48 protein-coding genes, 2 tRNA genes, 2 rRNA genes and 3 pseudogenes (2 of these 55 only partly in view) are annotated in these 56,715 nt (G+C 56.1%); 26 read left to right on the plus strand and 29 right to left on the minus strand.

Annotation, left to right across the window (positions count from 1 at the left end):
- Positions 1-1,412: the 3' portion of a helicase-related protein gene (locus FH039_RS11115; protein ID WP_139681852.1), read on the plus strand. Its footprint begins 1,882 nt before the window's first position; 1,412 of the gene's 3,294 nt are visible here — the last part of the coding sequence; its start codon lies beyond the left edge, outside the window; its stop codon occupies positions 1,410-1,412.
- A 12-nt stretch (positions 1,413-1,424) separates the two neighbouring features.
- Positions 1,425-4,196 carry a DUF1156 domain-containing protein gene (locus tag FH039_RS11120; RefSeq protein WP_139681367.1) on the plus strand — a complete coding sequence of 924 codons (2,772 nt, stop codon included), beginning with the start codon at positions 1,425-1,427 and terminating at the stop codon, positions 4,194-4,196.
- A 5-nt stretch (positions 4,197-4,201) separates the two neighbouring features.
- Here FH039_RS11120 and FH039_RS11125 read toward each other — a convergent pair whose 3' ends face one another.
- Both FH039_RS11125 and FH039_RS11130 read right to left on the minus strand, forming a co-directional pair.
- On the minus strand, positions 4,202-4,900 hold the full coding sequence (locus tag FH039_RS11125) for a hypothetical protein (RefSeq protein ID WP_139681368.1): 699 nt from the start codon (positions 4,898-4,900) through the stop codon (positions 4,202-4,204).
- Positions 4,870-5,619, minus strand: a complete 750-nt coding sequence (locus FH039_RS11130) for a hypothetical protein (RefSeq protein WP_139681853.1) — start codon at positions 5,617-5,619, stop codon at positions 4,870-4,872. Before FH039_RS11130 ends, FH039_RS11125 begins: the two co-directional genes overlap by 31 nt.
- Positions 5,620-5,739: 120 nt before the next feature.
- Between FH039_RS11130 and FH039_RS11135 the strand changes: the two genes are divergently transcribed.
- From FH039_RS11135 to FH039_RS11155, 5 genes are all read left to right on the plus strand, one after another.
- Positions 5,740-6,825 carry a hypothetical protein gene (locus FH039_RS11135; protein WP_139681369.1) on the plus strand — a complete coding sequence of 362 codons (1,086 nt, stop codon included), beginning with the start codon at positions 5,740-5,742 and terminating at the stop codon, positions 6,823-6,825.
- Positions 6,826-6,877: 52 nt separating this feature from the next.
- Positions 6,878-9,529: an ATP-binding protein gene (locus FH039_RS11140; protein WP_139681370.1), complete on the plus strand. Its 2,652-nt coding sequence runs from the start codon at positions 6,878-6,880 to the stop codon at positions 9,527-9,529.
- Between the two features lie 263 nt (positions 9,530-9,792).
- Complete coding sequence (locus FH039_RS11145) at positions 9,793-10,251, plus strand: hypothetical protein (protein WP_139681371.1); 459 nt, start codon at positions 9,793-9,795, stop codon at positions 10,249-10,251.
- On the plus strand, positions 10,248-12,257 hold the full coding sequence (locus tag FH039_RS11150) for a hypothetical protein (RefSeq protein ID WP_139681372.1): 2,010 nt from the start codon (positions 10,248-10,250) through the stop codon (positions 12,255-12,257). Before FH039_RS11145 ends, FH039_RS11150 begins: the two co-directional genes overlap by 4 nt.
- Positions 12,254-13,909, plus strand: coding sequence for a UvrD-helicase domain-containing protein (locus FH039_RS11155; RefSeq protein WP_139681373.1), 1,656 nt, complete (start codon positions 12,254-12,256; stop codon positions 13,907-13,909). The genes FH039_RS11150 and FH039_RS11155 overlap by 4 nt, the downstream gene beginning before the upstream one ends.
- Before the next feature lie 378 nt (positions 13,910-14,287).
- Here FH039_RS11155 and FH039_RS11160 read toward each other — a convergent pair.
- A tRNA-Arg gene (locus FH039_RS11160) sits at positions 14,288-14,365 on the minus strand.
- A gap of 138 nt (positions 14,366-14,503) precedes the next feature.
- Here FH039_RS11160 and FH039_RS11165 point away from each other — a divergent pair.
- Genes FH039_RS11165 through FH039_RS11175 form a run of 3 tightly spaced genes read left to right on the plus strand, consistent with a single transcriptional unit; the run spans position 14,504 to position 16,200 of the window.
- Entirely contained in the window at positions 14,504-14,869 is a 366-nt protein-coding gene (locus tag FH039_RS11165; RefSeq protein WP_139681374.1) for a BlaI/MecI/CopY family transcriptional regulator, read from the plus strand.
- A gap of 5 nt (positions 14,870-14,874) precedes the next feature.
- The gene (locus tag FH039_RS11170; RefSeq protein WP_139681854.1) at positions 14,875-15,657 is read left to right on the plus strand and encodes a M48 family metallopeptidase; all 783 of its coding nucleotides are present in this window, start codon (positions 14,875-14,877) and stop codon (positions 15,655-15,657) included.
- 6 nt (positions 15,658-15,663) lie between these two features.
- Complete coding sequence (locus tag FH039_RS11175) at positions 15,664-16,200, plus strand: deoxycytidylate deaminase (protein ID WP_139681375.1); 537 nt, start codon at positions 15,664-15,666, stop codon at positions 16,198-16,200.
- On the opposite strand, the gene FH039_RS11180 is transcribed toward FH039_RS11175, so the two are convergent.
- On the minus strand, positions 16,197-16,562 hold the full coding sequence (locus FH039_RS11180) for a DUF2304 domain-containing protein (RefSeq protein ID WP_139681855.1): 366 nt from the start codon (positions 16,560-16,562) through the stop codon (positions 16,197-16,199). The genes FH039_RS11175 and FH039_RS11180 overlap by 4 nt on opposite strands.
- A 5-nt stretch (positions 16,563-16,567) precedes the next feature.
- Complete coding sequence (locus FH039_RS11185) at positions 16,568-17,890, minus strand: HAD family hydrolase (protein ID WP_139681856.1); 1,323 nt, start codon at positions 17,888-17,890, stop codon at positions 16,568-16,570.
- Positions 17,891-17,946: 56 nt separating this feature from the next.
- Between FH039_RS11185 and FH039_RS11190 the strand changes: the two genes are divergently transcribed.
- On the plus strand, positions 17,947-18,855 hold the full coding sequence (locus FH039_RS11190; protein ID WP_139681376.1) for an MraY family glycosyltransferase: 909 nt from the start codon (positions 17,947-17,949) through the stop codon (positions 18,853-18,855).
- Here the strand turns inward: FH039_RS11190 and cas6 are convergent.
- Positions 18,812-19,561, minus strand: coding sequence for a CRISPR-associated endoribonuclease Cas6 (gene cas6 / locus FH039_RS11195; RefSeq protein ID WP_139681377.1), 750 nt, complete (start codon positions 19,559-19,561; stop codon positions 18,812-18,814). The two genes, FH039_RS11190 and cas6, sit on opposite strands and share 44 nt — an antisense overlap.
- Positions 19,562-19,777: 216 nt before the next feature.
- On the opposite strand from cas6, the gene FH039_RS11200 reads away from it, so the two are divergent.
- On the plus strand, positions 19,778-20,974 hold the full coding sequence (locus FH039_RS11200) for a proteasome-activating nucleotidase (protein ID WP_139681378.1): 1,197 nt from the start codon (positions 19,778-19,780) through the stop codon (positions 20,972-20,974).
- Here FH039_RS11200 and FH039_RS11205 read toward each other — a convergent pair.
- Complete coding sequence (locus tag FH039_RS11205) at positions 20,961-22,094, minus strand: MFS transporter (protein ID WP_139681379.1); 1,134 nt, start codon at positions 22,092-22,094, stop codon at positions 20,961-20,963. The genes FH039_RS11200 and FH039_RS11205 overlap by 14 nt on opposite strands.
- 98 nt (positions 22,095-22,192) lie before the next feature.
- Here FH039_RS11205 and FH039_RS11210 point away from each other — a divergent pair, with 98 nt between their 5' ends.
- On the plus strand, positions 22,193-23,119 hold the full coding sequence (locus FH039_RS11210) for a serine/threonine-protein kinase RIO2 (protein ID WP_139681380.1): 927 nt from the start codon (positions 22,193-22,195) through the stop codon (positions 23,117-23,119).
- On the plus strand, positions 23,119-23,610 hold the full coding sequence (locus FH039_RS11215; protein WP_139681857.1) for a hypothetical protein: 492 nt from the start codon (positions 23,119-23,121) through the stop codon (positions 23,608-23,610). Before FH039_RS11210 ends, FH039_RS11215 begins: the two co-directional genes overlap by 1 nt.
- Here the strand turns inward: FH039_RS11215 and FH039_RS11220 are convergent.
- The 4 genes from FH039_RS11220 to FH039_RS11235 form a co-directional block, all read right to left on the minus strand.
- Positions 23,600-24,547: a radical SAM protein gene (locus FH039_RS11220; protein ID WP_139681381.1), complete on the minus strand. Its 948-nt coding sequence runs from the start codon at positions 24,545-24,547 to the stop codon at positions 23,600-23,602. The genes FH039_RS11215 and FH039_RS11220 overlap by 11 nt on opposite strands.
- Entirely contained in the window at positions 24,544-25,707 is a 1,164-nt protein-coding gene (locus FH039_RS11225) for an MFS transporter (RefSeq protein ID WP_168188424.1), read from the minus strand. The genes FH039_RS11220 and FH039_RS11225 overlap by 4 nt, the downstream gene beginning before the upstream one ends.
- A 15-nt stretch (positions 25,708-25,722) precedes the next feature.
- Positions 25,723-26,643, minus strand: a complete 921-nt coding sequence (locus FH039_RS11230) for an isoaspartyl peptidase/L-asparaginase family protein (protein WP_139681858.1) — start codon at positions 26,641-26,643, stop codon at positions 25,723-25,725.
- Between the two features lie 66 nt (positions 26,644-26,709).
- Positions 26,710-27,624: a phosphate signaling complex PhoU family protein gene (locus FH039_RS11235; RefSeq protein ID WP_139681859.1), complete on the minus strand. Its 915-nt coding sequence runs from the start codon at positions 27,622-27,624 to the stop codon at positions 26,710-26,712.
- Positions 27,625-27,712: 88 nt separating this feature from the next.
- Here FH039_RS11235 and FH039_RS11240 point away from each other — a divergent pair, with 88 nt between their 5' ends.
- Complete coding sequence (locus FH039_RS11240) at positions 27,713-28,879, plus strand: MFS transporter (RefSeq protein WP_139681383.1); 1,167 nt, start codon at positions 27,713-27,715, stop codon at positions 28,877-28,879.
- A 9-nt stretch (positions 28,880-28,888) separates the two neighbouring features.
- Here the strand turns inward: FH039_RS11240 and FH039_RS11245 are convergent, their stop codons facing one another.
- On the minus strand, positions 28,889-29,473 hold the full coding sequence (locus tag FH039_RS11245) for an indolepyruvate oxidoreductase subunit beta (RefSeq protein ID WP_139681860.1): 585 nt from the start codon (positions 29,471-29,473) through the stop codon (positions 28,889-28,891).
- Between the two features lie 124 nt (positions 29,474-29,597).
- Here FH039_RS11245 and FH039_RS11250 point away from each other — a divergent pair, with 124 nt between their 5' ends.
- Positions 29,598-30,284, plus strand: coding sequence for a class I SAM-dependent methyltransferase (locus tag FH039_RS11250; RefSeq protein ID WP_139681384.1), 687 nt, complete (start codon positions 29,598-29,600; stop codon positions 30,282-30,284).
- A 2-nt stretch (positions 30,285-30,286) separates the two neighbouring features.
- Here FH039_RS11250 and lysS read toward each other — a convergent pair whose 3' ends face one another.
- Positions 30,287-31,867 (minus strand): lysine--tRNA ligase, encoded by a 1,581-nt coding sequence (gene lysS / locus FH039_RS11255; protein WP_139681861.1) that lies wholly within the window; start codon positions 31,865-31,867, stop codon positions 30,287-30,289.
- Positions 31,868-31,998: 131 nt separating this feature from the next.
- On the opposite strand from lysS, the gene FH039_RS11260 reads away from it, so the two are divergent.
- Positions 31,999-32,883, plus strand: a complete 885-nt coding sequence (locus FH039_RS11260) for a PhoI (protein ID WP_139681385.1) — start codon at positions 31,999-32,001, stop codon at positions 32,881-32,883.
- Positions 32,884-32,916: 33 nt separating this feature from the next.
- Positions 32,917-33,528, plus strand: coding sequence for a diacylglycerol/polyprenol kinase family protein (locus FH039_RS11265; protein WP_139681386.1), 612 nt, complete (start codon positions 32,917-32,919; stop codon positions 33,526-33,528).
- On the opposite strand, the gene FH039_RS12270 is transcribed toward FH039_RS11265, so the two are convergent.
- The 9 genes and pseudogenes from FH039_RS12270 to FH039_RS11305 form a co-directional block, all read right to left on the minus strand.
- On the minus strand, positions 33,522-34,088 hold the full coding sequence (locus tag FH039_RS12270) for a DUF366 family protein (protein ID WP_206206175.1): 567 nt from the start codon (positions 34,086-34,088) through the stop codon (positions 33,522-33,524). The two genes, FH039_RS11265 and FH039_RS12270, sit on opposite strands and share 7 nt — an antisense overlap.
- A 27-nt stretch (positions 34,089-34,115) precedes the next feature.
- Positions 34,116-34,568 (minus strand): annotated as a pseudogene (locus tag FH039_RS12275) (magnesium-dependent phosphatase-1); the annotation flags it as partial.
- A 165-nt stretch (positions 34,569-34,733) separates the two neighbouring features.
- Positions 34,734-37,762 (minus strand): 23S ribosomal RNA (locus FH039_RS11275).
- Between the two features lie 120 nt (positions 37,763-37,882).
- Positions 37,883-37,959: transfer RNA gene (locus FH039_RS11280), tRNA-Ala, on the minus strand.
- 53 nt (positions 37,960-38,012) lie between these two features.
- Positions 38,013-39,496 (minus strand): 16S ribosomal RNA (locus FH039_RS11285).
- The 16S and 23S rRNA genes sit together here with 1 tRNA gene alongside, the layout of an rRNA operon.
- Before the next feature lie 379 nt (positions 39,497-39,875).
- Positions 39,876-40,142: a hypothetical protein gene (locus FH039_RS11290; protein WP_139681388.1), complete on the minus strand. Its 267-nt coding sequence runs from the start codon at positions 40,140-40,142 to the stop codon at positions 39,876-39,878.
- Positions 40,142-40,369 (minus strand): hypothetical protein, encoded by a 228-nt coding sequence (locus FH039_RS11295; RefSeq protein WP_139681389.1) that lies wholly within the window; start codon positions 40,367-40,369, stop codon positions 40,142-40,144. The genes FH039_RS11290 and FH039_RS11295 overlap by 1 nt, the downstream gene beginning before the upstream one ends.
- A gap of 59 nt (positions 40,370-40,428) precedes the next feature.
- Positions 40,429-41,267: pseudogene (locus FH039_RS11300) on the minus strand (ribose-phosphate diphosphokinase).
- Positions 41,268-41,323: 56 nt separating this feature from the next.
- A complete protein-coding gene (locus tag FH039_RS11305; protein WP_139681390.1) occupies positions 41,324-42,028 on the minus strand; it encodes a DUF1614 domain-containing protein in 705 nt (234 codons plus the stop codon).
- Between the two features lie 197 nt (positions 42,029-42,225).
- Here FH039_RS11305 and FH039_RS11315 point away from each other — a divergent pair, with 197 nt between their 5' ends.
- The 4 genes from FH039_RS11315 (at position 42,226) to FH039_RS11330 (ending at position 44,274) form a co-directional block, all read left to right on the plus strand.
- The gene (locus FH039_RS11315) at positions 42,226-42,861 is read left to right on the plus strand and encodes an MBL fold metallo-hydrolase (protein ID WP_139681391.1); all 636 of its coding nucleotides are present in this window, start codon (positions 42,226-42,228) and stop codon (positions 42,859-42,861) included.
- A gap of 11 nt (positions 42,862-42,872) precedes the next feature.
- Positions 42,873-43,538: a DNA repair and recombination protein RadB gene (gene radB / locus FH039_RS11320; RefSeq protein ID WP_139681392.1), complete on the plus strand. Its 666-nt coding sequence runs from the start codon at positions 42,873-42,875 to the stop codon at positions 43,536-43,538.
- 128 nt (positions 43,539-43,666) lie between these two features.
- A complete protein-coding gene (locus FH039_RS11325; RefSeq protein WP_139681393.1) occupies positions 43,667-43,891 on the plus strand; it encodes an AbrB/MazE/SpoVT family DNA-binding domain-containing protein in 225 nt (74 codons plus the stop codon).
- A complete protein-coding gene (locus FH039_RS11330; protein ID WP_139681394.1) occupies positions 43,888-44,274 on the plus strand; it encodes a PIN domain-containing protein in 387 nt (128 codons plus the stop codon). Before FH039_RS11325 ends, FH039_RS11330 begins: the two co-directional genes overlap by 4 nt.
- Here the strand turns inward: FH039_RS11330 and FH039_RS11335 are convergent.
- The gene (locus FH039_RS11335; RefSeq protein ID WP_139681862.1) at positions 44,271-45,686 is read right to left on the minus strand and encodes a DUF402 domain-containing protein; all 1,416 of its coding nucleotides are present in this window, start codon (positions 45,684-45,686) and stop codon (positions 44,271-44,273) included. The genes FH039_RS11330 and FH039_RS11335 overlap by 4 nt on opposite strands.
- A complete protein-coding gene (locus FH039_RS11340) occupies positions 45,652-46,395 on the minus strand; it encodes a hypothetical protein (RefSeq protein WP_139681395.1) in 744 nt (247 codons plus the stop codon). The genes FH039_RS11335 and FH039_RS11340 overlap by 35 nt, the downstream gene beginning before the upstream one ends.
- A gap of 139 nt (positions 46,396-46,534) precedes the next feature.
- On the opposite strand from FH039_RS11340, the gene moaA reads away from it, so the two are divergent.
- The 4 genes from moaA to FH039_RS11360 are packed head-to-tail and all read left to right on the plus strand — an operon-like array spanning position 46,535 to position 49,730.
- Entirely contained in the window at positions 46,535-47,458 is a 924-nt protein-coding gene (gene moaA, locus FH039_RS11345; RefSeq protein ID WP_206206176.1) for a GTP 3',8-cyclase MoaA, read from the plus strand.
- 47 nt (positions 47,459-47,505) lie between these two features.
- Positions 47,506-48,414, plus strand: coding sequence for a DUF835 domain-containing protein (locus FH039_RS11350; protein WP_139681396.1), 909 nt, complete (start codon positions 47,506-47,508; stop codon positions 48,412-48,414).
- Complete coding sequence (gene taw22, locus FH039_RS11355) at positions 48,380-49,390, plus strand: tRNA (guanine(37)-N1)/4-demethylwyosine(37)-methyltransferase Taw22 (RefSeq protein WP_139681397.1); 1,011 nt, start codon at positions 48,380-48,382, stop codon at positions 49,388-49,390. The genes FH039_RS11350 and taw22 overlap by 35 nt, the downstream gene beginning before the upstream one ends.
- Before the next feature lie 31 nt (positions 49,391-49,421).
- On the plus strand, positions 49,422-49,730 hold the full coding sequence (locus tag FH039_RS11360; RefSeq protein ID WP_240703225.1) for a nucleotidyltransferase family protein: 309 nt from the start codon (positions 49,422-49,424) through the stop codon (positions 49,728-49,730).
- A 3-nt stretch (positions 49,731-49,733) separates the two neighbouring features.
- Here FH039_RS11360 and FH039_RS11365 read toward each other — a convergent pair whose 3' ends face one another.
- The 5 genes and pseudogenes from FH039_RS11365 to FH039_RS12585 all read right to left on the minus strand — a co-directional run.
- Positions 49,734-51,044 carry an ATP-binding protein gene (locus tag FH039_RS11365; RefSeq protein WP_139681398.1) on the minus strand — a complete coding sequence of 437 codons (1,311 nt, stop codon included), beginning with the start codon at positions 51,042-51,044 and terminating at the stop codon, positions 49,734-49,736.
- Positions 51,045-51,139: 95 nt separating this feature from the next.
- Entirely contained in the window at positions 51,140-52,630 is a 1,491-nt protein-coding gene (locus FH039_RS11370) for a replication factor C large subunit (protein ID WP_139681865.1), read from the minus strand.
- A 5-nt stretch (positions 52,631-52,635) separates the two neighbouring features.
- Positions 52,636-55,545, minus strand: coding sequence for an LAGLIDADG family homing endonuclease (locus FH039_RS11375; protein WP_168188412.1), 2,910 nt, complete (start codon positions 55,543-55,545; stop codon positions 52,636-52,638).
- On the minus strand, positions 55,542-56,468 hold the full coding sequence (locus tag FH039_RS11380; protein ID WP_449454227.1) for a hypothetical protein: 927 nt from the start codon (positions 56,466-56,468) through the stop codon (positions 55,542-55,544). The genes FH039_RS11375 and FH039_RS11380 overlap by 4 nt, the downstream gene beginning before the upstream one ends.
- Positions 56,469-56,570: 102 nt before the next feature.
- Positions 56,571-56,715, minus strand: a pseudogene (locus FH039_RS12585) (replication factor C small subunit) (its annotated part continues 32 nt past the right edge of the window); the annotation flags it as partial.

Here is a 56,715-nt window from a genome sequence, read left to right on the forward strand (position 1 = left end):
TGTACACCCTCCTTGCGGAAGTCGCCGTCATGCTCAGAGACCCGGACAGTGTCCTGAAGGAGGAAGAGCCAAAGCTCCGGCCAGAGGAGATAAGGAAGAAGGCGGAAGAGCTCCTCGGGGAGAGCCTCGCGACGAAGCACATAGACCTGAGCAGGATAATGCAGCTCCTTGAGAAGGCCGAAGAGAACCGGCTATCGCCGGAGTACCTCGAACTCTTCTTTATCAAGGCCATGAAGCGCCTCAACGCGAGAATACGGGAGAAGGAACCACACGTTTACTCGGTTGAGAGAACCCCCAGGGTCCTGAGGGAGATAGCGGAGAGGAAGCAGTACGGCACGGTGGAGCGCTCGTACAAGGCCATAACCTTTGACAAAGCAATCTCCGAGAAAAGGGACGACGTGGAGTTCGTCTCGTTCGGGCATCCGCTCTTCGAAGCCCTCCGCGAGTGGGTTCAGGAGGGGTACCTCAAAGAGCTCCAGCGCGGAGCGGTCTTCTACGACCCCAGGAACAGACTCCACGGCACCATCTGGTTCTTCGAGGGTGAAGTTCAGGACGGCTTCAACAAGACGGCGGGCAAGACGCTCGTGGCGGTCTACGACGATGGAGAGAGCCTTGAGGTCATAGACCCGAAAATAATATGGGACTTCGAACCGGCCAGAGACTCCCCCGAGGTGGAGGTTGAGTTCAGCCGGAGAGAGAACGCGATGATCTACGCCATGAAGGTCCTCGAAGAGTACAAGGACAGGCTTCTCAAGGAGAGGAAGAGGCAGGCGGAGATAAAGGAGAAGTACGGGGTGAAGTCCCTCAAGAAGCTGATAGACGACCTCGACTACAAGCTGGCCGAGTACGAGCTCCTCCCGCCGGAGGAGAAGAAGAGGTACGCACTCACCATAAGGAACCTTGAGGAGAGGCTGAACCGTTATCGGAAGGCGCTGGAGGAACTTCCGGAAAGGATTGCCAGGGAGACGAGCCTCATGGTAAGACCTCCCGTCTTCATTGGGGCCATCTACGTGCTCCCGAGGGGAGAGATGGGCGAAGACCCGACGATAGAGGAGATAGGGATGCAGATAGCTATGGAGTACGAGAGGAGGCAGGGAAGGGAGCCGAGGGACGTGTCAAAGGACAACCTCGGCTACGACATCTACTCCGAGGGGAAGGGTGAGAAGAGGCACATCGAGGTGAAGGCGAGGGCAAGGCTTGGCAACGTCGAGCTCACGTGGAACGAGTACGTTACCGCGAAGAGGCTCCGCGACAAGTACTGGCTTTACGTCGTTGCGTACGCCGCTGAAAAGCCGACCCTCTACATCATCCGCGATCCCGCTCACACGCTCAAGGTCGTGGAGAAGTACGAGATAAGGTTCAAAGTCCCGGTTGAAGAGTGGAGAGAGAAGGGTAAGAAGGTTGAAGTCTGAGGAGGCGGTAGAATGGAAGACAAACGCTTTATCGAGGTCGCTTTCCCAGTCAAGGCGGTAAGTGAGGAGTCAGCAAGGGAGAAGAACATAAGGCACGGCCACATCTCAACGCTCCACATCTGGTGGGCGAGGCGCCCGCTGGCTTCTTCCCGCGCGACCAACTACGCCGCACTCATTCCGGCCACGAACGACGAGCACGAGATTGAGAGGAGGAAGAAGTTCATAGCCGAGCTCTCGAAGTGGGAGAATTCACTCAACGAGGAAATCATAAGAAGGGCCCGCGAGGACATCATGGAGTACTTCAGGCAGATACGTGATGACCCAAACCAAGAGAGGCCCCGTGTTCTTGACCCCTTCGCGGGTGGTGGCTCCATACCGCTTGAGGCACTGCGCCTCGGCCTTGAAACGTACGCCCTCGACTACAATCCAGTTGCCGTTCTCATCCTCAAGGCGGTCCTTGAGTACCCCCAGAAGTACGGGAAGAAGAAAGGAGCGCTCGACGAGTGGATAGCTGGAGGGAAAGGTGAAGGGAAGGACTACGACCTCGTGAGGGACGTGAAGAAATGGGGCGAGTGGGTTCTCCAGGAGGCAAAGAAGGAGCTTGAGCGCTTCTATCCCAAAGACGAAGACGGCTACATCCCGGTCGGCTACATCTGGGCGAGAACGATAAAGTGCCAGAACCCGGCCTGCGGGGCCGAGATACCGCTCATGAGACAGTTCTGGCTGGCGAAGAAGAACAACAAGAAGGTGGCGCTCTACCCGTACGTTGAGGGGAACGAGGTGAAGTTCAAGATAGTGGGAGACGGCTACGAGCCAATGCCTGCAGACTTTGATCCCTCGAAGGGCACCGTGAAGGGCGCGAAGGTCACCTGTCCCGTCTGCGGCATGACCCACGACGCGAACACCACGAGAAAGCTCTTCCGCGAGGGGAAGGCCGGCCAGAGGATGGTGGCGGTTGTTCTCTACCACCCGGAGAAGAGGGGCAAGGTGTACCGCCTGCCAACGGAGAGGGACGTCAAAGCCTACGAGGAGGCGAAGCGCTACCTTGAGGAGAAGCGGGCGAAGCTGATGGAGGAGTGGGGCATCGACCCGGTGCCGGATGAACCAACGCCGGAAGGCAGGGGCAGAGGGGCCGAGAGGGCATTCTCAGTGAGGAACTACGGACTGAACACCTGGGGCGACCTCTTCAACGACAGGCAGAAGCTCGCGCTGATAACATTCGCCGAGAAGGTGAGGCAGGCCTACGAGAAGATGCTTGAGGAGGGCTACGAGGAGGAGTACGCGAAGGCCGTGGTGACGTACTTGGCTTTCACACTCGATAAGTTGGCAGATGCATGTAGTTCAAATGGCAGGTGGAAGCCAGATACAGTACAACTCATCCCCACCCTCAGTGGACGACAAGCAATCCAGATGATGTGGGATTATTTTGAGCTGAATCCAATTTCAGGGGCCAGTAGGGAATGGTCAAACACTCTATCCGTTATTCTGAGTAGTTTCAGAATATTTGAACAGATTGAATTTCCAGCCAGAGTCATTCATTCATCAGCTACATCTCTCCCATTCCCGGACAACTACTTCGACGCCGTCTTTACCGATCCGCCCTATTACGACAACGTGCCTTACTCCTACCTCAGCGACTTCTTCTACGTCTGGCTGAAGCGTACAGTTGGAGACCTCTATCCTGAGCTGTTCATAACCCCGCTCACGCCGAAGAGCAAGGAGCTCGTGGCTTACACCCAAAACCAGGACTGGGAGGCGGCGAAGAGGTACTTCGAGGAGGGAATGAAGCAGGCTTTGAAGGAAATCCACCGCGTCCTCAAGCCGAACGGAATCCTCGTGCTCGTCTATGCTCACAAGACGACAGAGGGCTGGGAGACCCTCATAAACTCGCTCCTCGACTCGGGCCTCGTCCCAACCGCTTCATGGCCAATTCACACGGAGATGGCAAACAGGCTCAGAGCGAAGGAGTCTGCGGCTCTCGCATCATCAATCTACATCGTCGCCCGCAAGGTGGAGAAGCAGGGCGTCGGCTGGTTCGATGAGGTGAAGCGGGAGCTCAAGGAGAAGCTTGAGGAGAAGCTCGACCAGCTCTGGAGGGAGGGCATAAGCGGTGCGGACTTCTTCATCTCGGCCATAGGCTCGGCCATTGAGGTCTTCGGCAAGTACGAGAGGGTTCTCGACTACGAGGGCAACGAGATAAGGGGCGACCGCCTGCTCCAGCTCGTGAGGGACATGGTGAGCGATTACGCCATAAGGCAGGTTCTCAGGGAGGACATCTCCTCCGAACTTTCTCCGCTCGCGAAGTTCTACGTGCTCTGGCGCTGGACGTACGGCGAGGCGAAGGTTCCATTCGACGAGGCGAGGAAGCTGGCAACTTCCGTCGGCCTCGACCTCGAAAAGGAGTGGAACAGGGGCTTCATCGTGAAGGAGAAGGAGTTCATCCGGGTTCTCGGCCCGCAGGACAGGAAGCTCAAGGAGATAAAGGGCAACGACCTCATCGATGTCCTCCACAAAGCTCTGCTCCTCTGGCAGGCCAACAGGAAGAGGGAGATGGTCGGCCTGCTCGCCGAGACGGGGTGGGGCGAGAAGGACGTCTTCTACAAGGTGGCCCAGGTCATCAGCGAGGTTCTCCCGAAGGACAGCAAGGAGAAGAAGCTGCTCGACGGCTTCCTCGCAGGCAGGGAGCACATAAAGCGGGCCATTGAGAAGGGCGATTACTCGGTTTTCAACGGAGAAGAGGAATCAGGAAAGCAGGAGACGATTGAGCGGTTCATAAAGGGCTGAGCACTCTATTCGGCCCTCTTTTCAATTTCGTCGAGGAGATAAACCACCTGAAGCTTTATCTCCGGGTTCTCCGCTCTCAGTTCCTCAAGGACTTTCCGGGCGGTTCCCGCAAAGTTTCTATCGAGAGTGTAGAGGGTACACGGCTCGTCTGTCTTGGCCGAGAACATTACCGCCTCGCTGAAGATGAGGGCATCGTAGTCGTCCTTGAATCTCTCCCTTACCCTGTCGTAGATGTCTATCGCGGATTCAAGCTCTTCAGTTTCAAAGCTTACAATCCTGTGGGTACTGCTGAGCCTGTCTATCTTCGACATCTGCTCGATTATGAAGTCGTTCATCTCCTTGAGGAGCTTCACCCGTTTTCTGACGAGAAGAAGGCCCCTCTCCTCGGCGACTTTTACAATGTACTCGCAGAAGTTGAGGATTTGAGGCTCGGTTTCCCGGCAGATTTGAATAGTGAGCTCTCTGATGGCCCTTATCTCTTCCTCTTCGCTTGAGAACTCCATTTTGTTCGCTTTGCTTATGGCCTTCTTGAGCTTTGTGAGGGCGCTGAAGGCTTTTTCATAGAAAGTCTGTCGGAGTTCCTGGTAAACGGACTCCATTATGTCCATTCGACTGTCCTTGAAGAACTCCTCAACGAGCTTGTGGTTGGGGTCAGTGTCTACGACTTTGGCCACTACGATGTTGGTGTCGACGAAGTTGGCCATCCCTTCCCCACCAGTTTGATGAGTTCCTCGATTTCCTCCGGGCTGGCTTTTCTTTCAAGCTCGGGAACCATCTCGACTATGTCCTTCCTGAGAAGGGGAAGGTGCTCGAGCTTGCCGTTGAGTATCGCAAGTATCCTGAGGCTGAGCATGAGGATGTAGATTGAGAGCTCCGGGTTCTTCCAGTCCTCCAGCATCTTCTCGTAGAGCTTGATGAGGAGCGCTATTCCCTGGTCGAGTGTCATGTACCTCTCAAACTCTTCATCCGGCATCTCCGGATCGGAGGCTATCTCAAGGATGCTCTCCCTCATGGAGTTCAAAAGCCCCATCTGTCTCCTGATGTCGGTTCTTATTGAGTTCTTGAGCTCGTTCTCGTTGAGGATGTGCATAAGTTCGTCTATCTCGTCCATCACATCGGCGAGCTCTTCCTCGAATATCTTGAGCACTTCGGATTGAGCCTTGAGGTAGTGCATCCTGCTCGCTTCGCTGGGCAGTACCTCGATTATACGGGAGATGAGAACGTCCTTCTTCTCATCCAGCAGTTCTCTCAGGCGGAGGAGTGCCCTGAACCTGTGAGTCTGGTGCTTCTTCCTCACGTAGGGAATGGCAGAGAAGTAGGGGTCTATGGCGTCAAGTACCCCCATAAGCAGGTCATCGCTGTACTTATCGATCACAACCTCAGGAAGTGCCCAATGGCCTCTCCCGCTCTGAAGGGATTCCATGGTTCTCACTGTTTGCCATTCCGATGCAGTCCCTTATAAATGATTCCATCGAGAAACTCTGTCGATGAGGGTATGGGGGAACAGAAAAGCTTTTGTATCTGTGACACCTCGTAACACGAAATGGGTGACTGCCTCCTGAGGGGAATAGCGGGTCTTGTAGTTGTTGGGTTTATTGTACTGATGTTCTTGGCAACGACTTGGGAGTGGGGACTCGTTCAGCACGGAGCAACATCCGAGGAGAAAGTGGCAATCCCGCTGAGCTTCTCAAATGATTCCAGCGCCTCGATTCCAGCCAATACAGTGGAGAGTACTTCTCCAAGCGTCTTTTCTGGTGAGTCCAGGGAGCAGGTCCCTTCAATGTCGGAAGAGCTCAAACCACTCAACCTGAGCCAGGAAGAAGCTCTCCAGCTCAGGACGAGCCTCCAAAACTTCACCCAGAGCCTGTGGGATAGCATATCCACGTACGGTTATGACAACGTTACGATTGCTTTGGCGACCTCCATTGCATCCCTTCCCATGCTCCCCGAATGCGAGAACCTCTCAGGATACCAGAACCTTACCGCATACAGCGAAGAAGTTTCAAACCTTACGGTGGCCCTCCACAAGTACAAAAATCTTGCAGAGGGCCTATCAAAAGATTACGGGATTGAACTGCCTTATTTGAACGACAGAGAAATCAGAAAGCTCAAAAACACCCTCAAGCCCTCACAGGTTGAAGACATGTTTATGATGTGCTCGTTTGCCCGTGACTACAACAGGCTCATCATAGCAGCCGGGCAAGTGGTTCCAGGAGATAGGGACACCTACTCGGCTTTCTACGAGAGGCTCTTTGTAGTGGGGCTGGAACTCATCTTCATGAAGGAGAACGTTGCTTACAAGGTTTCGTACAAGCTCGTGGGCAATCTCCTCTGGAAGACCCACCTTTTCCACGTGATATACCGCTATGGGGGTAGCACCGCTCTCAAGGTCGTCATGAGCACAATGCACTGGGAGATCAGGGGACTTATAAACAGGTACTTTGAGGCCTTTGGAGACAATCCAGAGATGGTAGAGGAGCTCATTTCAAAGATTGATGATCCGGACTGGGTTCGGGCTCAAGTGAGCTCTCTGGGGGAGCTACTCGGAAACAAGACCAAGGAACTCATAGGGAACAAAACGGACCTCGTGGATAAACTCAAGGGTCTCTTTGGGTCGGATGGTGGATGAGCAACCGGAAAGCCCAAATACTCCCGAGGGTATATGGTTCGGAGGTGTAACCATGGAGCTGAAGCCGTTTTACCAGATCGCCATTCCCCACGATGATATAAAGGAAGGGAAGTTCACCCTTGATACCTTCGCCGCTGACCTCTGGAGCGTGTATCAAGACAGGGGACCTGAGGATTACAGGAACCCTGAGCTCTTCTGGGAGAGAACGTACATAACGAGTGGGTTGAGTGCCCTCCTTGACATAGCAAGGAAAAGACTCCTCGAGGGCGTTGGGGACGCGGTGATACAGCTTCAGACTCCCTTTGGCGGGGGTAAGACTCACTCGCTTATAGCCCTCTATCACAAGGCCAAGAAGTGGGGCGCGAACGTGGTCGTTCTTGATGGGACTGCCTTTGACGCGAGGGAGGTCATCCTCTGGGAGGAGCTTGAGCGCCAGCTCACGGGCAGTGTAAGGCGCCTCAAGGGCAACGTCGCCCCGGGAAAGATAAAGCTATCGGAACTCCTTGAGGAGAAGGCTCCAGTGCTGATTCTCGTTGATGAACTCCTTGAGTACATGGTAAAGGCCGCTGGGGTTACCGTTGGAGAAACCACCCTCGCCGACCAGACACTGGCCTTCATCCACGAGCTCACTGAAGTCGTGAAGTCCACCGACAGGGTTCTTCTCGTCATGACCCTTCCGTCCAGCATTCTTGAGCACTACTCGGAGAAGGCCGAGGAGTACTTCCAGAAGCTCCAGAAGATAGTGGGGCGCTCTCAGAAGGTGTTCACTCCAGTACAGGAGGAGGAAGTCCATGACGTCATCAGAACGAGGCTCTTCAAGAGGATTGATGAGTCCGAGATGGAGGCCGTTGTGAAGCGTGTGGTAGAGTACCTTGAGAAGGAAGGCCTCATCCCTGAGGGCCTCAACGCCTATCAGTACCGCCAGAGGTTCCTCAGGAGTTACCCCTTCCAGCCAGAGGTCATTGACGTTCTCTACCACCGCTGGGGTAGCCTGCCGAAGTTCCAGAGGACGAGGGGCGTGCTGAGGCTCCTCTCCATAGTGGTCCACTCGCTCATCGGAAGGGATGTGTCCTTCATCAGGCTCTCCGACTTCGACTTGAGTGTCAAAACGCTCAGGGACGAGCTCATAGACATCATCGGGGAGAGCAGGTACTACTCGGTTCTTGATGCTGACATTCTCTCGCCCAACTCGGGCGCAAAGCGTGTTGACAGGATGGTCGGCGAATCCTACGAACACTATCGCGTGGGGACGAGGGCGGCAACTGTCATCTTCATGTACTCCTTCTCCGGCGGGGACGTGAGAGGAGCCACCACGAAGGAGATAAAGCTCTCCTGTGCTGACACGAGGTACTCGAGCAGTATAGTGGGGGACGCCATCCTCTACCTCAAAGATAGTCTGCTCTACCTCCACTACCGCGATGGTCGGTACTTCTTCAGCCTTGAGCCAAGCCTCAACAAGCTCGTCGTGGACGAGATGAACAACGTGAGCGAGGAGCAGATAAGGGACGTTGAACACGAACTGCTGAAGGGCCAGCTCAAGGGGCGGTACTTCAAGGTCTACCTGTGGCCGAGTAAGCCGGTGGACGTTCCCGATAGTGACCCAAGCTTGAAACTCGTTGTTCTCCCAGAATACGACAAGGAGAAGGTCCTCCAGATTCTGCAATCTTATGGCGGTAGCGAGAGAGTCCACAAGAACACCCTCATCTTCCTCGTTCCAAGGGAGACTGAGAGGGCCAGTTTCAACAGGCTCGTGAGGAGGTATCTTGCATGGAAAATCATCGACGAGAAGGCAAAGAGGGGCTCCCTGGAGCTCACTTCAGAGCAAAAGAATGACGTGAAGGAGAATTTGAAGCGAGCACGGGAGGACATCGTTCAAAAGATAGCGGAGCTTTACAGGCTGGTTCTCCTGCCCACGCGCGGTGGCTACGAAGAGCTTGACCTCGGCATGAAGCCTGTGGGCATCAAGAAGACCATCGAGGAGCTCATCTATGAGAAGCTCAGGGAAGAGGGTAAGCTCGTCGAGAAGATGGCCCCAGTGGTCATCGAGATGAAGTACCTGGATGGAAAGGAGTACGTTCCAACGAAGGCACTCTACGAGAGCTTCCTCAAGACTCCGGGAATGCCTCTCCTGAAGAGCAAGAGCGTGCTTATAGACGCGATAAGGCAGGGAGTAAGCGAGGGACGCTTCGGATTGGGATACCTCACCGGGGAGGAGGTAACCTGCGAGTACCTTGGTGAAAAGCCCACGGTCACTCTCGACGAGAAGGAGGTCATCGTGAACAGGAAGTACTGTGAGGAGCTGAGGACAAGAGCAAAGGCTGAAGCTGAGGCAGAAGCTGAAGCTCAAGCTATAGCTCAAGAGAAAGCTACAGCTGGGAGCGTAGCTGAAGCTTCCGGGGAAGAGTGGAAGCCTCCCGCAGTCAGAGACAGGCAGGCTGTGCTTGTGCCCCCGGAAACAGAGGGTAGAGAAGAAGTAGTGGTGGGAAGCCAGGTAGAGTCCATTCACCTGCACCTGACACTGGGACCAGGAACTGGAGGGCTGAGGGACATATTGAGGGCGTTGAATCTGCTGAAGATCAAGTTTGAGAGGGTTACCATCGAGATAAAGGCAGAGAGGGGGAACATGAGCCAGACGGAGTATGAGAATCTGCTTGAGACGTTCAGACAGCTCGGGATTGACGTTGAAGAACTTGGGGAGGAATAACATCCCTTCTTTTGTTCCCTTATAAGTAGCTGTGAGGGGTTTGATTCACGAGTCACGATTCACTACCATATCCAACCATCATGATGAGGACCACCTCACCATACCTCCACCTCGTACATCATGAGTCGTGAATCAGCCCCATAGTTGCTATTATTTGACCCCCTGTCGTAAGTTTACCCTCGATTTTGATGATATTACCCTTCATTATTGAGGCGAAAAGTTTTTATATAGTGTGCGCACACATAGTACCGAGGTGAAATCAGATGGGTAGGTATAACCTGTACATACCTGCCTCCACAAAGTACCTTCTCAGAAGGGCTTCAAAGAGACTACACACCAACCAGATGGATCTGGCCCGTAAAATCGCTGAGGGAAAGGTTGATTTTGACGACATATACACCTGGGGTCTTGATTTGAGGGACAGGGAGAGGATAAGGTTCCTCTATGAGACCGAGAAGGAATTCGCCTTCAAGGCTGTTTTTCCCGTGCGTACAGAGAATCCCAATGAAGTGAGAAGTAGCATTCTGGCCGTAAGTGAGATGGTCAGGAGGATTGTAGAGAAGTTTTACCAGAACCATGAAGATCTCTATGAGGCGATAGGGAGTGTCCATACTGCAATTTGGAGAATACAGCACACCGATGGACTCACAGAGTGGGACAGGAAGCACCTTGCAAGGCATGTAGAAGAGATTCAAAAGCTTCTCAGGGGTGATGAACAATGATGCCAAAGCACGCCAGTCTTATCAGCGACGAAGATAGGGCAATCCTCGAAAACAGGGATGCTCTTTCTGGCATGATACGGAAGTACCTGGAGTTCCTCTATGAGAACACGAAGCAAGAGTACTGGTTCGAGGTGAGAATTCTTGGGATGGATGGAAGCGTAAAGCGTAGGTTGTTCAGAATCAAGGACATTGGGAGGGCTACGAGTTACATCATCAGAGAAATGAACTCGGACAGCAGAATAAAGGGCATATACGTCACTATAAATCCTGCCGGAGGTCAGAAAGAGGGCTCTTTTACGAACGATGACATACTCGAAGTGATAAACCTGCCAATTGATGTGGACATCTTCCACAACAGAGTTCCATCGGAGGTTGAGATATCGGCTGTGAAGGGAGCGATAAAGGGGGCTGTCCGGAGGCTGTTTGGGAAGTACAACTTCAGGTACATGATAGTTTTCTCGGGCTTTGGATTCCACGTGTACCTCAAGGTGAACCCTGTGGAAGTTGGGGACAGAAACTGGCAGGCGGCTTTCCGGGAGGTTGGAAGAGAACTCGCAGACGAGTTTGAGAGGGTGCTCAAAGAGAGCATAGACCCAAACTATTCATATCTCGTCGAGGATGCTGTGGATAAGAGCGTGTACAACCCTTCACGCATTATGAGGGTTGCTTGGACTGTGAACAGGCGAAAGATAGGTGGAACAATCTACGAGGCCGTTTCAAAGATAGTTGAGATTTCCGGAGCGGACAGGCTTGAAATTGACGAACTCGTCAAGAAAAAGCTCCGGGAAGGTATTACAACGCGGGAAGAGCTCCACATTGAGAATATGGGTAGCATAAGGCTCAACAGCGAGGAAAAAGACGCCTTGATAGAAGTCCTGAAAAAGTACTACATGCCTGGCAGGAGGCACAACCTCGTTCTCGGATTTGCCGCCTTTGCTTGGCACAAAGGGATTCGAGTGGAGGACACACTCGAAGTTGTGAGAAGAGTGTACGTTGAGACCCGGGATAGTGACCCTTGGGATGATCGGGAGAGGGCAGTTCTGGACACGTACTCGGCGACGCTGAAGAACTACAGGAGCTACCTGGGGAAAGGGACTATCTGGGAACTCAACAGGGCACTCCGCTCATACTACCAGCGGGCAATGACAAAAAAGAAGGAGGAACCAAGTGAGTACTCCGTAACAAGTGCTCAAAGGGTTCTCTCCAATGATTTTGACCTTCTTGAGTGGCTTATCGAGCGTACCTCCGATATAATCAAAGAGGTGGACGAAAAGAGTGGCAAGGTAACGTACAAAGTCTCGTTTGTTGTGGAGACAACAGGAAAGGTGGAGACAATCGTTCTCAAGAACACGGAGCGGACAGAGAAGGAGAAGATGTTCTATGCTCTCAACGAGGACTTTATGGCCCACTTTGGGGTTTACATAGTTGACCCGCTTTCAATCAGGAAGCTCAACAGACAGGAAAGGAGTAAGCTCAATGACATTCTCGCCAAGATAATGCTGGATTACTATGCATTCGTTACAAGAAACGCGAAAGAGATTGTAATAGAGGAGTACGAAGAGGTCAAGAACGTTTTCCTGGATATCATCGAGACCGAGGTCCTTGAGATAGTGAAAATTGACGAGTTGAATTCAATAAGCGGAGACCGTGTCGACGAGATGTTCCGGAAAAGGATAATGATCTACGCTGAAAACGAGAACAGAGTCTATTTTGACCCCCATCTTCTCGAGTATGGGGCTGAGACACGTGGATTCGCCCGAACTCTTGCCAAGTTCCTTCATAGAATAGGGATTATTGACAAGAAAACCTGGAGAGAAGTCAGGCGGAGCAAGTCTTTGAGAAATGGGGGACACGTATACCTCTATTATCTGATTTCAGACAGATTCTTTGACTTCCTTGAGAAAGAGAACGCCATAAAGCCTCCAATAAAGACAATCGATGAGTACTTGGATGAACAGGAGTACGTGGATCTTGATGAGATTGCAGAGGAGAGTGTTGTGGCGTGAACGCCCAGATAACCATTCTGGGACCTCCAGGGACAGGAAAGACCTCTGCTCTCATCAATCTCTACAAGTACTTTATAGGAGACGCTTCCACGGATGTTACAAGCTTCGTGCAACGATACAACCTCAATAAGCTCATCATGAGAAGGGATTACACGAGCGACGAGGTGCTCTTTCTCACCTTTACAACTTCTGCAGTCAGGGTTCTGAAAGAGAGAGGCATTTACAACGCGTACACTCTGCATAGTTATATCACAAGGGTTCTCATGCGGAATAAGCTACTCACGCCGTCGGGATTCATGAAAGAGCCGTTTATTGCCGCAATGATGGAAATGAATTACGGCTATGACTTCAGGGACCGGTTCAGTTCACATCCATCGAACGTTGCCGAGATAAGGTACAACTACTATTTCAACGTCTATTATGACAAAGACAGCGAGGAAATTCTTGAAATCGTGAAACAACGGGAGAAAAGTGCCGTGTACCAGAGAATAAGGGATTATGTGGAATGGAGAGAGAAAAAGGGCATTTTTGACTATGTATCAGTTCTCAGGTACTTCCTCACAACAACTCCCGCTACACTCGCTCCGGAGAAGGAGGGCAGTGAGCCCAGGGTCATGATAATGGACGAAGCTCAGGACTTCAGTCCCCTTCAGTGGGCAGTTGTGAGAAGGTTGAGACGCATCGGCCTCCTCGACTATGTCGTTGCAGCTGGAGACCCGAACCAGTCGATATATTCATTCCAGGGGGCTGATCCTTCCGAGTTTGAGAATTTCATGGCGTCTGGTACGGTTGTTGTATTGAAGAGAAGTTATAGACTGCCCAAGCACGTGTACAACAAGGCGGAGATGCTTACACGCTGGCTCAGGACCCACTTCGAGTATGAGCCACGTGAGGAACTTGGCAAGGCTATCACGGAGTACTTGAAAAGGTCCAATCTACTCAAAATGGACAGGACAACAGGCGATAAAGTGATTCAGATTCTTGAGAGCGTTATGAACGAAAATAAAACCGTTTTCGTCCTTACGAGGACAAACAAGCAGGCAAGAGAGCTCGAAAAGTACATCATTGAGGCGGGATACAGAGTTTCGAGGATAAAGAATGATGACAGTCTCTATGACCTCCTTGAGGAAGTCATCGCCTTCGAGGAGAAAAGGAACGTCGGACTGAGGCTGTTCTTCGCTGTAACATCTCTGAACGAGGAAGGAATTCGGCTTCGGTCCCTGTTCAAGACGCCCACAGAAGCCATAATGAAGGTCGAGGAATGCCTCAGTGGGAGAGAGCACCTCAATGATGAAGAGAGCGAAGCGGGGGGATGCTCTGATGACGTTCTATCCCTTGCAAGGTTCATTGAGAACCATTACCTTGATGTTCTTGATCATGAAGAGAAGCGTGTTTTGGATGGGCTCAGAAGGAGGAGGAATGGAAGGGTAATCCACGTGGACACGATGCACGCTGCAAAGGGTGAGGAGGCTGATGTTGTCATTGTCATTGATTTCGTGAATCGCAAGATTGAAAAGGAGATTCAGAGGGATGAGAACGCTTTGAAGGAGGAGGTAAGGGTTCTTTACGTTGCGATGACTCGTGCGAGAGAGAAGCTCTATGTTCTCACAAGCAAGTCAAAGAGGTCTGTGTTGGGGTATGTGAGGTTTTGAGTTCTGGTGGGGGGCAAGAGCCCCCCGGCCATAGGTAGCCACAGGAAGATGGCAAGATGCTATTCACACGGCCACCTCGAGGTGACCATCGGCTATTGCACATCATCGAAATAAAACATGCTTTTGTATCAGTCAATTTTTGAGATGGAGGCTTGTGAGAGGCAAAAATAAATAAGACCGTCGGCCAAAATAGTATCAATTTTGTGATATTTTTGCGCATTGGAGGTGAGAACTTTGAGGAAGCGCATATGTATCACAGTGAGCGACCAAATAATTGCTTTTTTGAATGAGAACGACATTCAGAAGTCTGCATTTTTTGAGGCAGCAGCTCTTTTGTATATGGCAATAATGTCAGGAACGCAACAAAATCAAAATTTCTGGCGGGCCGGGCGGGATTTGAACCCGCGACCTTCGGCTCCGGAGGCCGACGCTCTATCCATGCTAAGCCACCGGCCCATGCCCATAGTTATTCCAGGCAGGGATTTAAAAATCTAATTCTTTCCAAAATGGAGCACTGTACACAGTGGTACCCAATTGCACAAAAACTTTTTAGCCCCGACACCCTATCATACATCAGGGAAGGATGGTGGTAACATGGAGCCGCACGAGTTCAAGCTTACCGAGGAGGGGATGAAGGCCGTTCTCCCGCCGCTCGAGGCGGAGATAATGGAGCACATGTGGAAGGTCAAGGTGGCAACGGCCGGCCAGGTCTACGAGTACATGAAGGAGAAGCACCCTGACATAAGGCGCTCCACCATAAGCATACTCATGAACCGTCTCTGCGAGAGAGGGCTGCTCAAGAGGAGCGTTGAGAAGGGAAGGGGTGGAATGAGGTACGTCTACGCCATAACCGCCACCAGGGAGGAGTTTGAAGAAAAGGTCGTCCAGAGCATACTGGATGCTCTTATGACGAACTTCAGGGAGGCGACCTACGCTTACCTGTCCAAGATCAAGAAGTGATGACGATGCTGTTCATCATAATGGCCCTTGAGGTCCTGCTGGCGGTGATAGCACTGGCAGAGCTGGGCCTCGAAATATCGCTGGTGGCCTTCGGGACCGTGCTGGCGCTCTACGTGTGGGCCTCAACCCACGACATCAAGGGCGAGTACGTCCCCCTCCAGCGGAGCGAGATGCCCTGGCTCTACGACGGCATTGCAGAGATGGCCAGGAAGGCGGGCCTGCCGATGCCAAGGGTGTACCTCTTGGATGACTACATCCCCAATGCATACTCGTTCAAGAACACGATAGTGCTCTCCCTCGGCCTGTTCGAAGTCCTCGACCAGGAGGAGATACTGGCGGTGGCCGCACACGAGCTGGGGCACATAAAGAACGGCGACACCAGGACCTTCCCGGTTCTTGCCTACGGGAGGTACCTCATGGTGATGTTCACGGCGGTCCTGATGCTCCTGACCAGAAGCCCCGTCATCAGTGCCGCCTCACTGACGCTCCTGGGCCTCTATGAGGTGACCCGCGCGAACTTCCACAAGGAGCGGGAGTTTCAGGCGGACGAGACCGCCCTGAGGCTCCTCGATACACCGATGAACCTCAAGCGCGCCCTGGAGGAGCTGAAGTACTACGAGGACCTCCGCGTCGGCATCAAGTCGAGCGTACTCCCGAGCATCGAGCCGTCGATCGAGAGGAAGCAGAAGGTTCAAATAATAGAGACCCACCCGAGCTACGATGAAAGGATATTCCGGATCATCATCGAGATGGACGGAAACAACATGTTCAACAAGCGCATGCAGTGATGAACCATGACGGTTGAAATCTTCCTTGATAGGGGGAAGGCGGACAGGATAAAGCGAATCCGGCCGACCAAGGACGAGTACTTCATGCTTATAGCGAAGCTCGTGTCGCTCCGCGCGACGTGCCCGAGGCTCCGTGTCGGGGCCGTCGCCGTCAAGGACGGCTACATACTGGCCACCGGGTACAACGGGGCCCCGCGCGGAATGGATCACTGCATCGACGCCGGCTGCCTGATAGTCGATGGACACTGCCACAGGGCCGTCCACGCGGAGCAGAATGTAATAGCCATGGCGGCCAGGAAGGGCATAAGCCTCGAGGGGGCAACGCTCTACGTCACCCACTTCCCCTGCGACACCTGCTTCAAGATAGTCATAAACGCCGGAATAAAGGAGATAGTCTACGAGGAGATGTACCCAAACGAGGCGACGGAGATTCTGCTGAAGGAGGCCCAGAGGAAGGGGATAGTGAAAATACGACAGTTCAAACTGCCAAAAGAGCGCGTTAAGGCATTCCTGGAGGAACTCTTTGGGGAGTTCAGGGTTTAGTGCCTCTTTTCCATCTCCTCAAGCCTTCTGTTTATTTCCTCAAGCTCTATCGCTATCTTCCTCGTCAGTTCCGTTATCTCCCGCTCGGTTTTATCGACCGTGAGATAAATCCTGAAGACGAGTATGTAGGCGAGGCCGATTCCTATGACGAAGAGGGCGTCGAGACCCCTCCCAAGGCCGAGGAGTTTCCTGATCTCGTTGGCTATCTGAACCGGAAATATCGAGACCACCAGCAGGCCGATGAGAATGGCCTCCCAGAAGAGGAAGTCTCCCCACTCGAACTCCCTGCGGCCGTACCTGCCCAGGACGTACACCATCAGGACGAGAACGACCGCTATGGCTATGTACTGAACCGCATACATATCCATCACCTCAGCTTATCGAACAGCAGGTTGAGCGCGATTTTAACTCCCTCAAATATGTTGGTGCCCTTTTTCATAGAGTACTCCGTGTAGACGGCCTTTATTGGAACCTCAACTATTCTGCACCCGCCTTTGGCGGCCTCAATGATGATTTCGCTCGAAACGGCGTACCTGTCGCAGGTTATCCTTATCCTGGCCGCGCAGTCGCGGCTGAAACACCTGAGCCCGCTCTGGCTGTCGCTGACGTATTTCCTGGCAAAAACCGCCGTTATCGCGTCGAGGACGAAGTTGCCAAAGCGTTTGACAAACGGCATCTGACTGGTGTCGCCCTTGAGCCTGGAGCCGACCGCGAAGTCCGCCTTACCCTCGGCAACGGGCTTCATTACGCGGAGGGCGTCGCTCACGAGGTGCTGACCGTCGGCATCGAAGGTGACGATCAGCCGGGCGTTTTTCCTGAGTGCGTAGGCGATGCCCGTGCCGAGGGCACCGCCGAGCCCCCTGTTGACCAGGTGCGTGAGAACGTGAACGCCCTTTGAGCGGGCTATCTCCTCGGTCCTGTCGCGGGAGCCGTCGTTGACAACGATTATCTCGTCGCTCCGGAAGTAGCGCAGCAGATCCTCCAGAACGGTGCCAACCATGCGCTCCTCGTTGTAGGCAGGGACGACGATATACGTGTCCAGAAGGGCCTCAATCAGACTTCTAAACCCCTCCATCGTTGGAACCTCAAAGTCCGGCTCGGCATCGACGGAGAAGCTCATCCTCCCTGACTCGTGGGAGGTTATCATGACCGAGAGCGCCCCAAGCTCCTTCGCCGGCAGGATATCGTAACCGTGGTCACCCACCACTATGGTTCTGGTCGGCTCAACGCCGAGGGCCTCGATTATCCGTTCCAGCTGACCGGCGCTCGGTTTAAGTTCTCCAGGAGGGACATCGTCCCGCGTGGACACCACGCTGAAATATCCAGCTATGCCGTGCATCTCAAGGGCCCTGAGGGCAGCCTTCCTGGAGCTGCGGGTCATCACCGCCATCCGGATGCCCCTCTCCTTGAGAAACTCCAGGGTCTCCCTGACGCCCTCAAAAAGAAAGCTCTCCGATATGCGCTCGGTTTCAAGCTCCACCATATGAGAATAGAGCTCTCCGAAGTCCCTGCCCGTTTCCCCAGCTATCCTCTGAAGGTTCTCGTACATCGGAGTGAGGTTCCCGAGGGCCTCCGCGGGTATTCCTTCCGCCAGGAGCCTGGATTTCAGCTCCTCTTTGAGTTGAGCGAAGGGTTTTGGAGCACCAACGAGCGTTCCATCGAGGTCGAAGACTACGAGCCTCACGTCCATGCCGTCCACCGAAGGGTTTATTTTTGGGCGTTCCTACAAGCAAGGGGTGCCTGGATATGATAGAGGTTGCTCCGCTTATAGGTTTAACCCTGACGCTCATCCTCACCCCTTACCTCACGGGGAGATTGAAGCGAGCGGGCATCACCGGAAGGGACATACACAAGCTCGACCGGCCCGAAGTCGCCGAGATGGGCGGGCTGGCGCTCCTCGTTGGCATCCCCCTGGCGCTGGCACCGGCCCTCGATCCCGAGACCGCCCGGGCCCTCCTTGTGTTCCTGCTCTTCGGAGTCGTTGGAATCGTGGACGATCTGACGGCACTCAGACAGTCCCACAAGGTGGCCCTCTCCCTCCTGGTCGCGGTTCCGACTGCATTCCTCGGGGTATCTTCGCGGATAGACATCCTCGGCCACACCATCGATTTGGGAATCCTCTACCCCGTCTTCGCGGTGCTCTTCGTTACTGGCTCGGCAAACCTGGTGAACCTGCTGGCCGGTTTCAACGGCCTTGAGATTGGAACCTCCGCCGTGGCCCTGGGCTTTCTGGCAGTGGTAACAGATGGACCGGCGAGGGGTCTGGCGCTGGCGGGACTCGGCGCCGCCCTGGGGTTCCTGTGGTGGAACCGCTACCCTGCGAGGGTCTTCCCCGGCGATACCGGAACGCTGAGCATGGGCGCGCTGATTGGGCTCGTCGGAATACTCGGAAAGGCCGAACTTTACGCGGCGATACTCCTCGTCCCGCACTTTCTGGACTTCGTGATAAAGGCGGTTGGGGTCAGGTTTGGGGTCAGAAAACATGGAAGAACGGAAGTGCTGCCCGACGGGACGCTGAGGGCTCCCCCGTACCCCAGCTTTCTGGGAACGATTATGAGAAAGGTCAAGGTGAACGAGCCGAGACTCGTCGCGATAGTCTGGGGGATAGAGTTCATTCTCGGGCTTCTGGTTCTCGTTCTTCATCTATCACTTTGACCATTCCGAAGCCGTACCTCGTTTTTTCCCCAAAACCGTTCTCATAGCCAAAGCGGGCTATCTCCCTCGAGCCGGTGTAGCGGAATATCATGAGCGAGCCGCGGTAGTAGGTGTCCTTGACGAGTATCCGGACGGGCTTGAACTTGACAACGTCTATTGAAAAGTCCCTCTCCTCTGGCATCTCCCCCATTATGGCGGAATAGCGCATGAGCATTACCTTGCGGAGCTTGTCAAAGAAGCTCTCCTCGTTGGGATAAAGGTCCCATATCTTCATCCGGTTGCCGCTCAGCTTAACCGTCCTGACCATTATCGGGCTCAGCGTCGAGAACAGGGCGCTTTCCTTTATCCGGGGTTCCTTGAGGACCTTTATGTCATCGGCGATGAAAGTGGCGTCCCCGATCTGCAGGATTGGACTGTCGATGAAGCCCTCAACGACCGCCTTTATCAGTTCGTTCGAGGAGGACGAGATGTAGAGCGAGACATCGTCCGAGAGAACCCTAATTCCCCGGTCAGGGATGAGCTCGCGCTTCCGCACCATTATGCGTGAGAACGTGAAGTAGTCGACGTGGCTTACTTCAGCTTCCCGGGCTATTTCAGGGGACACAGTGGCCATCTTGGCCACAAGCTGAGTATATACGTCATAATTGTAGTTGAACGGCAGAATCGTGCCCTCCTCCGCGGGCCTGAACTTTATCTCCACCCTCATTACAACCCACCCCTTGGTATAGCCTTCCTATACTCCGCGTTTAAAGTTAATAAGAATTTCGCAAATTAAACCATCGAAGGATTACTTCAAAAAGGTGTCGGGAGAATCCGCACGTTTGATACCAAAAGTATATAAATCGTCCGGCCAATCCCTCTGGGAAGGATAGAGTTAAAAAGACCCTTCTACAGAAACCTTAATTGTGAGAGGTGAAAGGTTATGAGCGTTGAAAACGTCGATATCAAACCAACGGACGAGTACGATGATTACGTCATATATCTGAAGAGACGCATAAGACAGCTTGAGCTCCAGGTGAGGACCCTGGAAGCCGATAAGGAGAGGCTGGAGAGGGAGCTTTCCCGCCTGAGAATGGAGATGTCCAGGCTCAGACAGCCCCCGGCCTTCGCGGGGACGCTTCTCGAACTGCTCGACGAGGACAGAGCCATAGTCCAGAACTACAACGGACCGCGCTTTGTCGTCAGGATAGCGCCATGGATCGAGCGCGAGAACCTTAAGCCGGGTTCGAGGGTGGCCCTCGACCAGAGGACGATGGCAATAGTCGAGCTCCTTCCCAGCGAGAAAGACCCAAGCGTCCTTGGATTTGAGGTCATCGAGAGGCCCAAGGTCAGCTACAAGGACATCGGAGGCCTGGACAGGCAGCTCCAGGAGCTGAGGGAGGCGATAGAGCTTCCGCTCAGGCACCCCGAGCTCTTCGAGAAGGTCGGAATCGAGCCGCCGAAGGGGGTTCTCCTCTACGGTCCGCCCGGCTGCGGAAAGACCCTCATGGCCAAGGCCCTGGCCCACGAGGCCAACGCAACCTTCATCCGCGTCGTTGGCAGCGAACTCGTGAGAAAGTTCATAGGAGAAGGCGCAAGGCTCGTCCACGAGCTGTTTGAACTCGCCAAGGAGAAGGCGCCGACCATAATTTTCATAGACGAGATAGACGCAATAGGAGCGAAGAGGATGGACGAAACCACCGGCGGCGAGAGAGAAGTGAACAGAACCCTCATGCAGCTGCTCGCTGAGATGGACGGCTTCGACCCGAGGGGCAACGTCAAGATAATCGCCGCAACAAACAGGCCGGACATCCTCGATCCGGCTCTGCTGAGACCAGGAAGGTTCGACAGACTCATAGAGGTCCCGCTCCCGGACTTCAAGGGACGGCTGGAGATAATCAAAGTACACACGAGGAAGATGAACCTCAGGGACGTCGACCTGCGCGTCATAGCGGAGATGACGGAGGGAGCCAGCGGGGCCGACTTAAAGGCCATAGCGACCGAGGCAGGAATGTTCGCCATAAGGGCGAGGCGCGAGTACGTCACCCAGGAGGACTTCATGAAGGCCATCGAGAAGGTCTTCGGCGCGGAGCAGAGGCTCGCCCAGCAGATAGCCATGCACGAGGTCATGTACGGCTGAGCCGTTCCCCTCTTCTTCCTTCCATACCTTCCTCCAGTTTTATGACCGCCCACGCCAGCATGTACATCGCTGGTATCGACAGGAAAGCCTTCTCGTAGCCGAAGTGGTCTATCAGGAGACCGACGAGATAGGGCCCCACCGTGGCCCCAAAGAAGCCCACCATGTTGACGAAGCCCATAACGGAACCGAGGTTCTCTCCGGTGGCCTTTTCGGAGGTGTAGGCGGTGACTATGGCGCCGACCGAGTAGAACGTGACGCCCAGCGGGACGATAACCCAGGGAGATGCCGTCACGGCCAGGAGGAGCGTGAGGAGGGCGTTGAGGCCGAAGACCACAGCCACGCTGCGTCTCCCGATCCTGTCGTACAGGCCGCCCCCAACGAGCGAGCCGGCGATTCCAATAACCGAGAGAAGGGAGAACAGCAGGGACGCGGTTTCAAGGGAGACCCCCGCGTTCACCAGGAAGGACACAAGGAACGTGAGGAGACCAAAGAAAGCCGCCAGGACTATGAAGTTCGCCGCACTGAGGAGGAAAACGTTCCGCGGGATGGAGAACGTAACCCGGGAGGGTCTGGACACCTCGCCTCTGACGGCAAGGGCCAGTGCGATTCCTATCGTCGCGCTTAGAACCGAGAGCATCAGGAAGGCGTAGCGCCATTCGAGGTTCACCGCTATGGGAACGACTATCAGAGGCGCTATCCCGCTGCCGACGGGCGGGCCGACCATGAAGACGCCCAGCGCGGAGCCCTTCCTCTCGCGGTAGACCTCGCTTATCAGGGCAGTTGCCGGGGCATAATAGAGGCCGGAGAAGATGCCGTACAGTGCTCGAACCGCGAGCAGTTCCCAGTACCCGCGGGCGAAGACTATGAGTGCAGACGAGAGCGAATAGCCGATTATGCTAAGGGTGAGGAGGCGTTTTCTGCCGATTCTGTCGCCGAAGTAGCCGGCGGGGACCTGGACAAGGGCGTAGGGCAGGAGAAGGGCGGTCATCAGAAGCCCTGCCTCGGCGTTGTTTATCCCCAGCTCGGCCTTTATCATGGGGATGAGGGGAGGGATCGCCATCCTGTGGGCGTAGTTGAATATCCAGCCGAGGCTCACGAGGGCAAGGAGCTTCTTCCTCATGCTCTTCGATAGATGACTGAACGTTTAAAAGCCTGTTGGACAGGAACGGCCAACTACATTTATAAATTCCGGCCCGGAACCGACTTCAGGGAAGGAAGATGGTGAGCAAGCTACTGGCGCTGGAGGCCTACCCCACCCTGCGGGACCTCGACTTCAGGATACTCAGAGGGGTAGAGCTGAACATGCGGCATCACCGCTGGGTTCCGCTCGAGGACATCGCGCGCTTCACGAGAACGGACATCGAAACCGCCTCGTTTCGTCTCGGAAAGCTCGACGATTGGGGGCTCGTGGCCAGGAGGAGCGACATAGGCTACATAGGGTACCAGCTCACGATACACGGCTACGACGTCCTCGCCATAAGGGCGCTCGCGAAGAAGGGCGTTATCGAGGCGATAAACCCCGCCCATGTGGGTGTGGGAAAGGACGCCGACGTTTACGTCGGAATGACCCCCTCCGGCGAAAAGGTCGCCGTCAAATTCAACCGCATCGGTGGAAGAACCGCATCGCGGAGGGCCGGCTACCACGGGCACGTCTTCCAGGATAAGCGCCACACGAGCTGGCTCTACGTCTCGAGGCTCATCGCGAAGAAGGAGTACGAGGCGCTAACCCTGCTGAGCCCGATAGCCCGGGTACCCAGGCCGGTAGCATGGAACAGGCACGTGGTCGTCATGGAGTTCATAGAAGGAACCGAGCTGGCAGAGCTTCGCGACACCGACCTGACGCGGGAAGAGGCGGGGGAGATACTCGACCGCGTCCTGGAAGAGTACCTCAAGATAGTCCGCTTCGGCATCGTTCACTCGGACATGAGCGAGTTCAACATAGTTTTAACCAACGATGGCGACATCCTTATAATCGACTGGGCCCAGCACATAACGACAGCCCACCCCGAGAGCTATGAATTTCTGAAGAGGGACCTGAGGGTGGTGCTGAACGCATTCAGGAGAAGGTGGCGCGTGGAGAAGAGGTTTGATGATGTCTGGCCGGAGTTTGAGAGGGCCTGGCTCGAAAGCAGGGGTGAGGGATGATGGTAATAAAATACGAACCGCTGAACAGGCGCGAGAGGATTATGGGGCTCTTCCGGGAGGCCATAGAGGCGGAGAACGCCAGAGACCTCGAGACCGCCAAGAGGAAGCTCGACGAGATAATGGAGCTGGCGAGGGAGGAGGAGCCGGAGTTCTACTTCGAGGCCTGCTTCAGGCTCGCGGAGATTTTCCTCCAGGAGGACAACTACAGGGGAGCGGTTAAATGTGCGGTACGCGGAATAAGCCGCGCGCCCAGCGAAGACCTCTACCGGCTGGGGGTAAAAAGGCTCGGGGACATTCTGTTCATAATGAAGGAGGAGAACCGGCTCGGCGAGATAGCCCGGGATATGGACGTTACGCTGGGTCTGGTGAGGGACGACGATGAGCTTTATCGCTTCGTTCAAACTCTCGTGAGGATAGCGAGGGGAGAAAAGGTCGAGGAGCGGTTCTCGCTGGAGGAGTTCAACGAGATAATCGAGCTCCTCAGAGGATAGAGTCGAGGACACGCCTCACGTAGTCCCTCTCCGGACTTTCCGGGAAGTTGTATGGCTCTTTCTTTGGTCTTTCGTTGTAGTACGGCCTGTTGCAGCCGGGGCAGCCATGGGTGGCGAAAACTTCCGGTGGAACGAGTTCGGCAAGCTCCTCCACATCGATTCCGAAGCCGGTCAGGGAGCCGCTCTCATCGAACTCGAAATCCTCCGGCGCGGCGAGCCCCTCCTTTATGAGGTGGTGCGCCACCTGGATTCTCCGATACCTGGTGAGGCTCGGAGGCTCCGCGTTCTCAAGGCGGGTTCCCCTTATGGGTGTGAAGGCGAAGAGGGAAACCCAGGCGCCCATCGAGTACGCCCGCCATATGGTCTCGACGGCCTCCCTGTCGGTCTCCCCGAGCCCGATTATGAGGTGCACGAGGGCCCTTCCATCACCGAAGACATCGATGACCTCCCTCGTGAAACGCCACATCTCGCCCCAGGAGTAGAGGGAGTCCTTGATCTCCGGGTAGAGCCTCTCGCTGGCCACGTCGAGGCCAACGCCGATGTAATCAACGTTCCTTGATTTGAACTCCTCGAGGGTCTCCCTCTCGACAGGGGTTATCGAGACCGAGACCGGAAGGCCCAGCGGCTGGAGGAGGTCGAGGAGTTCGATGACGTCGGAGACCAGGCCCGGATAATCAACCGTCTGGAGGCATATCCTGGCAAACCCCCCAGAAGGAAAGGCCTCGATGACCTCTTCCACGTCGAAGGCAGGCCAGGTTATCCTGGAGAGCTTCTTCAGGTCGGCCCTGCTGTCCCTCGCCTGGGGACAGAAGGCGCAATTGTTTCTACAGCGGCCTTCGTGGTACGTCATCAGGTACGCGGTGGTTGGCCTGGCGAGCATTTTGGCCTTTATCAGCCCCGTTGCTATGGCCGTTCCGTAGGAGACCCTGATCTTCATTTCTCCCTACCTCCCATGATGAGAGGCGCGTGGACTATTATAAGTGATGCGGCCGCTATGAAGGGGAGCAGCGGGAAGACCCCGGCGTAACCTCTGATGCCGGCGACGTAGCCCAGGGTTACCTGACCCCCGAGCATCCCGAGGTCGAAGAACATCGTGTAGACGCTCGAACCCATCGTCCTTATCCTCTGAGGGAGGTTTCCAAGGGCCATGAGCTGCATCGCGGGAACTGACAGGCCGAAGCCCGCGCCTATGAGGAGCGCGCTGGCGTAGGAGTGGGGCGGGAGGCTGTAGAGGATCAGCACGGTGTAGCCGAGGATAACGAGGAGCATGCCGGCACGTATGACTGGAATCGGGCCCATCCTGTCGGCACTCCTGCCGCCCACGAGCCTCATCACGAAGCTCGATATCCCGATGACCATCATGTAGAGACCGAACAGGCTCTGGGGCATCCCCAGCACCTTGTAGAGGGCGGGAAGGTAAGTTATGACGCCGGCGTAGGAGAAGGAGAAGAAGAACAGCGCCAGCGACGCGGCAACGAAATAGCTCCTCAGGAGCTCGGAGTAGCTGACCTCGCCGTGCCTCTCCCCCCTCCTGGCAACGGCCTTTCTGCCATCGAGCCAGACCGGGACTACGAGGGCGAGGCCAACGAGGGAAAACGTCACGGTGAAGGAGAAGGCCCCAACGAAGCCGAAGATGTCGGAGAGATAGCCGCCGAGGGCCGGGCCGATTATGTTGCCGAGGGAGAACATCATACCCCTCCAGCCCAGAGTTTCGCCGACTCTGCCCGGGGGCGCAAGGTCAACGGCGGTTGAGAGGCTCGAGGGGAAGAATATCCCCATGGAGAAGCCGTGGATTGCCCTGGCGAAGGTGAATATCCACAGGTTTCCAAGGAGCGCGGAGGCTATGTAGAGAAGCCCGGCCAGCATTCCAAGGACGTTGCCGGCCATCATGGCCTGGAATCTGTAGCCTCTGTCCCCTATCAGGCCTCCGACCGGTTTCGAGAACAGAGAGACGACGGAGGCAACCCCCGCCACCAGGCCAACGAGGAAGGGGGTGGCGTTGAGGGTTATCGCAAAGGGCGATATTATGGGGTTGACTACGCTTATTCCCAGGAAGAAAAAGAAGGTCGAGAAGTTGAGGAGCCAGATGTCCCTCAGGGTTCGGTCGATGGCTCAAACCCCCGCCACGGGTTCGTCCATACCGTCCTTCATGAAGGCGTGGCTCATGTGCTTTGTATTCTTCGCGAAGCCCACGTTGCCCTTGGCATCAACCATTATTATGCCCATGGTGTCGGCGCCGAAGTACTTCGTGGCGAGGCTTATAGCCGCATCGCTCGCAGCCTGGGCGTCCATTCCGAGGCGGACGAAGTCGGTGGCGCTCTTGGCCAGGACGAGCTTTATCGCCACCTCACCGAGCCCCGTGCAGGAGGCCCCTGCCATTTCATTGGCGTATGTTCCTCCCCCGATTATCGGGGTGTCGCCGACGCGGCCGAACATCTTGAGGAAGACCCCTCCGGTGGACGTTCCGGCAACAACTTCCTCGCCGTCGAAGGCCACCGCTCCAACCGTGCTCCTGAGTACCTCCGGGTATTCCTTTATAAGCTCGTTGAGCTTCTTCCAGTGCCTCGTTTCTCCGCTTTCAACGAGCTTCTTCCTCAGCTCCTCCCACTGCTTCAGCCTCTCATCTGTCACCGGGTTGTACTCCTCGAAGCCCATGAGCCTGGCGAACTTAACGGCACCCTCGCCGTTGAGGAGCACGTGGTCGGTCTTCTCCATGACCTTTCTCGCAACACTTATCGGGTTCTTGACGCCCCAGATTCCGGCAACGGCACCCGCTTCAAGGGTTCTTCCGCGCATTATGGCAGCGTCCATCTCGACCTTGCCATCGAGGGTGAGAACGCTCCCGGTGCCCGCGTTGAAGAGCGGGTTGTCCTCGAGGGCTTTGACCGCTTCCTCAACCGCATCCAGAGCAGAGCCCCGCTTGAGCTCGCGCCAGCCGGCCAGAACAGCCTCTCTAACGCCTTCGATGACCTTTGGAATGCGCTCCTCCTTCCTTATCGTGCCGGCACCGCCGTGAACTATTATCGCAACCATGAGAACCACCGTAATAAAAAGCCCTCGAATGGTTAAAAGGGTTGTGGAAACGAAAAGATCTGAACTTCAGCTAAGCGCCATGTTGATTATTGTTTCCCCGATGTTCTCGAGGTACTCGAGAATCCTGCGGTAGCTCTCGAGGGCTATTGACTGGCGGTAGTCGATGGAGCGTATCTCCCCCTTGAGCTCAAGCATCAGCCTGTCGATCTTCGTTAGGTCGCGCTCCTCAATCTGGGCCATCATCTGGCCGAACTTCTCCTTGAGGTACGGAACGTTTACCTCGCCCGGGTTCTCGGCGATGCGCGTTATGTGATCCCCGATGCGCTCGATGTTCCTGACTATGAAGAGTATGCCAAGCAGGTCAAAGGTTCTCCTGATTATGCCGCTCTCCTCGGTGACGCCGCGCTTGGTGAGGATCCTGTTGACCGCGCGGATTATGAGGAAGTAGAACCTGTCCAGCTCGTTCTCGAGGTCGTTGATATCCCGGAGTATCTCCTCCTCACCGGGGTTCTGAATGAGAAGCTCAAGGTCACCGAGCATAGACATTATGAGAGAGCGAATCCTGTTGAGGAGCTCGGCCAGATTGACCTCCTCCTCGTCGAGGAGACTCTTGGCCACCATCCTCTGGGGCTCGTCGAGGATTATCTCAACGCCGGGAAGGCTCTGAAGAACCTTGCGCATCTTCACCTTGTATATCGGCATCTCCTCGGCCAGATGAATCTCAAGAACATCGTAGCCCTGGATGTAGGCCGAGATAACGAGCCTGACCGCCATGTCGGGGGAATATTCGCGGGATATCGTAAGGACCTTCCTCTCACTTATCTCCTTCGGCTCCTTGGGGAATATCGTTATGCTCCCATCGGGGTTTATTGAGAGCGGAACGACGTCGCCCTGGCTGAGGCCGTGCTCCCTGACCCACTTCTTGGGGAGGGATATTATGTATGAACTCCTGCCGGTAAATTGGATTTTTCTGAACTCCATAGATATCACCGCCGATATATAGACGAGCGGCGGCGTATAAAAGGCTTCGGTTCGATATGCTTATAAACGCTATGAGGGACGTTTCACCATGCTCTCGGGTTACGGCAGGGACGCGAAGATACTCATAGCGGCCAACGCAGCGGGCCAGCTCTTCCTCCAGTTCTCGATATTCATCATGCCCTTCTACCTAGCCGTCCTAGGCTACGATATGGCGGCGATGGGAACGTTCTTCTCGATACAGACGTTCACCGGGGGACTGTTCTTCCTGATAGCCGGCCAGGTCTCACTGAGGCTTGGTTACCGGAGAACCCTCATCATCTCCGCCCTTCTCGGACTGGCCGGGAGGCTCCTCCAGGTGGCCGCGATAAACGACTATGTCCTCGCCATCGGCTTCTTCCTGGTCGGAGCCAACATGGGTCTGAGACAGCCGAACTTCACGGCACTGCTCAGCGAGGAGGTCGGCGAGGAGCAGAGACATCACGCGTTCTCGATAAGCTTCGGCCTGGGAACGATATTCAACGCCCTGGGAGTCCTCATAGCCGGCTTTGCCCCGGACTTTTTCGTGGGGCTCGGGCTGACCGAGGGGATAGCCTACAGACTGGTTATATCGCTGGCGCTCCTCCAGTTCGTCCTCGTGATTCCTGCCTTACTCATAATCCGCGACGTTCCCGTGAGGAACCCGAGGATAAACTGGAACCGCGAGCTGGTCGTCAAGATACTCAAGTTCTCCCTCCCGAGCGCGCTGATAGGCTTTGGCGCGGGGATAACTATACCATACATGAGCCTCTACTTCAAGCTCCAGTTCGGGCAGACGCTCGCGGCGATAAGCGGGATATTCTTCTTCCAGCAATTAGCTATGGGCCTCGGCTCCTTCGGCCTTCCGAGGCTGGTTCACAGGATCGGCCCGGTTAAGGTAATAACGTCCTTCCAGAGCATAGCGGCCTTTCTCTTCGTGATATTCCCCTCGATAGAGACCTTCCTGCTGGCGGCACTGCTCTACGTCGTCCGCTCCATCCTCATGAACATAGTCTGGCCCATAAACGACTCCTTCATGATGGGCTTCTTCTCGACCGAGGAGAAGGCAACGGCCGCTGGAATACGGAGGGCCTTCTCGACCTTCATGCGCGGCGGTGGAAACTACGTCGGCGGCCTGCTGTTCGGCACCTCCCTGAGCTACCCGTTCTACGCGACAGCTCTTCTCTACGTCATAGCGACGGCGATATTCTACGCCTTCTTCATAAAACACAACGAGTGAAAAGAAAAGTTATGCCTTAGAGAGCTCGATTCCCCTCTCAAGGGCCCTGAAGTTAATCTCCCAGAGCTTCTCCCGGAGGGTGAGCCTTATTCCCTCAAGCAGGGACTCCTTCCTGAGGGGCACGAGACCTTTACCAAACGCGTAGCCGAGCATCAGGACGCCGAGGGTTCTTGGGTTTATCCTATCGGCCTCGCGCTGGAAGTCCATCATGTACACGGGGCAGATTCTTCCCAGGGCGGCCCCAATCTCCTCCAGCTCCGGGTACTTCTCCTTCCCGACGAGGGTCGTCGCGGTGTGAATCGGGTAGGCGTTTATCACAGCCGTGCTATTCTTGCCCAAAAACCTGGCGTTTCTCAGGGCTTCGGCGGGTTCGAGGGCGAGCATGAGGTTTGCCTTTCCTTCCTCGATGAGGGGTGAGTAGACCTCCTCGCCAAACCGGAGGTAGCTCAGAACGCTTCCATAGCGCTGGCTCATTCCAAGGGTTTCACCTATGCGAACGTTGTAGCCCTCGTGCATGGCGGCGTTTCCCACTATCCTTGAGAGGGTCAATCCGCCCTGCCCGCCGACTCCAGTGATTATGAGGTTGAACTCCATCGGCACCACCGGAAGGCTTTGGGAGGGAGGCGATAAAAACCTGTTGTCGAGAAAATTCGGAAAAAGTAGAAAACCACACAAACTTTTGCGGCAAATATTTAAAGACACACGAGTACATAAAAGCATGGGCTTCGAAAAGTACTACGAGGCGTTTCCGGCGTACAGCGACATATACTCCGAGGAGTACCGGAAGAGAATCGAGACCCTAGAGCCACTACTGCTCAGGTACATGCCCAAAAAGGGCAGGGTTCTCGACCTGGCCTGTGGAACAGGGGGGTTCTCATTTCTCCTTGAAGACCTCGGATTCAACGTCGTTGCCCTCGACAACAGCGACGTCATGCTATCCAAGGCAAAGGAATTCGCAAAGGACAGGAGGTCAAAGGTCGAGTTCGTGAAGGGAGACGCCAGAAAACTGCCCTTCGAGGAGAACAGCTTCGACTACGTGGTTTTCATAGACAGCCTGGTTCATTTCGAACCGAGGGACCTAAATTCAACCTTCAAAGAGGTCGCAAGGGTTCTCAAACCCGGCGGGAGGTTCATCCTTCAGTTCACCGATCTGAGGGCCCTCCTACCGGTTCTCACGAACGGGCAGATAGTGGGTGCTGAGTACTGGATCAGTAAGGTTCTGCCGGACGCCGACGAAAAGACCGTGGTTCTTGAGTTCCAGAGTGAAAAAGAGCATTTCCGCGTCAGGTTCAACGTCTGGGGAAAGACCGCGGTGGAACTGCTGGCAAAGCTGTACTTCAGGCAACTCCACAGTGAAAGAATGAACGAGCACAGTTACTTCCAGGTTTACGCGCCGAAGAAATGAGATTAAGCCTCCATGCGGAGGCGCCTTATCACAAATTCCCTGTCGAGGGAAGCCAGGAAGCTCGCGAGCCTCGGGCCGCGGTCCTTGCCGATGAAGACGTTGTACAAAGCCTTGAACCACTCCTTGCTCGGAATCTCGCGCTTCTTGGCAGCATCGTAGATGGCGTTGTTAAGTTCCTCAACGGTGAAACCCTCGTGGGCCTCAAGCCACCCCGCGACCTCGAGCATGGCCCCCCTGATTTCAGGCCTAAGCTCGATCTCTGGGGGCTCTTCCAGGATGCTGAACTTCACGTTGTCGGGGGCGTACTTCTCAACCCAGTTTTTAGCCAGGCGTATGCGGAGCCTTACCCGCTCGACGTCATCTTCGCCGAGCTTCTCTGGGAGATGACCCTGCTCCTGGAGAACGCGGATTATACCCTCCTCGTTGAGGTGTGGCATCTGGACGAGCGTAACCAGGAACCTGAAGGGCGCCTGCGCGGTCAGTCTGTCGGGAACCTCCGGCATCGAGAGCTCGTAGGTTCTCTTGAGCTCCTCTTCCTCCTCCGGGTTCTTGGCCTGCTCAATGCCGAAGTAGATGCGCTCCACCTTATCGAACTCGTCGTATAGGTTGAGCAGACCAAGGCCGAGGTCTATCTTCAGCTCCTTGTTGGGCCTCGCCTTCGCGTATATGAAGCGGATTATTCCCGGCTCGAGCACCTCGTAGAGGTCGCTGAGGAGTATAACGTTGCCCTTGCTTCCGCTCATCTTCCCCTTCTGACCCTTTATTCCGACGAACTCGTACATCAGGTCTATGGGTGAAGGCCAGCCGAATACCTTCTCAACTATCTCCCTGCCGGTGTCGTACGAGCCACCGGCTGCCAGGTGGTCCTTTCCGGCCGGCTCGAAGTCGACCTTGAAGTGCGCCCAGCGCATCGGCCAGTCAACCCTCCACCTGAGCTTGACGTTGCCGTCCCTTATGTCTGTCTCGCCCTCGCTGCCGCAGTGGGGACACTTGTAGGAGACCTTCCACTCGCCGTCCCACGAAACGAACCCGGCTTCTCTCCTGCACTTCGGGCAGTAAATCATGACCGGCTGCCAGTCCTCCTCAAGGGGCGGCTGTTTGGCCCTCTCGCGGTACTTATCGAGGATGGCCTTTATCTCATCGCGCTTTTCAAGAGCGAGCTTTATCTCCTCGGCGTACTCGCCGGACTTGTACAGCTCGTAGGCGTGGAGGAAGTCCACCTCTATGCCGAGCTTCGACACTTCCTCTTCGAATATGGCTATGAAGTGCTCCGCGTAGCTGTCGTGGCAGCCCCATGGATCAGGAACCTCGCGGACGGGCTTGGTAAGGTGCTCCTTCCACTCGGGCGGCACGTTCTTTGGAACCTTCCTGAAGCGGTCGTAGTCGTCCCACATGTGGATGTGGCGAACCTTCTTCCCCCTGTCCCTGAGGGCGTGGCCGACTATGTATGCCGTGAAGAACTCCCTGAAGTTCCCTATGTGAACGTAACCGCTCGGAGTTATTCCGCTCTCCACAACGTATTCATCCCTGTCGCCGCGTTCCCGGATAATCTTTTCAGCCATGTAGTCTGCCCAATGAACCATTCTCACCACCGCGCTTAGGTCTGCGAAGGGGCTTTTAAGCTTAAGCTTGGCTGGGAAGACAACTCCAAGGGAGAAAATTTTATAAATTCTGATGGTAAAACTACAGGCAAAAGTAACATGGAGGCATCCCCATGGAGTTCGAGATGAAGAGGATGCAGGCGTTTTTCCCGGCGTCGCTGGAGATTCAGGAGGAGCTCCTCAAGGCAGGTTTCAGAGTGCCCTACGACAAGGAGAGTGGGAGAAGAACGCCGATTCCCGTAGTGGTTAGTTCGAGGGTGGAGAGGAAGCTCAGAAGAAACAGGCTCCTGAAGGCCAGAGATTTCGAGAGCGATGGGAAGTTCGCGCTGGTGCCTGGTGAAAGGGCACTCCTGGAGCTGGAGCTCACGGAAAGGGGCTTTCTGGTGCTCAGGCCAAAACCGATCGAGTACCACCTCGAGGAGATGGGCTTCGTCTCCGTCCCTCCAAGGGTCTGGGGAACGTGGGCGAGCTTTTCGCTCCCGTTTTCGGCGTACGATGAACTGGTGGGTTTCCTGGGCGAGTTCAGGGACGATAACGGAAACGGATTCTACACAGCCTCACGGGGCTCAGGCGGAAGGATAGAGGTTTACGCCTACAAGGGGAGGAAGGGGAAGGACCTAGGAATTCCTGTTTTTGGCTACGCCCTCGGGCTCCACGGCCTGACGCTTGCGGAAGAGTACCTCATGGAAAAGGCCAAAGAGAATGGGGTTCCGGAGGAGAGGCTCCGCTACCTCAGGCTTGGCCTGAAGAAGAGGAGGGAAACGAAGGCCGGACTTAAGGTCGGTATCGTCTGGGAGAACGGGAGACCCGTCGAGATAACGCTCAAGCTCGCGACGACGGAGCCGAGGGTTAGGATCCAGGGACTCTACGGCGAGTTGGTCGGCAAATCCCGTGGAGAGCTAGCGAGAACCGATGAGTGGTACATGGTCGTCCACGCGGGCGATTTCATGGCGGCTCTAGAGGCCGTCGGAAGGGCCTTTGGGGACAAGTCATATTAACCCCAACCCCCTCTTCTTTTTTGGTGGGAATAAATGCTCCCCGGCTGGGTACCCTATGCCGGCATCGCCGCTGCCTTCATACTCCTCGCCATAGGGCTCACGAAGAGGCTCGGCCCAGAGTGGGCCTGGGTGAACAGGAAGATAATCCACTTCAGTATCGTTCCGGCCGTTCTGATGTTCTACTACGGGAAAATACCTCCGGAGGTCTTCAGCGGGGCAGCCTTTGCCTTCGGCCTGTTCCAGCTCTGGCCCCACCTCAAAAAGAGGGAGTTCTCGTGGTATCAGATAGAGCACAACTACGGGGAGGTCTTCTTTGCCTTCTCCGCATCGGTCGTGCCAATGATCCTGCCGAAGGAATACGCCACCGCCCTGCTACTGGCAATGGCAATAAGCGACGGGGTGACCGGAATAATCAGGCACTTCTACTTCAAGCGGCACGGCTTCAACGTGAAGCTGAGGAAGCACTGGACCGGAAGTTTAGCGTACCTAGCGACGGCGCTGGCTATAGCTTTCCTTCTCCTCGATGCAGGTGCGATGGGAAAAATAGGATGGGCGGTGGTGCTGACCCTGGCCGAGTACCAGGGCTGGCTCGACGACAACTTAGCCGTTCCGCTGGTTGGGAGCGTTCTCTTCCTCCTCTACTGAGCCCACCTGACCTTCAGGCTGTCCCTCTTTACCTTGTTGAATTCCTTCACAAGGGCCTTCCCGGTCTTCTCCATGAAGCCCTCCACATCCGTTATGCCAAGCTCCTTCAGGCCGATGGCATCAACGCCCTCGGGAATTCCCTTCGCCTCAATGTTTATCCCGATGTGGATCTTGACGCTGACTGGGGAGACCGTTGCTATGGATATGCTGAGCTTTTTACCGTTCACGTATATGTCGTCACCCTTCCTGTGGGTTTTCACGCCGTATTCGGCCAGAACCTCGCAGAGCCTCGCTATGAAGAGCTTCTGGAGCGTTGAGGCGAAGAGCGCGTTCACCAAATCGAATACCTCAATGATGTAGTGAACCATATCGTCGCTCCGGATTTCCTTGCTCGCCCTTAAATCTTCGATGTCAATCATCTCCTCCACTTTAACGTCGCACTTTCCACGGAAGACGACCAGCGAGTTCCCGAGTATTCCAAAGTTCCTGTAGGCCCAGTGGCTCCCTATCGCGGAACCGTCGTAGTCTATACGCTTATCCTTCACGATGAGTAGCTCCATGCTATCACCCCTCCTCTCAAGGAGTTCCCTCAACTCCTCAAAACTTTTGGCATCTTTCCACATATGGATGAACCGAATAGACGGGACGGTGGTTTTAACGTCTTCGATATGTATATCCCTGTCGTCCACGTAGATGACTCCCCCAACATCGTATCCCGAAAGCTCCAGCTCCCGGAGCGTTCTCGCTATCATATCCGCCTTGTCCGGGTGGTTCTCTATCTTTGGAAAAACGAAGCAGTCCCAGAGGCCAAAGCCTTCGAGGATTGGTTTAACCTTCTCTTCAACGTTCCAGCTCGCTATGCTCAGAACGAACCTGCCACTCGCCCATTCGAGGAACTCCCTGACTCCCGGGAAAAGGTGAAGTTCCCCACCGTTGGAATCAATTAGATAATCGCCGTGGAACTCGTAAGGCGGCACAAGCTTGGATGCATCCTCGTGATCCCAGAGTGTGCCATCGAGATCAAGTATCAGCACTCTCATTTCATCACCAAGAAAAGCTCCGCTGGTGGGTTTTAATGGTTGTGGAGAAGCATCATGACTGGAAGTTCAATATTGCAATGCAATCAATCAGACAGAAACGAGATTTAAGGGCTCGAGGACCGTGCACAGGCCGATTGACCTATCAAATGCCCAGCCCCCCTTTCAGAGGCAGAAACCTCGGGCTGTTGGGAGCGGCAGACTGAACGGGTCGGTTTCCCTTCCCGCTTACATCCCCGCCCCATCAAACGGGTCTTCTTCCCGAGCCCTCGTCCCAGGCAAAGGACCGGTCGCCCGACCCCCTGCGCCTGGGAGTGGGTGCCTATTTTCGGGGACCGCTTCGGCCTTAGATGCTTTCAGGCCTTATCGGACGCGGCGTAGCTGCCCGGCTGTGCCCTGTAGGACAACCGGTAGACCAGAGGCCGCGGCTCCCTGTTCCTCTCGTACTGGGGGAGCCTTCCCCTCAGGCACCCAGCACCTCCGGTAGATAGCATCCGACCTGTCTCACGACGGTCTAAACCCAGCTCACGTTCCCCTTTAATGGGTGAACACCCCCACCCTTGGCCCCTGCTGCAGGACCAGGATGGGAAGAGCCGACAGCGAGGTAGCAAGCCTCGGGGTCGATATGGGCTCTCGCCCGAGACGACTCTGTTATCCCCAGGGTAGCTTTTCTGTCATCCCTGGCCCCCACCGGGGAGGCTCAGGGGTTCGCTAGGCCACGCTTTCGCGGCTGGACCCGCCTCTGTTACGGGTCCAGTCAGGCCGGCTTTTGCCCTTGCACTCTACGGCGGATTCCTGACCCGCCTGAGCCGACCTTAGGGCACCCTCGATACCTTTTCGAGGGTGTGCCGCCCCAGCCAAACTGCCCACCTACCGCTGTCCCCCCATCGGGGGTTAGCCATACGGCAGAGGGTGGGCGGTGTCTCATGGACGGCTCCACCCGCCCCGGAGGACGGGCTTCGACGCCTCCCGCCTACGCTGCGCACCCCCCGCCGTATGGCAACGGCAGGCTGCAGTAAAGCTCCATGGGGTCTTCGCTTCCCACCGGAGGTCCCAGGCATATGCGCCTGGCAGTGGTTTCGCCGGGCCCCAGCCGGGGACAGTGAGGACCTCGTTACGCCATTCATGCAGGTCGGCATTTAACCGACAAGGAATTTCGCTACCTTAAGAGGGTTATAGTTACCCCCGCCGTTTACCGGTGCTTCACCCGGTTGAACCCGGGCTTCACATACCGGCACTGGGCAGGCGTCGGCCCCAGTACAAACCCTTTCGGGCTAGCTGGGACCTGTGTTTTTACTAAACAGTCGGGTCCTCCTAGTCACTGCGACCTGCGGGTTACGCACCCGCAGGCACCCCTTATCCCGAAGTTACGGGGCCAATTTGCCGAGTTCCCTCGGCTGGGTTTCCCCCGACACGCCTTAGGCTTCTCACCCAGGGGCACCGGTGTCGGTTCTCGGTACGGTCGCGGTGGATCGTTCCCAGAGGGCTTTTCACGGGCCCCAGGGATCGGCGGAACCCCCCTTACGGGAGGCCATTCGCGCTTTCATCCGGTTCTCGCCATTACGGCACTCCCCGGACTTATACGCTTAGCCGGCCTTGTGGACCGGTCCGCCTACCCCGAGGCGTCACCCTCCGGGCTTGCGTTGCCGCACCTACCACCGCGGTACGGGAATATAAACCCGTTTCCCTTTCGCGGGCGCCGAGTTACGGACCCGCTTAGGACCGACTAACCCACGGCTGACGAACATTGCCGTGGAACCCTGGCCCCTTCGGCGGCCGGGATTCTCACCCGGCTATGCTGCTACTCCCGGCAGGATCCACAATACCGACGGGTCCACTGGACCTTACGGCCCAGCTTCCACCCCACCGGCACGCCCGCCTACCCGATCACGGACCAATCGGTCCGTGCGCCGGGGTCTCGGCAGCCGGCTTTAGCCCCGTCCATTTTCGGGGCCCCTGACCTCGACGGGTGAGCTGTTACGCACTCTTTAAAGGATGGCTGCTTCTAAGCCTACCTCCCCGCTGTCTAAGGCCAGGGACACCCTTTGGAGTAACACTTAGCCGGCATTTAGGGGCCTTAACCCCGGTCTGGGTTGTTCCCCTCTCGGTTGACGGCTTACACCGCCACCCTACTCCGGCCATCTACGGCGGCAGTGGGTTCGGAGTTTGACAGGGAGCCGGGGGATTTCTCCCCCTAAACCCCCAATCAGTGCTCTACCCCACCACCTACCTCCGGCCGGGCTATCCTGAGGGATAATTCGGCGGGAACCAGCTATCGCCGGCCTCGATTGGCCTTTCACCCCTAGCCCGAGGTCACGGGAGCGAATTGCACGTCAGCATCCCTAGCGGGCCTCCATCCCTCTGTTGAGGGACTTCACCCTGCCCCGGGCTAGATCGACCGGCTTCGGGTCTCATCCGAGCGACTCCGGGCGCTTTCACACCCCGTCCCTCACCCTTACGGGCTGCGGACCTGTCGGTTTCCCTGCGGCTTCGGGGTTGACCCCCTTAACCTCGCCGCTCGGATGAACTCCCTGCCCCGTGATCCAAGACGGACGGTGCGACTCTGGTCGCCTCCCCTCGTACTCCACGGTCGCCCGTGTTTCCTTCGGGGAGGGTCAGCCCTTCTGAGCCGCACCCACCTATCGCCGCCTGGTTTCAGGCTCTTTTCACCCCCTGCCAGGGGTGCTTTTCAGCTTTCCCTCACGGTACTAGTTCGCTATCGGTCTCGGGACGTATTTAGGGTTGGGAGCCGATGCCTCCCAGCTTCCCGCCGGATATCCGACCGACGGTACTCAGGGACACCCCAAGACCCACCGGGCTTGCGCCTACGGGGCTTTCACCCTCTACGGCGCCACGTTCCAGTGGACTTCGGCTTCACCCGGGAGGGTCTTTCGGGGGCCCTACTACACCACATCCCCTCCGGGTTTCCCCGAAGGGTTCAGTTTGCCCTGTGCCGCTTTCGGTCGCCCCTACTAACGGCATCGCTTTTGCTTTCTTTTCCTGCGGGTACTAAGATGTTTCAATTCCCCGCGTTCCCCCTCCCGACTGGGAGTGCGGCAAGAGCCGCGGGAGGTCCCATTCGGGCATCCCCGGTTCGACGGCTGCCTGCGCCTCGCCGGGGCTTATCGCAGCTTGCCACGCCCTTCGTCGGCGCCCCGAGCCGAGCCATCCACCAGACGGCTTAAGTTTTCTGCCCCCTACTCAGGGGGCTGGGCATTTTTTGGGTCAATCGGCCTGTGCACGGTCCTCATCGTGATCCCTGTTCGGGATCTCGGACCCTTCCACCCCGAGCCGGGCTCGGGATGTGCATCTCTTCGTGGTGGACCGGCCGGGATTCGAACCCGGGGCCTTCGGCTTGCAAAGCCGACGCTCTCCCAGGCTGAGCTACCGGCCCACGGATGGCAGGCCCAACACCTCTTAAACCCCCCGGACGGATTTTCCGGCGATAGGAGGTGATCGAGCCGTAGGTTCCCCTACGGCTACCTTGTTACGACTTCTCCCCCTCACGGAGCCCAGACTCGACCCGGCCTCCCCGAAGGGAGATCAGGCCTCATCCAGACCCCGCTCGGGTGGAGTGACGGGCGGTGTGTGCAAGGAGCAGGGACGTATTCGCCGCGCGATGATGACACGCGGGTACTAGGGATTCCAGCTTCACGCGGGCGAGTTGCAGCCCGCGATCCGAACTGGGAGCGGGTTTAGGGGATTACCTTCCCCTTTCGGGGTCGGATCCCATTGTCCCGCTCATTGTAGCGCGCGTGTAGCCCGGGGGTTTCGGGGCATACTGACCTACCGTCGCCCGCTCCTTCCTCCGGCTTATCGCCGGCGGTCCCCCAGAGTGCCTCCCCCCCAGCGGGGAGGACTGGCAACTGGGGGCGCGGGTCTCGCTCGTTACCACACTTAAGTGGACGCCTCACGGTACGAGCTGACGGCGGCCATGCACCTCCTCTCGGCGTGTCCGGCAAGACCTTCAGCCTGGCCTTCATCCTGCCGTCGCCCCCGGTGAGGTTCCCGGCGTTGAATCCAATTAAACCGCACGCTCCACCCCTTGTAGTGCTCCCCCGCCAATTCCTTTAAGTTTCAGCCTTGCGGCCGTACTCCCCAGGCGGCGGGCTTAACGGCTTCCCTTCGGCACCGGGCGAGCTCGAAGCTCGCCCGACACCTAGCCCGCATCCTTTACAGCCAGGACTACCCGGGTATCTAATCCGGTTCGCTCCCCTGGCCTTCGTCCCTCACCGTCGGACCCGTTCCAGCGGAGCGCCTTCGCCACTGGCGGTCCTCCTGGGATTATAGGATTTCACCCCTACCCCAGGAGTACCCTCCGCCTCTCCCGGTCCCAAGGCCCGCAGTATCCCCAGCAAGCCCCACGGTTGAGCCGTGGGATTTCGCCAGGGACTTACGGGCCCGGCTACGGACGCTTTAGGCCCAATAATAGCGGCCACCACTCGGGCCGCCGGTATTACCGCGGCGGCTGCCACCGGCCTTGCCCAGCCCTTATTCCCGGAGCTCTTTACACTCCGGAAAAGCCGTGGCGATGCCACGGCACTGGGGGTCCCCCCGTCGCGGTTGCCCGCATTGCGGAGGTTTCGCGCCTGCTGCGCCCCGTAGGGCCTGGACCCGTGTCTCAGTGTCCATCTCCGGGCTCCCACTCTCATGGCCCGTACCGATCTTCGGCTTGGTGGGCCGTTACCCCACCAACTACCTAATCGGCCGCCGGCCCATCCTCGGGCGGGCAGAGCCCCTTTCGGCCTGAGGACCTTCCAGTACCTCAGGCCTATGGGGGATTAGCCCCAGTTTCCCGGGGTTATCCCCCTCCCGAGGGTAGGTTACCGACGTGTTACTGAGCCGTCCGCCGGTGCGCACAAGGCGCCCCATGACTCGCATGGCTTAGTCGGACCCCCATAGCAGTGGCCTCCGGCAGGATCAACCGGAATTGAGCAAGGAGTACGGCCGGTGGGACTTCCCTCAAGGGGAAGTACCAATATCCGTCCGGGGTTTGGTCGAGGTGTTGGGCCTGCCTTACCCCCGAGGGGTCCGCCTTTCGGCGTTTCCTCGGGAGCGCACATTGCTGTGACCCGAGCTGGAGGGCGGGGTTCATCGTGGGTGCTTTGCACCCTGTCCCCCCGACGCCGCCGTCTTGGCGCTCGGGTTTTGTCGCGCCCTGTTCGGGCGCTCCATCCAATAGGGGTGAACCCCACCGATACAAAATTTTTGCAAAACCCCTCCCCGGGCAGATTTTTAAAAAAGAAGCTGTCAAAAAGCGCCGATAAAATGCACAATTTTAGACATGAAAATGGCAAAACTTTTGCGTGGTCAAAGGAGAAACAGCAGGAGGATTAGAAACCCCGAGATTACTGAGACCGCGGTGCCCATGCTGGCGACTTCCTCATCATTGAACCCTAGGCCCATACCAACTTCCCATCCCACATAGCCCCCCAGCATCACCATAGGAAGAGAGACCACGAAAGGCATCCATCGCCCACTCAGAGACAGCAGTCTCCCGAGAAAAAGGACAAAATCAAGTGCCGCGATGAGCGTCATGATTACAAAGCCGATGGTATAGATAGCGATTCTCTTCATCAGCGGCACCACCCGCAGGCCCTCGGTATGGTCACGTAGAACACCAGAACCGCGAGGAGGCCGACCAGGAGGGCAAGCTTTCTGGCGTCCCCTTCCAGCACTCCAACAGAAATGAGGAGACGCTTTGCCAGAGGGAGGAGGACCAAGAGCGAGAGAACTACGGAGAATCCGTCCGCGAAGGGAACCACCGATCCCAGACTACCAACCACGAGGAAGGAAACCACCATGAGAAGTCCGGCTCCAAAAAACGTCAGAAAGGTTAAGAGAGCGGCGAGGGGAGACGCCCTCACAGCTTCAGTATCTCAGGAACAACACTTATCTTCGATGCCGGCGTGGGTATCGTGTTCGTAACGGCAAGCTCGTCAACGGCTTTGCTTACGCGCTCTATCGCACCCTCGGCGAAGACACCGTGAGTGGCCGCGACGAAGACCTTCTCCGCCCCCATCTTCCTGAGCAGGTTCGCCGCCCGGATCATGGTCCCGCCGGTGCTTATGATGTCATCGACTATGAGAACGTTCTTCCCCTTAACGTCCACATCAACCGGTTCCATCCTGACCTCCGTCGGGGAGACGCGGACCTTGTGGAAGTGGCTGTACTCGAGGCCAAGCCTCTCCGCAACGGCCTTCGCCCTCATCAGAGCACCCTTGTCGGGGGCGAGAACAACGCCCTCACCGAGCTTCTCCCCGAAGTAGTCGGCAATGACCCCCGCGGGGGAGAGGTTGACCGCCTTACCCGGGAAGAACTTGAGGGTCCCGGGGTTGTGAAGGTCGAAGACGTAGAGCTCGTCGTAGTAAACCGCGAGGGTTCTCATCACCGCCCTCACGCTCACCGGCTCCCCTTCCTTCGTGACCCTGTCCTGTCTCGAGTAGGCAAAGTATGGAACGACCGCCCTGAGCTTCCGGACCCCCTCTCCCGCAGGGCATCAGCGAGGAGGATCATCTCGACCAGGTGCTCATCCTGGGGAGCGAAGGTGGACTGAACGACGGTAGCCTCTTCACCGGAGCCGAGAACGCGAACGTACTTCTCGCCGTCCGGAAACTTCCTTATCTCAACCTCAATCAGCTCGCCGCCAAGGGCCTTCATCTCGTCCTCCAGATGCCTGGCACCGCTTCCAATCACGAACATGAGCATCACCCCTGTTTGCCACTGGAATGTTCAATACCTCCCTTAAAAACCCACCGTTATACCAGGAGGACGGCAATTATGCCCGCGAGGAAGATGCCGTCGAAGGTGCCGGCGCCGCCTATGCTGACCATCGGCGCGCCGAGGTTCTTGATCCTGCTCCAGTTCATCAGGTCGGCACCTATCAGGACGCCGAGGGTCCCGCTGATGTAGGCAACGGCGTTCGGATTGCTCCCGCCGAGGAGCCAGCCGAGGAGTATGGCCATCAGAGGCGGCAGGAAGAGGGGCATGGCTATTCCAAGGCCCCTGACAGGCCTGGCAACGGCATGGCTGAAGAGAGAAGCCATGAGAACCGCCAGGAGGGTGTTGAAGAGAAGGGCCCACCGGCCGAAGTACACCATCCTGAATATCTCATAGACGGCCACACTTATGGGAACGATGGCCCCTCCCACGTTTATGGCGATGATTATGCGCCTCTCCTCCCAGTCAAAGAACGGAACCGGATAGGCTATTCCAAAGAACCGGACCTCCCTCACCCTCACGACCGGCTCGTAGGACGTTTCCTCCGCGATTGGTATGTTGATGAAGCTCCCGACGAGCGCGAAGATGAAGAGCGCATAGGCAACGTCCGGGGGAATCCCCAGTTTTTCGAATGCGGCCATAACGACACCGGAGAAGAAGGCGAAGATGATGACGAAAAGAATCCCCATAACCAGGAGCACGGGGAGTGAAACGGGCGGGATTATGAGGCGACGTCTGTTCATCCTGCACCACCGCGATGGACTACCACCCTTCAGGGGCTCGAAATTTCCGCGACCACCAATGAAAGGGCTAAAACGGAGTATATAAAACCTGCGCCGGCTTTCAGGGAATCGAAGGATACGGAAGGAACCCCGAAAAAACGGACGACGGGGAAAACTTTAAGTCCACCTTACCCAAACCAGTTGAGGAGGTAGAGCCGATGAAGATTATCTGGTATGGACACGCGTGCTTTTGGGTCGAGACCAACGGCGTGAGACTCCTCATCGACCCGTATCCCGAGGTGGACGATGACAGGATAGGCGAGGTTGACTACATACTGATAACCCACGAACACGTGGACCACTACGGCAAGGTGGAGCTTCTCTCGCGACTCCGTGACGCTACCGTGATAGGGCCCAAGCCGGTTTACATGACCGCCATCAGCGACGGTGTAACGAAGGTCAGGGAGATAGAGGACGGTCAGACCATTGAGCTTGAGAATGGCGTTAAGGTGACCGCCTTCTACATGGAGCACCCCTCGAGCCAGTACCCCCTGGGTTACCTGATAGAGGGGGACAAGGCCCTATTCCACACAGGCGACACGTATTCCACACCGATCCTCCAGAGACTCCGCGGAAGGGTGGACGTTCTCCTGGTGCCAATAAGCGGCCGCTCAACGGCCAACGAACGCGAGGCGGCCCAGATCGTCGAGGATGTGCGCCCGCGCCTCGTCATACCTATGCACTACGGTATCTACGGGACGGGAAGCCCCGAGAAGCTCAGGGATGAGCTCCAGAAGAAGCGCATCTGGACCCTCGTCAGGCCCCTTGAACTCTACGAAGAGTTCACCCTTTAGCGGTGAAGCGGATGCTCTCAACGGGGGTCAAATCACTTGACGAGCTTCTGGGCGGGGGCATCGCCCCCGGAGTTCTTACCCAGATTTACGGTTCCTACGCCACGGGGAAGACAACGCTGGCGGTCCAGATAGGTCTTCTCAGCGGCGGGAAGGTTGCCTACATCGACACGGAGAGCGGCTTCTCCCCGGAGAGGCTGAGCCAGATGGCGACCGCAAGGGGTCTGGATCCGGGGGAAGCCCTTCAGCGCTTCATTCTGTTCACCCCCTCGGATTTCAAGGAGCAGCGGCGCTCTATTGGGAGCCTGAAGAAGATCGTTGATGGGACGTTCTCCCTCGTCGTCGTTGACTCGCTAACGGCACATTATCGCGTCGAGGAGAACAGGAGGGGCCTGAGCGCAGAGCTGGGCAAGCAGCTCCAGGTGCTCCTCTGGATAGCGAGAAAGAGAGACATACCGGTCATAATCATCAATCAGGTTCACTTCGACAGCCGGGCGGAGAGGATGAAGCCCGTTGCCGAGCACACGCTCAACTACCGGACGAAGGACATCCTCCGGCTGGATAGACTGAACGTCCCCGGCCTCCGGGTCGCAGTTCTGGAGAGGCACCGCTTCAGGCCGGAGGGGGGCATGGTCCACTTCAGGATAACGGAGAAGGGGATTGAGGATGCCGGGGACTGAGGGATAGTACGAAACCGGAATATTTCCGAGATAAGGAATTGAGAGCTTCAGGTGAAGCCTTACAAGCCCCTCACCGATTTCTCCAGAAAACTTTTTATCACCAGATTCTAACTATATTTGGTGAGACTATGGGGCTTACAAAAGTAACTAGAAACTATCAGATTACTATACCAAGCGATGTTAGGAAGAAGTTGGGGATTAAGGTAGGAGACGTTCTAATGGTCGAGGTCGAGGATGGAAAGGTAGTGCTCAAAAAAAGCGAACTTGAGCTTCCCCTCCTCCCGGGAGGAAAGGGGTTGAAGGTGGAAGACATCGAAGAGGCCATAAGAAGGGGCCAGGGTGAAGGGAAGTGACGGTGATAGACACCAACGTCTTCGTATACTCCATTCTCAAAGATTCCGAGTTCAACGGAGAAGCAAGAAAACTGCTGGCCGGGCTGGAGAGATGGGTTGTCCCGAGCATAGTCCTTTACGAGCTCTATTGGTTCTTCAGGGAGGAAGGCTATAGAGAGGAGGAAATAAGGGAGGTGATCTCATCAATCCTAAACAGTCCGAGGACGAAGGTAATCTGTGACGGCGGAAAGTACACGAAACGCGCGCTGGAACTGACCAGAAACCCAAAACGCTTTAACGACATGATAATCCTCGCCACAGCGGAGGACTTTAAAAGGCTGGCCACGTATGACAAGAGACTGAAAAAAGAAGCAGAAAAGTTGGGCATCCAAACCCTACCTTAAACCCTCTCATACACCTCCTGCACTATCCTGAGAACCGCCTTGTAGAGCTTCTCGCTTATCGTGCCTTCCTCGTAGTGCGCGGCCAGCTTCTCCTTATCGATTATCTCCTTCTTTCCATCCGGCCACCTGACTATGTCCACCTCGAGGTCGATGTAGCGGGCCCTGTCCGGGTATATCTCGACCGGCGTGTTGATGTTGTAGTACTCGCCCTTCAGGTTGCCGTCACGGTCGTAATAGCGGTGCACAAACCACCACTTCCCTTCCTCTATCTCCGTGATGACGTAGTCGCCGAACTCTATCGGCAGGTCGAGACCGTCGTAGAACTTCCCGGGCTTGAGGTGGCGCTTGAATGTGACCCTGAGCGGGTTCAGAGAAACCTCCTGGACTTCACCTGGCCCTATCTTTATCCTCTGGCCATCAGGTTTGTTGTGCTCGAGGCTGAAGAGCCAGCCTTTCTTCGGCCCCTTGTTGGAAACGACTGACTCCCAGAAGCCCTGCCTGACCTTCTCCCGCTGGCCCGGTACCCTGGCAAGTATCCCCTCGGCTATCTCCACCGCGAACCCGAGTTCAAGGTCGTGGGCCTTCAGCTGGTGGTGGCCCTCAACCGTCGGAACTACTTTGTTCCGTATCTCGTCGAGCTTCTTCTTCGCCCCTCCACCGAACTCGACCTCGTAAATACCGCGTCCCTCGATCAGGAGGGACGGAGCCGCGTAGGAGTCAGCCCTCGCAAGGGTGTCGGCCAGCTTCGAGAGCGCCACTATCTCATCGCGGAGAAGGTTCCAGTCCTTGTAGGCAGCGGCCGTCCTCCACAGGATGCCCCACTCCCCGAGGTCAACGCTCAGACCCAGGATGCGGAGCCTCTCGCGCTCGCTCTGGTCCCTTATCTTCCGGGATATCTTGACGTGCCTCTGGGCACCGACGGGCTTCGGAATCAGAACCGCGTAGTCGCCGGGGATCGTCAGGGTGACGCTCAGCTGGGGGAGCAGGTTGTGCTTTTTGACCTGGACGAGGAGTTCATCGCCCTCCCTGGCACGGGGAAGGTCCTTAACCGGTATCGTACCTATGGCGCTCCCAATGTCCACGTAGACATATCTCTCGTCCCTCTGAACGACTATTCCCTTGTAGATGCCGTACAGCTGGTAGGGAAGCTTCCGGAAGAAGACGTCTATGAATTCGTCCTCGAGAACCTCCCTAACCTCCTCAACTTTCGTCCCGACGAGGATGACCCCATGGTGGTCCTTCTTGTCATAGACGTCAACATCGAACTCGTCGTAGGTCTTCTCGAGGTTGAAGCGCTCGACGATCCTGTTGCTCGGCTGTGAGATTCCGAATCCCCTGTCGAGGAACAGCTTGGTGAGGGCAGTGCTGTATATGCCCCTAACCCGGACTGTAACTCCTGTGTCTGTAGACACCTTCACCACCCCTCATCTTCTTTTCCACCACTCCTATGAGCGTGAGACCCTCGAGTATCTCGCCGGCGTCAGCGACACCGCTCAGCTTCTCAACGTTTCTCGCCTCAACCCAGAGCAGTCCCCGGGAGTGCCAGTCTCTCAAAGCAGCTTCAACCTTGTGAACGTCACCGGGATGAGTATAGAGCCTGAGGAGGAACCTTTTAAGGGTACCGAGTTCGGCCTCGAGCGTCTTGACCTTCCTGAGCTCCTCCATTATACCCGCGGGTACCTTTTTTTCCTTTTCGCCTCCAGCAAGCAGCGCCATTCCTTCGACCTCGGAGGTCAGCTCGCCGAGGGCCTTTCTAACGGCGTAGTCGTAGACCCTGTGAAACTGAACGAGCCTCTCCATCGCGGTCTCCAGCTTCACACGGGAATCGTAGTCGTCCCTCGAGAGAAGGGACAGAAGCTCCTCGAGCCGGAACTTCATCTGATGCTCGTTCCGGTAGAGCTCCTTGGCCTGTACCTCAGCGTAGCCCCCGACCCCGCTCATCTCACGGTAAAGGCCCGCAGCCACCTCAAGTTTCTCCCGGGATACAGTGTGAAGGGCCTTAACGGTCTCCAGAAGAGCCTCCCTGTCCCTCTCACCATAGATGGCAGGGAATTTGTTCTCAAAAGCGGAATGAAGCGATTCCAGACGGGAAAGCCGGGACTTAATCTCCTCAACGTTCATGGGAAAACCCCCTGGCCATAACTTGCCCCCTCCCCCTACTTGTAGTTTTCGATGCAACCCTCCCGGACGTGTTAAACGAAAGCGCTTACCCAAAATCTTTTTTTAAGCCAAAAGGCTAATCCAAGCGGTGCTTCAGATGGTGCTCTACGACCGCTTCGGCAGACCCGCGACCAACCTCAGGATATCCCTCACCCAGGACTGCAACTTCCGCTGCTTCTTCTGCCACCGCGAGGGACAGCACTTCAACGCGAGCCTTGAGCTGACCCCCTCGGAGATAGAGAGGCTCGTCAGGGTGGCGTCGCGCCTTGGAATAAGAAAGGTAAAACTGACTGGAGGAGAGCCCACCGTCAGGAACGACATAATAGAAATCGTGCGGCGCATAAGGCCATACGTGGTCGATCTCTCCATGACCACGAACGGGAGCAGGTTGAAGGAGCTGGCGAAGCCGCTCGCCGAAGCGGGCCTCAACCGCGTCAACGTATCCCTCCACAGCCTGAAGCCAGACGTTTACCGCAGAATCACCGGTGTCGATATGCTCGACACTGTCCTCAAAGGCATAGGGGAAGCGGTGAAGTACCTCAGCCCGGTGAAGCTCAACATGACCGTTATGAGGGGACTGAACGACGGCGAGATATGGGACATGGTGGAGTTCGCCGCGAAGACCGGGACGATACTCCAGCTCATCGAGCTCGAGGCCCCGAGGGAGATGACAGAGACCAAGTTCTTCAGGAAGTACTTCTACCCGCTCAAGCCCGTGGAGGAACGGCTGGAGGAAATGGCAGTAGAGACCCGCGAGAGGAGGATGCACAGAAGGAAGAAGTACTTCATCCCAACAGACCACGGCACGGCGGAGGTTGAGGTGGTCCGGGCGATGCACAACACGGTATTCTGCGCCAACTGCACGAGGCTCCGCGTCACGTCGGACGGGAAGTTCAAGACCTGCCTGCTGAGGAAGAACGACCTCATCGACTTCGCGACGGCCCTCCGGAACGGCGCAGACGACGGGGAGCTCGTGGAGATATTCCGCCGGGTCGTTCTCATGAGGGAGCCGTACTGGAAATGAAGGAAAAGTTTTTTGGGAAGCTGGCATCTATATGATTAGGTGAAAGCGTGGGGCACGGGAATGAAATCCAATACATATCCGCCTTAATCCTGATGGGGATTGGCATATACGGTGTCGTACGCTCCTTTGAAGAATACAAACGACACGGAGAGCCCGTAAAAACCCTTGCCCGGACACTGTTGGTATCCTTTTTCCTGTTCGGCATCGCCGGAGGCCTCGGAGTACTCGCAACAGTGGCGGTCTCCCTTAAGTTCTGGATGCTCCAGGCAGTCAGTATAACGCTCGGATATATAATTCTGGCAAGCTCAACGCTGAATCTGCTGGGCAAACTGGAGAGGTACTGGCGTGCATCATCCGTTCAAAAGGAGAAATCGACTGGAAGAAACCCACCCCTACCACCAGCCGCGATGCTCACGTCGCCAGAGGATGCAAAGATTCTGCTGAAAACTATCCTCGGGTATTTCAATGTTCCCATCCTTGCCATAGGCAGAGAGCACCCAGAATCATGGGCCGAGAAGATGGGGATGGCGCCCGCGGAATACATCTGGCTCACCCGCGTGGAGCATCCCCAGTCAGTAAGCCCCAGTGCCCTCCATATCCTGAACGGGAAGATAACCACGTTCCTCAGGAACAACCCTGGGGGAATAGTTTACATCGAGGGAATCGAGTACATAAGCTTCTATGTGGACTTTAAATCCATAGCGAAGTTCATCCTCGCGGTCAGGGACGCGGCCATAATCCACGGGGGACACATGATACTGCTCGTTGCCCCCGAAACGCTGGAACCGCAGCAGTACGCAATATTCAAAAAGGAACTCGAAACCATCGATGTTCAGAGAATCGTCAACAACGTGGTGGGCGTTGCATTGTTTGGAACGTTGCCCCCAGGGAGCGCGCCCAAATCCCCGGAGCGGAATGACGATGCCGGCACTCCGAGTCCCAAAGAGGGAAGCTGAACCCGTGAAGAGGAAGCTGAAGAAGCTGGGCCTCTACGACGGGAAGAGGCGTCCGAAGCGGGATGGAGAGTTCGTTCTCCTCCCGGTCGTTGAAGATGAGAGCGTGCACTCGCTCGGCTACGAAGTCCTTCAAGCGGAGCTTCCCCTCCGGCCCGAACGACAGCTTTACAAGAACCTCGAGAGCGTCCTCGCCGGGAGGCTGAGCGAGGAGGAGCTGAAACACCTCAGGCGCTACGACATCGTCGGGGATATTGCGATAATCCAGGTGCCGAGGGAGCTTTCCCACAGGGTGGACGATATCGTATGGGGCCTCAGAAAGGTCCACCCATTCATCAGGGTCGTGGCCCAGAAAGGCTTCCACGAGGGGGCGTTCAGGATAAGGGAATACTCGATAATCTGGGGTGAGAAACGGCTGGAAACCGTCCACAGAGAAAACGGGGTGCAGATAAAGGTGGACCTCTCGAAGGCCTTCTTCAACCCGCGGATGAAGGGCGAGCGGTACAGGTTGGCCCAGCTCGTTCAGGACGGCGAGAGGATTCTGATTCCCTTCGCCGGCGTTCTGCCGTATGCGCTCGTCATAGCGCGCTATAGGAGAGTCAAGATCACCGCGGTGGAGCTGAACAGGGAAGCCTACGAGCTCGGCCTCGGGAACATCGAGCTGAACCGGGAGAGGCTGAAGGGCGAGATAGAGTTCATCCACGGCGATGCCTTTGAGGTTCTCCCGGAGCTCCCGAGCTATGACCGTGTGATAAGCCCGACGCCGAGGGGCGTTGATGCCCTGGCCCTAACGCTGGACCGGGCCGAGAAATGGCTCCACTACTACGACTTCGTCCACGAGGCCGACATCGGGGCGTTCAGGACCAGGATAATGGACGCGTGCGCCATGCTGGGAAAGGAGTGCGGGGTCCGCGTAAAGAAGGTGAGCGACTTCAAGCCGCACGTCTTTAAGGTCTGCGCGGATGTGGAGATTGAGTGAACCCTTATTAACCTCAATCGCATTACCTTGAATGGAGAGTCGTATGGAACTGGAACAGATACTCAGCATTCTGCACCTCCATGCCCAAGAACTCCGGAAGTTCGGGGTTAGGCACATCTGGCTCTTCGGTTCTTACGTCCGGGGAGAGGCAGGGAAAGATAGCGACCTTGACGTTCTCGTGGAGTTTGAGGAGGGAAAGAAGACCTTCGACAACTACATGGAGCTCAAGTTCTTCCTTGAAGAGCTCCTCGGAGTCGAGGTTGACCTGATAACGATCGAGGCCCTCAAGCCGAGGGTCAGAAAATACGTGTGGAGCGAGGCGGTGAGCGTTGAGGCATAAGGGCTAAAACTCAAGCAAAAACCTCCACAGCGGGAGGCATCTCACCGTTTTCTCACCAAACTTTTCCTCACAGGAACGCCAGCCCGTGACTATTATCCCCTCATTCAGGTTGAATGCTTCCATCGCCTCTAGCAGACCTTCGACTTCCCTTTCCCAGCTCTCGTCGATGTCCCAGCTCACCTGGATGGCACGGGTTATTTTCGGCCCCTCCTTTACGAGGAAATCAACCTCGCCCTTTCCGCGGTAGTAGTAGACCTCACGGAAGTGCTGGCGGAGGTGCCTTGCAACTGCGTTTTCAGCGAGTCTGCCGATGTTCTCGGTGAATCGGATTCCCACGACGTTCGCTATCCCCGTGTCAATCGCGTAGAGCTTCTTTGGATAGCGCATGGCGTCCTTGACCTTCGGCGAGAGTATTGGAACGCGGAAGCTCAAATAGGCTTCTTCCATTGCGTCGAGAACGGAATCAACGAAGTTGGGCGATACCTTCCTCCCAACTATTCCAGCGAGCTCGTTCCTCAGCCTTGAAACGCTCACCAACGAGGAGAACCTGCTAAGGGCCAGTTCAGCCACTATTTTAACGGCTCTCGCATCCCGGAAGCCGTGCCTGTAAACTATATCCCTCAGGACTATTCCCTCGAAGAGCTCCCTAAGGAGTTCAAGCTTTAAGGTTTCGTCGTCCATGAGAACAACCTGCGGAAAGCCCCCGAACTCAAGGTACTCCCGAAGAAGGGCCTCAACTTCCTCCCTTCTCCCGAAGAGGCGTTTAACATCAGTCGAAAACCCCTTAAAGGTCAGAAATTCCCTAAAACCCAATGGGTAAACTTCAACGGTCAAAACCCTGCCGGTGAGGAGCGTTGAGAGCTCTGAGCGGAGAAGCGAAGAGGTTGAGCCCGTTACTATGACCTTTGCTTCTCCAAGGTCGAGAACCTTTCTGACCCACTTCTCCCAACCTGGAACGTTCTGAACCTCATCGAGAATTATCAAGGGGTTCTTACCGCTGTAGACGTAGGTTCTGTAGGCGGAGAATATCTCCTCAAGGAACTCCAGCGAGAGATAGGGTGAAAACCTCGGATCCTCAAGGTTCACGTACAGAGTGGCATCGGGAGGCATACCTCCCTCTACCATTTTCGCAAGGAACAACCCGGCCAGCGTCGTCTTTCCAGACCTCCTCGCCCCTATGAGCGCGACCGCTCCTCCGGAGAGCTTTCTCTCAATCTCCAAGAGATACTCCTCCCTCGGTATCGCGTCCCATTTCCTCCCGCCCCAAATGTTGTAGGGGGCTAAAACCTCCAGTATCTCCTCACGGCTGAGCATATGTCATCATCCAAGGAATATTATATAGTCCAATTTTTATATTTTATGGAATATAAAAATCGCAAAAATTGATATTATGCAGAATACAAAAACGCTCACTTCTTCCCGAGGAAGTCGAACAGCGTCGCCTGCTTGCCCTTCTTCTTGGGCTTGTGTATCTTCCCCCCGCTTTCCTCGACGGCTTCCATTTCCTCTTCGGCCTTCTGGAGCTCCTCCTCGCTTATCTCTTCCTCCGCCTCTTCCCCGGTTTCCTCCTCTCCCGTGGGCTCAACCTCTCTCTCGGTCTCGTTCTCAGCGGCGACCCTCACGTGCTCCTCCAGTTCACCGCGCTCCTTGAGCTTCTTCTCAATGTTCATGCTCTTGCCCCATATGGCCTTGGCCTTCTCCTTGTCCCCGACTATGAACTCGACCTCCTTGAGGTCAAGGTCGAGGAAGACGACGAAATGAGCGGCCATGTCCGGGTTGTACTCGAATATCGCCTTCAGGACGTTGAGGGTCTCCAGAGCCTCCAGCTTCGCCATATGCATCTCGCTCATTATCTTCTTGACGACAGAATCCCTCAGCGAGCGCTCCGCCTTGCTCTCCGTGAGGAGCTTTATCGTCTTCGGGGGATAAATCCGCACGAAGCCCTTCTTTTTGACACCTGCAACGGCAACCCCCGCGGTCATCATGTCGGTGGCGTACTTCCAGAGGCCGTAGTTCCCGGTCCTCTGCGCCCTGCCGAGGTATATGTCAGCCCTGCTCAAAGCCTCGTAAGCCCTCGCTATGTCCTCGGGCTTGTAGTAGACGTAGGGGAGGTTCTCGTCTATCCACTGGAGGAGTTCGTGGGGGAACATGTCAACACCGAGCGTTGCCATCCTGGCTTTCTTCGCGTTGTCCGTGGCAAAAATCTGCGCCAGTGCCTGGAAAACGCTCTTCTCGGTGTCGCGGTAGGCCAGAACCTGGGCCGCGTCCTCGACCCCGCCCGTGACGACGGTCTGTAGATCGTTCACCGCGGCACGGAGGTCGCCGCCCGCGTGCTTGGCGATGTCGTAGAGCAGTTCCTTTGGAACCCTCTTACCCTCATGGTGGAGTATCCTGGCGAGGGCTTTGATGATGTCGCGCTGGGTCAGGCGCTTGTACTCCACTATCTGAGCCCTGCTCCGTATATCCCTGGGAACCTCCCAGTAATGGTTGGCGCTCATTATTATGGGGTTTCTCGCCCTGTCGATGAGCTTCGCTATCTCCCTCGCCCCCGTCGGCTCGATGTTGTCTGCCTCATCCAGGAATATGAGCTTCCGCCTCTTTCCGAGGATGTCCATAGTGTAAGCGGCCTGAACGTAGCGCTCTATCTTCTCGTACGTCCTCTCGTCGCTCGCGTTAAGCTCTATGACCTCAAAACCGTACTCCCTGGCCAGAGCATAGACGGTGGTCGTCTTACCGGTTCCGGGCGGCCCCGCGAGGATGAGTGCCTTCTTCTTCGGAGGCTTCCCCTCCAGCCACGCCCCTATCCAGGCCTTGACCTGCTCTATGGCCTTTGTCTGACCGACTATCTCGTCCAGCCGCCTCGGCCTGTACTTCTCTACCCAGGGCACTTCCCTCGGCATGGCCATCACTTGCCCATTATGGTGAACTGCGCCAGGAGAGCCTCGAGCTGTATCATCTCGTTGGCGCCCTCAACGAGGCGGAAGTTGTACTCCCCTATCTTGTCCGCCAGTGCAACTTTTCTGTCTTCAGGAATCGGCAGGTTGAAGACCTCCTTGTGCATCTGAATCAGCACGTCCTCACCACTGAGGCCCTGCTTGAGGAGAATCTCCCTGAGTTTCTCCCTCGCCTTGAGGAAGTTGCCCTCCAGTGCCAGGTTCATCATATCACGCACATCCTCCGGCCTGGCCCTGCTCGCCACGAGAAAGACGTTCTCGTCGGTTATCGTTTTATCGAGCGCCGCAGCCGCCTGCAGGACGTTTATTGCCCTCCTGAGATCGCCCTCGGCAACGTACAGTATGGCCTGAAGGCCGTCCTCCGTCAGCTCAAGTCCCTCGTTCTCCGCTATGTACCGTATGCGCTCGGCCACGTCCTCGTCGTTGAGCGGTCTGAAGCGGAAGATTGCACAGCGGCTCTGGATGGGCTCGATTATCTTTGAGGAGTAGTTGCAGTTGTGGCTGACGAGACCGTTGGAGATGAAGCTGTGGTCCCTGGCGCAGGTAACGTCGTAGACGTCGAGGTAGCCGAGTTCCTCCTTCTTGATGACCTTTTCGACGACGTAGCCGTTGAGCGTTCTCTCGCTCAGGAACTCCTCAAAGGTCATGAAGTCCCGTGTTAGGCCAATCGGAACGCCCCTGAGCCTGTTGACCACGAAGTCCCTCTTAACGCCGAGAACCTTAGCGGCTTGAGTTGGGTTAGTTGCGGTGGCGAGCTCAACGGCCCTCTCGGCAATCTGTGGTAGGACAATTTCCTTGTACGCCAGCTTAATCCTCAGGTATTCCCCAACGAGCCTCGCATAGGAGTCTTTAGCGTAGGCGTAGCCGACCCTCGTGAGGAAGTTGAGGTAATTGACATCGTTGGGTGTAACTATGAGGCGGACGGCGAACTTTCCATCGGCCGGGGAAACCACTATCTTTGACTCCACATCAAACTCTCTAAGGAGTCCGGCCAAATCGTTGAAGAACTCGGTTGTCTCCTCAAGGCTCTCCCTCGTTGCGCGCATCTCAAGCTTTATCCCGTTGAAGTTGTACTTCCTTCCGCTCGGCTTTGTCCCGTCCGCTCCGAAGAGTCCTCTCAGGAACTCCCTCTTGATGAAGAGGTTGCCCCTCTTTATCCACTCCGGAACGGTGTAGCCGTTGGAGGTTTTGTTTCCTGCTTTGACTCCCCAGAAGCGCATGAGCGCGTGGAAGGCCGAGCTGTCAACGTAGAGCATGTGTATTTTGCCCTCAACCTTTCTTCCGCGGATTTCCGATGAGACTTCCCTCTCGATTATTTCAGAGGGCTTTAGGCCGAGTCTCCTGAGGTCTTCGGCGAGGGCCTCAAGCTCCTCCTTACTTGAGTTGAACCAAACCCTCTTGTGTGCCTTCACGAGGTGGCCGTCGCCGAGGAGGAAGCCGAGAACCCTCGCGAGGATTCCAGCTTTCTCGTCGTCGTAGCGGACGAGCCACTTCTCCTTGACCTCCTTAAGGATGCTGTAGGCCATTCCGCTCAGCTCGCCGTTGAGGAGCCTTTTAACGGTGGAGTAGCTTATTCCTATTCCAAACTCCTCCTCTATGACCTTCTTCACGTCCATTGCATTTCTCAAGGGCTTACCATCGCGAATCTTTCTGATTAGCTGTTTTTTGCCCTCAATCCTTCTCTCAACGTAGCCCTTCTTTTCAAGGCTCTGCAGGAACTGGTTGAGCCTCACCCTTGATAGGCCGACTTTTTCCTGCAGTTCTCTCCTCGAAATCCAGTCCCCTGGGATCTGCCCCAGGATTTCGGCCTCTCTAACCGTCAAACCGTTCTCCATCTCGGCCTTAAGCTCCAGAACCCTCGCGAGGATTTTCTCCTTATCCCTCGTGAGAAGTTCACGGAAGGTTCTCGCCTCGCCAAGCGGCTTCAATCCGTGCTCGCGCTCGATTTCTTCAAGGAAGGCAAAGAACCCCCTAAGGTCAATTATCTGCCTCGGGTCGGGCTCGTAGGGAGTTCCCTCCAGTGTAGGCCTGACGAGGACTTCCGAGTCTTCCTTAAGATCGTAGGTCTGAACCCAGCCCGTCGGCGTGAGAAACATGTGGTCGCCAGTTGCCTCTATTACCCTTCCACTCTCAAGGGTAAGCCTGTAAACGGGGTGGCCGATTATCTTTGAGTTGAAAGCCACCGCAGCAACAACAGTGTCCCTTCCGGCCCTGTTGCTGACTTCCTTGATGATGCCCTCCTCGAAGTGCCTGAGGAAGTCCCTAATCTTTACCTCCCTCTCGTCGGGGGTGTAGATTTTGGTGTCTCCTGTGACACAGCTCAAAATAAACCTCACGTTGTTCGAGAACATCTCCATCGTTCTCCTCAGGGCCTGCTGAGCGTCCTGGGTCAGGGCATCTGCCTCGTCGAGGAAGATTATCTTGAAGCTCGCACCGCCTATCGGCTTAGTCCTTGCGAACTCTTTCACCTTCTCGCGGATGACGTTTATTCCGCGCTCGTCGGAGTTGTGCAGGAGGACAGGTATCTCGCCGGCGAAGAACATCTCGTTGCCCGGAACGCTGACGTCGTAGACGAAGTCGTTGTACTCAACAACCTCGACCTTCCTAACGATTAGGGCATGTAAGTCCGTCTGGGCGAGCTTTCTAAGGGTTTCTAGGATTCTCCTGCCCCTCTCGTCGAGCCTGTCCTTGTTCACCATGGCAAGAACCTTCTTCAGCGTGGCCTTCCTCACGCGCTTCTTGCCCTCGTAGAGCTGGTGCCTGAGCTCGTAGCGCCAGTTGCCCTCGATTGCACCCTCTATACTCTTGAGCATCTCCACTATCGGCTCCGCCGGAAGGAGCTCGGCCTTGCTCCAGTTCATGCCTCCCCCCAGATTAACCTTGCCTCCCTCTCGAAGAGGCTCGCCTCTACTCCAGAAATCCTCGCGAGCCAAACGGTGTCTATAAGCATGTCCCTTGAGACAGAGGAGACCCTAACTACTCCACCCCACTCGCCTGTTCCGTCGCCGTCGGCAAGGCCCTTCAGGAAGGCTATCCTCTCCTGAACCGGGAACTCGAAGACGAAGCCCGGAATCCTCTTGTTTACCGCCCTCCTGCCGTTGCCGTCGTAAAAGCTGTCCTCGAAGAACCTCGCCAGCTGGGTGTTGAGGAGCCTGAGCTGGTGCCCGCTCTTCCGCGAGCGGTCGAAGGCCGAACCAACGTCGTTCTCGTAGACGCTTATGCCAAGGTTTTCCGCAAAGGCCCTAACGCGGTCTATAAGCTCCCCCTCGTGACCTCCGAGGGTGTATATGATCTGGCCGGAGGTGTTGCCCTTGAAGCCGACAGCTCCCTCGGCGGCGTAGAGGCCGAGCATGTAGGAAAGCTCCTCGCCGACTGGAAGCTTCTCAAAGGTCCTAACCCGTGAACTCTCCTTAACCCTGTAATTGCCCACATCGAGGATGTCAAGAAAGCCCTCAAGATTGGCAGTGAAGCTGAGGAGGACTGAGCCTTCTCTCAGCTCGCTCGCCTTTATCGTTTCGAGGCCGTTCTCGGTGAGCACCATGACCGAGTGGTTCCCGGTCAGTTCGAGCTTTCCTCCTCCCTCAAGGTGAACGCGGAGTATAACTGGAACGCGGTGGCGGATTATCTTGCTCACCCTCGACCATCTGACGCGGTAGTTCTCATCAACCGTCAGGACTTCGAGGTTGTAGGCATCTTTGTAGGCAACTTCACCGTCGTTTCCGTCGAAGTAAATCTTATCGAGTTCGGCAAATGTAGTCCGAACAACCCTGCCATCAATCCTCACGAGTATTGGGGTGTCCTTGGAAACGGAGGCGTTAAGCTCCAGAAAATTATGTTTCCAGTGCTCCCCGAAGAGTTCCCGTACTAAAGCGAGCGTAGCACTGGTCTTCCCGACACCGGGAGGACCGGCAAAGAGTAAATGGGGCATGGAGCCGGTTCTGGCGTAGTGCTTGAGCCTTTTGACTATGTGAGCCTGACCGACGATGTCATCGAGCCTCGCGGGCCTGTATTTCTCAACCCACGGCTTTTCA

Origin of the sequence: Thermococcus indicus, from assembly GCF_006274605.1 — an archaeon.
Taxonomy (GTDB): domain Archaea; phylum Methanobacteriota_B; class Thermococci; order Thermococcales; family Thermococcaceae; genus Thermococcus; species Thermococcus indicus.

What these genes read in the sequence shown, in the direction of transcription:
- FH039_RS11315 (WP_139681391.1), top strand. Translation starts at nt 42,226, where the DNA reads ATGAAGATTATCTGGTATGGACACGCGTGCTTTTGGGTCGAGACCAAC.
- FH039_RS11340 (WP_139681395.1), bottom strand. Translation starts at nt 46,395, where the DNA reads ATGAACGTTGAGGAGATTAAGTCCCGGCTTTCCCGTCTGGAATCGCTT.
- FH039_RS11265 (WP_139681386.1), top strand. Translation starts at nt 32,917, where the DNA reads ATGCTCCCCGGCTGGGTACCCTATGCCGGCATCGCCGCTGCCTTCATA.
- FH039_RS11260 (WP_139681385.1), top strand. Translation starts at nt 31,999, where the DNA reads ATGGAGTTCGAGATGAAGAGGATGCAGGCGTTTTTCCCGGCGTCGCTG.
- FH039_RS11245 (WP_139681860.1), bottom strand. Translation starts at nt 29,473, where the DNA reads ATGGAGTTCAACCTCATAATCACTGGAGTCGGCGGGCAGGGCGGATTG.
- FH039_RS11250 (WP_139681384.1), top strand. Translation starts at nt 29,598, where the DNA reads ATGGGCTTCGAAAAGTACTACGAGGCGTTTCCGGCGTACAGCGACATA.
- FH039_RS11370 (WP_139681865.1), bottom strand. Translation starts at nt 52,630, where the DNA reads ATGCCGAGGGAAGTGCCCTGGGTAGAGAAGTACAGGCCGAGGCGGCTG.
- FH039_RS11240 (WP_139681383.1), top strand. Translation starts at nt 27,713, where the DNA reads ATGCTCTCGGGTTACGGCAGGGACGCGAAGATACTCATAGCGGCCAAC.
- FH039_RS11150 (WP_139681372.1), top strand. Translation starts at nt 10,248, where the DNA reads ATGATGCCAAAGCACGCCAGTCTTATCAGCGACGAAGATAGGGCAATC.
- FH039_RS11165 (WP_139681374.1), top strand. Translation starts at nt 14,504, where the DNA reads ATGGAGCCGCACGAGTTCAAGCTTACCGAGGAGGGGATGAAGGCCGTT.
- FH039_RS11135 (WP_139681369.1), top strand. Translation starts at nt 5,740, where the DNA reads ATGGGTGACTGCCTCCTGAGGGGAATAGCGGGTCTTGTAGTTGTTGGG.
- FH039_RS11365 (WP_139681398.1), bottom strand. Translation starts at nt 51,044, where the DNA reads ATGCTCAGCCGTGAGGAGATACTGGAGGTTTTAGCCCCCTACAACATT.
- FH039_RS11180 (WP_139681855.1), bottom strand. Translation starts at nt 16,562, where the DNA reads ATGTATGCGGTTCAGTACATAGCCATAGCGGTCGTTCTCGTCCTGATG.
- FH039_RS11220 (WP_139681381.1), bottom strand. Translation starts at nt 24,547, where the DNA reads ATGAAGATCAGGGTCTCCTACGGAACGGCCATAGCAACGGGGCTGATA.
- FH039_RS11210 (WP_139681380.1), top strand. Translation starts at nt 22,193, where the DNA reads ATGGTGAGCAAGCTACTGGCGCTGGAGGCCTACCCCACCCTGCGGGAC.
- FH039_RS11140 (WP_139681370.1), top strand. Translation starts at nt 6,878, where the DNA reads ATGGAGCTGAAGCCGTTTTACCAGATCGCCATTCCCCACGATGATATA.
- cas6 (WP_139681377.1), bottom strand. Translation starts at nt 19,561, where the DNA reads ATGAGGGTGGAGATAAAGTTCAGGCCCGCGGAGGAGGGCACGATTCTG.
- FH039_RS11175 (WP_139681375.1), top strand. Translation starts at nt 15,664, where the DNA reads ATGACGGTTGAAATCTTCCTTGATAGGGGGAAGGCGGACAGGATAAAG.
- FH039_RS11325 (WP_139681393.1), top strand. Translation starts at nt 43,667, where the DNA reads ATGGGGCTTACAAAAGTAACTAGAAACTATCAGATTACTATACCAAGC.
- FH039_RS11125 (WP_139681368.1), bottom strand. Translation starts at nt 4,900, where the DNA reads ATGGCCAACTTCGTCGACACCAACATCGTAGTGGCCAAAGTCGTAGAC.
- FH039_RS11215 (WP_139681857.1), top strand. Translation starts at nt 23,119, where the DNA reads ATGGTAATAAAATACGAACCGCTGAACAGGCGCGAGAGGATTATGGGG.
- FH039_RS11305 (WP_139681390.1), bottom strand. Translation starts at nt 42,028, where the DNA reads ATGAACAGACGTCGCCTCATAATCCCGCCCGTTTCACTCCCCGTGCTC.
- FH039_RS11235 (WP_139681859.1), bottom strand. Translation starts at nt 27,624, where the DNA reads ATGGAGTTCAGAAAAATCCAATTTACCGGCAGGAGTTCATACATAATA.
- FH039_RS11295 (WP_139681389.1), bottom strand. Translation starts at nt 40,369, where the DNA reads ATGGTGGTTTCCTTCCTCGTGGTTGGTAGTCTGGGATCGGTGGTTCCC.
- FH039_RS11190 (WP_139681376.1), top strand. Translation starts at nt 17,947, where the DNA reads ATGATAGAGGTTGCTCCGCTTATAGGTTTAACCCTGACGCTCATCCTC.
- FH039_RS11290 (WP_139681388.1), bottom strand. Translation starts at nt 40,142, where the DNA reads ATGAAGAGAATCGCTATCTATACCATCGGCTTTGTAATCATGACGCTC.
- FH039_RS11205 (WP_139681379.1), bottom strand. Translation starts at nt 22,094, where the DNA reads ATGAGGAAGAAGCTCCTTGCCCTCGTGAGCCTCGGCTGGATATTCAAC.
- FH039_RS11200 (WP_139681378.1), top strand. Translation starts at nt 19,778, where the DNA reads ATGAGCGTTGAAAACGTCGATATCAAACCAACGGACGAGTACGATGAT.
- radB (WP_139681392.1), top strand. Translation starts at nt 42,873, where the DNA reads ATGCTCTCAACGGGGGTCAAATCACTTGACGAGCTTCTGGGCGGGGGC.
- FH039_RS12270 (WP_206206175.1), bottom strand. Translation starts at nt 34,088, where the DNA reads ATGGAGCTACTCATCGTGAAGGATAAGCGTATAGACTACGACGGTTCC.
- FH039_RS11170 (WP_139681854.1), top strand. Translation starts at nt 14,875, where the DNA reads ATGCTGTTCATCATAATGGCCCTTGAGGTCCTGCTGGCGGTGATAGCA.
- FH039_RS11130 (WP_139681853.1), bottom strand. Translation starts at nt 5,619, where the DNA reads ATGGAATCCCTTCAGAGCGGGAGAGGCCATTGGGCACTTCCTGAGGTT.
- FH039_RS11120 (WP_139681367.1), top strand. Translation starts at nt 1,425, where the DNA reads ATGGAAGACAAACGCTTTATCGAGGTCGCTTTCCCAGTCAAGGCGGTA.
- lysS (WP_139681861.1), bottom strand. Translation starts at nt 31,867, where the DNA reads ATGGTTCATTGGGCAGACTACATGGCTGAAAAGATTATCCGGGAACGC.
- FH039_RS11360 (WP_240703225.1), top strand. Translation starts at nt 49,422, where the DNA reads ATGGAGAGTCGTATGGAACTGGAACAGATACTCAGCATTCTGCACCTC.
- FH039_RS11230 (WP_139681858.1), bottom strand. Translation starts at nt 26,643, where the DNA reads ATGGTTGCGATAATAGTTCACGGCGGTGCCGGCACGATAAGGAAGGAG.
- taw22 (WP_139681397.1), top strand. Translation starts at nt 48,380, where the DNA reads ATGCCGGCACTCCGAGTCCCAAAGAGGGAAGCTGAACCCGTGAAGAGG.
- FH039_RS11375 (WP_168188412.1), bottom strand. Translation starts at nt 55,545, where the DNA reads ATGAACTGGAGCAAGGCCGAGCTCCTTCCGGCGGAGCCGATAGTGGAG.
- FH039_RS11145 (WP_139681371.1), top strand. Translation starts at nt 9,793, where the DNA reads ATGGGTAGGTATAACCTGTACATACCTGCCTCCACAAAGTACCTTCTC.
- FH039_RS11185 (WP_139681856.1), bottom strand. Translation starts at nt 17,890, where the DNA reads ATGGACGTGAGGCTCGTAGTCTTCGACCTCGATGGAACGCTCGTTGGT.